Origin of the sequence: Anaeromassilibacillus sp. 1001302B_160321_C8, assembly GCF_015554745.1 — a bacterium.
Lineage (GTDB): Bacteria > Bacillota > Clostridia > Oscillospirales > Acutalibacteraceae > Anaeromassilibacillus > Anaeromassilibacillus stercoravium.
On sequence record NZ_JADNJD010000013.1, the window covers coordinates 9779 to 67449 of the forward strand.

The 57671-nt window shown below is 56.9% G+C and carries 36 protein-coding genes and 1 tRNA gene (1 of these 37 cut by a window edge); 11 read left to right on the top strand and 26 right to left on the bottom strand.

What is annotated here, in order from left to right; translation table 11 throughout:
- The 17 genes from I2E77_RS09610 to zapA form a co-directional block, all read right to left on the bottom strand.
- On the bottom strand, nt 1-3189 hold a 3189-nt coding region (locus I2E77_RS09610; RefSeq protein WP_195451123.1), incomplete at its 3' end, for a lectin like domain-containing protein.
- A 412-nt stretch (nt 3190-3601) separates the two neighbouring features.
- Nucleotides 3602-3835, bottom strand: coding sequence for a hypothetical protein (locus tag I2E77_RS09615; protein ID WP_195451124.1), 234 nt, complete (start codon nt 3833-3835; stop codon nt 3602-3604).
- Nucleotides 3832-6855 carry a lectin like domain-containing protein gene (locus I2E77_RS09620; RefSeq protein ID WP_195451125.1) on the bottom strand — a complete coding sequence of 1008 codons (3024 nt, stop codon included), beginning with the start codon at nt 6853-6855 and terminating at the stop codon, nt 3832-3834. The genes I2E77_RS09615 and I2E77_RS09620 overlap by 4 nt, the downstream gene beginning before the upstream one ends.
- 433 nt (nt 6856-7288) lie before the next feature.
- Complete coding sequence (locus tag I2E77_RS09625; RefSeq protein WP_195451126.1) at nt 7289-7459, bottom strand: hypothetical protein; 171 nt, start codon at nt 7457-7459, stop codon at nt 7289-7291.
- Between the two features lie 83 nt (nt 7460-7542).
- Entirely contained in the window at nt 7543-9333 is a 1791-nt protein-coding gene (gene aspS / locus I2E77_RS09630) for an aspartate--tRNA ligase (RefSeq protein WP_191441899.1), read from the bottom strand.
- Between the two features lie 135 nt (nt 9334-9468).
- On the bottom strand, nt 9469-10758 hold the full coding sequence (hisS, locus tag I2E77_RS09635) for a histidine--tRNA ligase (protein ID WP_087235107.1): 1290 nt from the start codon (nt 10756-10758) through the stop codon (nt 9469-9471).
- Between the two features lie 458 nt (nt 10759-11216).
- Nucleotides 11217-11621: a methylglyoxal synthase gene (locus I2E77_RS09640; protein ID WP_054324610.1), complete on the bottom strand. Its 405-nt coding sequence runs from the start codon at nt 11619-11621 to the stop codon at nt 11217-11219.
- Between the two features lie 35 nt (nt 11622-11656).
- A complete protein-coding gene (locus tag I2E77_RS09645; protein WP_087235106.1) occupies nt 11657-12397 on the bottom strand; it encodes a P-loop NTPase in 741 nt (246 codons plus the stop codon).
- A 132-nt stretch (nt 12398-12529) separates the two neighbouring features.
- Nucleotides 12530-14695, bottom strand: a complete 2166-nt coding sequence (locus I2E77_RS09650; RefSeq protein ID WP_087235105.1) for a penicillin-binding transpeptidase domain-containing protein — start codon at nt 14693-14695, stop codon at nt 12530-12532.
- 269 nt (nt 14696-14964) lie between these two features.
- A complete protein-coding gene (gene mreD, locus I2E77_RS09655) occupies nt 14965-15477 on the bottom strand; it encodes a rod shape-determining protein MreD (protein WP_207738232.1) in 513 nt (170 codons plus the stop codon).
- Nucleotides 15477-16433, bottom strand: coding sequence for a rod shape-determining protein MreC (mreC, locus tag I2E77_RS09660; protein WP_087235103.1), 957 nt, complete (start codon nt 16431-16433; stop codon nt 15477-15479). Before mreC ends, mreD begins: the two co-directional genes overlap by 1 nt.
- Nucleotides 16434-16690: 257 nt before the next feature.
- Entirely contained in the window at nt 16691-17704 is a 1014-nt protein-coding gene (locus I2E77_RS09665) for a rod shape-determining protein (RefSeq protein WP_087235102.1), read from the bottom strand.
- Between the two features lie 221 nt (nt 17705-17925).
- Nucleotides 17926-18480: a Maf family protein gene (locus I2E77_RS09670; RefSeq protein WP_087235101.1), complete on the bottom strand. Its 555-nt coding sequence runs from the start codon at nt 18478-18480 to the stop codon at nt 17926-17928.
- Between the two features lie 4 nt (nt 18481-18484).
- Nucleotides 18485-18751, bottom strand: a complete 267-nt coding sequence (locus tag I2E77_RS09675; RefSeq protein WP_087235100.1) for a DUF4321 domain-containing protein — start codon at nt 18749-18751, stop codon at nt 18485-18487.
- Between the two features lie 12 nt (nt 18752-18763).
- Entirely contained in the window at nt 18764-19204 is a 441-nt protein-coding gene (dut, locus tag I2E77_RS09680; protein ID WP_191405697.1) for a dUTP diphosphatase, read from the bottom strand.
- 98 nt (nt 19205-19302) lie between these two features.
- Complete coding sequence (locus tag I2E77_RS09685; RefSeq protein WP_195451127.1) at nt 19303-21405, bottom strand: peptidase U32 family protein; 2103 nt, start codon at nt 21403-21405, stop codon at nt 19303-19305.
- Entirely contained in the window at nt 21395-21952 is a 558-nt protein-coding gene (gene zapA / locus I2E77_RS09690) for a cell division protein ZapA (protein ID WP_195451128.1), read from the bottom strand. The genes I2E77_RS09685 and zapA overlap by 11 nt, the downstream gene beginning before the upstream one ends.
- A 407-nt stretch (nt 21953-22359) precedes the next feature.
- Between zapA and I2E77_RS09695 the strand changes: the two genes are divergently transcribed.
- The 3 genes from I2E77_RS09695 (at nt 22360) to I2E77_RS09705 (ending at nt 27249) form a co-directional block, all read left to right on the top strand.
- Entirely contained in the window at nt 22360-24831 is a 2472-nt protein-coding gene (locus tag I2E77_RS09695; RefSeq protein ID WP_195451129.1) for a glycogen/starch/alpha-glucan phosphorylase, read from the top strand.
- A gap of 330 nt (nt 24832-25161) precedes the next feature.
- Nucleotides 25162-27072, top strand: coding sequence for a glycoside hydrolase family 13 protein (locus tag I2E77_RS09700; protein WP_191441618.1), 1911 nt, complete (start codon nt 25162-25164; stop codon nt 27070-27072).
- 100 nt (nt 27073-27172) lie between these two features.
- Nucleotides 27173-27249 (top strand) — tRNA-Arg (locus I2E77_RS09705).
- Nucleotides 27250-27376: 127 nt separating this feature from the next.
- On the opposite strand, the gene lnu(C) is transcribed toward I2E77_RS09705, so the two are convergent.
- Nucleotides 27377-27871: a lincosamide nucleotidyltransferase Lnu(C) gene (gene lnu(C) / locus I2E77_RS09710; RefSeq protein ID WP_019543803.1), complete on the bottom strand. Its 495-nt coding sequence runs from the start codon at nt 27869-27871 to the stop codon at nt 27377-27379.
- A gap of 23 nt (nt 27872-27894) precedes the next feature.
- Nucleotides 27895-28932, bottom strand: coding sequence for an IS1595-like element ISSag10 family transposase (locus tag I2E77_RS09715; protein WP_002837184.1), 1038 nt, complete (start codon nt 28930-28932; stop codon nt 27895-27897).
- A 146-nt stretch (nt 28933-29078) separates the two neighbouring features.
- On the opposite strand from I2E77_RS09715, the gene I2E77_RS09720 reads away from it, so the two are divergent.
- A complete protein-coding gene (locus I2E77_RS09720; RefSeq protein WP_195451130.1) occupies nt 29079-29288 on the top strand; it encodes a hypothetical protein in 210 nt (69 codons plus the stop codon).
- A gap of 187 nt (nt 29289-29475) precedes the next feature.
- Nucleotides 29476-37188, top strand: coding sequence for a glycoside hydrolase family 2 TIM barrel-domain containing protein (locus tag I2E77_RS09725; RefSeq protein ID WP_195451131.1), 7713 nt, complete (start codon nt 29476-29478; stop codon nt 37186-37188).
- 200 nt (nt 37189-37388) lie between these two features.
- Here the strand turns inward: I2E77_RS09725 and I2E77_RS09730 are convergent, their stop codons facing one another.
- The 3 genes from I2E77_RS09730 to I2E77_RS09740 form a co-directional block, all read right to left on the bottom strand.
- Complete coding sequence (locus tag I2E77_RS09730) at nt 37389-37646, bottom strand: helix-turn-helix domain-containing protein (protein ID WP_195451132.1); 258 nt, start codon at nt 37644-37646, stop codon at nt 37389-37391.
- A 70-nt stretch (nt 37647-37716) separates the two neighbouring features.
- Nucleotides 37717-39054, bottom strand: coding sequence for an MATE family efflux transporter (locus tag I2E77_RS09735; RefSeq protein WP_195451133.1), 1338 nt, complete (start codon nt 39052-39054; stop codon nt 37717-37719).
- Between the two features lie 323 nt (nt 39055-39377).
- Nucleotides 39378-39902: a hypothetical protein gene (locus I2E77_RS09740; protein WP_087235090.1), complete on the bottom strand. Its 525-nt coding sequence runs from the start codon at nt 39900-39902 to the stop codon at nt 39378-39380.
- Nucleotides 39903-40051: 149 nt separating this feature from the next.
- Between I2E77_RS09740 and I2E77_RS09745 the strand changes: the two genes are divergently transcribed.
- From I2E77_RS09745 to I2E77_RS09760, 4 genes are all read left to right on the top strand, one after another.
- A complete protein-coding gene (locus tag I2E77_RS09745; protein ID WP_087235089.1) occupies nt 40052-40780 on the top strand; it encodes a metallophosphoesterase in 729 nt (242 codons plus the stop codon).
- Nucleotides 40777-41409, top strand: a complete 633-nt coding sequence (locus I2E77_RS09750) for an epoxyqueuosine reductase QueH (RefSeq protein WP_195451134.1) — start codon at nt 40777-40779, stop codon at nt 41407-41409. The genes I2E77_RS09745 and I2E77_RS09750 overlap by 4 nt, the downstream gene beginning before the upstream one ends.
- A 134-nt stretch (nt 41410-41543) precedes the next feature.
- Complete coding sequence (locus I2E77_RS09755) at nt 41544-42707, top strand: MFS transporter (RefSeq protein WP_195451135.1); 1164 nt, start codon at nt 41544-41546, stop codon at nt 42705-42707.
- 60 nt (nt 42708-42767) lie between these two features.
- Complete coding sequence (locus I2E77_RS09760; RefSeq protein ID WP_087235087.1) at nt 42768-43184, top strand: winged helix-turn-helix transcriptional regulator; 417 nt, start codon at nt 42768-42770, stop codon at nt 43182-43184.
- Nucleotides 43185-43664: 480 nt separating this feature from the next.
- Here I2E77_RS09760 and I2E77_RS09765 read toward each other — a convergent pair whose 3' ends face one another.
- The 4 genes from I2E77_RS09765 to I2E77_RS09780 form a co-directional block, all read right to left on the bottom strand.
- Nucleotides 43665-49496: a TIM-barrel domain-containing protein gene (locus I2E77_RS09765; protein WP_195451136.1), complete on the bottom strand. Its 5832-nt coding sequence runs from the start codon at nt 49494-49496 to the stop codon at nt 43665-43667.
- A gap of 526 nt (nt 49497-50022) precedes the next feature.
- Nucleotides 50023-50625, bottom strand: coding sequence for a hypothetical protein (locus I2E77_RS09770; protein ID WP_087235263.1), 603 nt, complete (start codon nt 50623-50625; stop codon nt 50023-50025).
- Between the two features lie 50 nt (nt 50626-50675).
- A complete protein-coding gene (locus tag I2E77_RS09775) occupies nt 50676-51935 on the bottom strand; it encodes a serpin family protein (RefSeq protein ID WP_195451137.1) in 1260 nt (419 codons plus the stop codon).
- A 15-nt stretch (nt 51936-51950) separates the two neighbouring features.
- A complete protein-coding gene (locus tag I2E77_RS09780) occupies nt 51951-52961 on the bottom strand; it encodes a DUF4349 domain-containing protein (RefSeq protein WP_243252587.1) in 1011 nt (336 codons plus the stop codon).
- A gap of 619 nt (nt 52962-53580) precedes the next feature.
- Between I2E77_RS09780 and I2E77_RS09785 the strand changes: the two genes are divergently transcribed.
- Nucleotides 53581-55044 (top strand): helix-turn-helix domain-containing protein, encoded by a 1464-nt coding sequence (locus tag I2E77_RS09785; protein WP_191441788.1) that lies wholly within the window; start codon nt 53581-53583, stop codon nt 55042-55044.
- Between the two features lie 294 nt (nt 55045-55338).
- Nucleotides 55339-57671: the start of a glycoside hydrolase family 97 catalytic domain-containing protein gene (locus I2E77_RS09790; protein ID WP_195451139.1), read on the top strand. It continues 2752 nt past the right edge of the window; 2333 of the gene's 5085 nt are visible here — the first part of the coding sequence; it begins with the start codon at nt 55339-55341; its stop codon lies beyond the right edge, outside the window.

A 57671-nucleotide genomic window follows, 5' to 3' on the forward strand; every position in this document is an offset into this window, starting at 1 on the left:
GAGAACCGGCGCTTCGCCCGGCATCTGCGTGTAGACGCCCGTGCTCTGGCCCGGCGTTCCGATCGCATAGACGCGGAAGTAGTAGTCGTTGCCAACCTTCGCCACATACTGCGTCTTGAGCACGCTGCCGTTGCCAACTGTGAAGCTCGGCGTTGCCGTGCTGCCGTTGACGACTGTCATCTTGAAGCAGTACGCACTGCCTCTCTTCAGGGTGAAGTTGACCGTCGTGTCGGAAACCACGGATTTCGCCGCGGTCACTACGGATGCGGAGGAGGTCACAACTGCTGTGCCTTCGCCCGCATAGACATTTCCGCCAGAAGTATTCGAAGAGCTGGAGCCCTTGTTCCCGCTGGAGGAATTGCCGCCGGAAGGCTTGCCTGCGTTCTCGATGGCAGCTTCAAGCTCTTCGACGAGTGCATCGACCTCTTCCTGCGTGGCCAGATCGTTCGCGAGCAATGCGATTGCCTGCGTTCTGAGCGCCTTAACGGTGGCATCCGTGCTGTCCGCCGTCTCTGCAATCAGGTCTTCCAGCTTGCTCTTATCCGGGATCAAGCGGATTTCTGCCATCGCGACAGAAAGCCGGCTGGTCATTGTCTCAACATCCGCCTGGGACGGATCTTCCTGCGCGACCAATTCCTTGGCCTCTGCCAGGACATCCACAAAGGTATCCCATGCATCGTTCTGGATGTATTCGCTTGCTTCATAGGTATCTGCCACTTCGATCAAATGCAGCAGGCTGCCCAGATCGGCGCCGAGTTCCAGGTTGTTGAGTGCATTAACCAGCTCATCCGCCATTGCGTCGATGTCTTCCTGCAGGGAATCCTGCGCGTCATACATCGCCTGGGCCTCTTCCTTCACCGCCATCAGCGCTTCCCAAGAAGCCGATGTGTAGCTGGCCTGGTCAAGGCTGTCACAGGTATCCAGCAGGAGCTTCAGGAACGTCATATCGCCGTTCTTGAACTGCAGGTACTGGATGGCGTTCAACAATTCGCTCCAAGCGTTGTCGATCGTTGCCTGATCCGCCGTTGCGCTTTCTGCAACTTCTTCTGCATTGGCAATGGCTGCATCGATGGCTTCTCTGACGTCGCTCAAAGCGGCATTGTATTCGTCGCTGCCCTGCAATTCTTTTGCAATTTCCAGCGTAGCGTTCAACGTGAGCTTATTAACGATGGTAAAATCGAAATCGAGCATCTGGTCTTCGTCGCCCATGGTTACGGCATAGGTGTAAAGATCCTTTTCATAATCGTCCTGTGCCTTGCCATTGACGGAAACGCCCGCGATTTCACGGCCGTCGTATGCCGGAGCAAAGGACAGGGTGATTTCTTCGCCAGGAACAACGCTGCCCATATAGGCGCCTGTTGCGTCCAGGATCGCCTCTGCATAGCCGTCCACTTCCATGGTGACAGCCGGCGTGTAAACCACCGACAAGGTCTTGCCCGCTGCCGGCGTGATTGCGCCCTCTTCATTGCCTTCCGTGGTGAACGCCTTGAGGCAAACATTGCCGAGCGCGCCCCACATATCGCCGTCAAAGTCGCCGGCGACCTGGATGTTCACGCCGCTGGTACCGGGCTTATCCTGCAGGTCTTCTGCGGAAGAGCTGCCCGCCACTCTCTTGACATGCGCGGTATAGTTGGTGCCGACCTCTTCCAGATCGAGCCAATCTTCGCCGTTTACATTGACAAAGCTTTCGCCTTCCTCGATATTGGCAACGCAACGGACGTTGTCGAAGTTGCCGTTCATTTCCGTTGCAACCGGGAACGCTCTGCCGAGCGGGTTTTCCATGGTGACAACAATCGAGTACTTTTCACCCTCTGCGAGGTTGACCCACTGGTCTTCGTCCAGATAGATGGTGTGGTAGCCCGGATATGCTTCTGTGCCCGTGATGGGTTCCTTATAAGCCTTTGCCTCGCCGATCGGGGCGCCGCCATCCTCCGGAAGCTGCGTATAAACCTGGATAGAATACTGTGCATTTGCATCCGTGGTGTAGAAGGAGACCGCCTTCAAGGTCTCGTCGCTGGTCGCTGTAAAGACGTTCGCCATGGAAACCGGCGCATTCATCTCTTCCCCGCCAACGGACATGCTCCAACCGGTGCCGTCATACTGATACAGATGGTCGTAAGCCTCCGCGCTGTCCGGAGTCGTGTCCAAAACATACTGCATGACCTCGGTGATGCTGCCCTCGTCATAGGACATATAGAACAGGCCGTCATACTGGTCTCTGCCCCAGCTGTTCCGGATCAGCCAAGCGCCATCGTGCTCCGGCGTGCCGTAGCCGCTGGAGAACAGCTCCTTCGGGATATTATCGTCCCAGCCGACGATCTGCACCGCATGGTTGCAGTCGCCAAAATTGGGGCCGCCAAACTGGGTCTTCACGGGCGTCCCATTATAGTCCACATAGTTGTAAGCTCTGGAATTATAGGAGATTCCCAGGCTTCCGCCTGCCAGCAATGCCTTTTTCACCGCTGTGCCGTCCAGGTTGCCGTCGGCGTCGCGGGTCGGCAGATAGTTGGTCTCCTCCAAGCGGTACTCCTGGTCAAACTGGATGGACGGGTCCAGATCCTCGTATTTGTCCGCTTCCGCAGAACCAGTCGATTCCGGATAGGGGAGCGTTTCCTCCAGCACCGGGCCTACGCCTCTTGCGAGGGTCGACGTTGCGATAAAGGTGTTTCCGCCCAAGCGGTACTCCTGGAATTTCACATCCACGTCCGACTCATTGTACTCAAACGGGCGGTAGCTATCCCCGTCCGTTCCGTCGGCCGGATCGTCCGGGTTGGCGCGGCCATGGTAAGCAAAGTATGCCAGATGGATCGGCGAGAATACAGGCGCATCCTCACCCATTTCGTCAAACAGGTTGGACGCCATCGCGCCGGTGCCGCTGAAGGCCCAGCAGGTGCCCCAGCCGCCCTGGTTGCGCACCTCCGTGGTAACCGTGCCCGCTTCTACTGCGTTATACGCGGCAGGCAGTTCGTCGGTGGCCGCACGTGCGCGCAGCATCGTCCTTGCCGACGGCGCAGCGTTCTGCATGTACGACAGATCCATATTGGGCGAGACATACGACGACATGGTTTTCCCCATGACCGCCCCTTCCTCCGGCCCCTTGCTGGCGGCGGCTGCCGTAGTCCCAGCAAAGGAGGCTCCCAGCATGGAACATGCCAACAACACAGATAGGACTTTGTTCGCTGACTTCATAAACTCAACCTCTCTTCAATAAAAAATTTGAGAAAAACGTGTCAAAATACGTTTTTTCAGTTCCTGATTTGTCTATAAAATTGATGATACTACTGTAAAAAAAGGATGTCAAGATTGAACCATCCTCATTTTGCATCTAACCAAAACAGACCTTGCATCACAGGTTCGATTATCTTGCGAATTCTGCGAGAATTTTCCAATTTTTTCTTATATTTTAAAAGTATCTTTTTCCCTCTTGCATTTTTCTGTCATTTTGCCGATTTAATGCAATAAACTTCATGCAAAAACACAAGTGTTTTTTTTAAAAAAACTATGCAAATCATCTAAAGAAAGAGGGAGGTCCCCGGGATACCCGGAGACCCCATTGCCTCAAAAATATTGCTAGACCGTTCTATTGTATCCCGAAACGAGCTTATCCAATGGTAACCGCGCACTGGAGGACCGGCGCTTCGCCCGGCATCTGCGTGTAGACGCCCGTGCTCTGGCCCGGCGTTCCGATCGCATAGACGCGGAAGTAGTAGTCGTTGCCAACCTTCGCCACATACTGCGTCTTGAGCACGCTGCCGTTGCCAACTGTGAAGCTCGGCGTTGCCGTGCTGCCGTTGACGACCGTCATCTTGAAGCAGTATGCGCTGCCTCTCTTCACGGCGCTGTTGTATCGGAAACCACGGATTTCGCCGCGGTCACTACGGATGCGGAGGAGGTCACAACTGCTGTGCCTTCGCCCGCATAGACATTTCCGCCAGAAGTATTCGAAGAGCTGGAGCCCTTGTTCCCGCTGGAGGAATTGCCGCCGGAAGGCTTGCCTGCGTTCTCGATGGCAACTTCAAGCTCTTCGACGAGTGCGTCAACCTCTTCCTGCGTGGCCAGATCGTTCGCGAGCAATGCGATTGCCTGCGTCCTGAGCGCCTTAACGGTGGCATCCGTGCTGCCCGCCGTCTCTGCAATCAGGTCTTCCAGCTTGCTCTTATCCGGCACCAAGCGGATCTCCGCCATTGCCGTGCTCAGCTCGACGATCATCGCGGTGACATCTTTCTGGGAAGGATCGGTGGAGGCAAGCAACGCCTCTGCCTTCTCCAAAGCTGCCTCAAAGGTATCCCATGCATCGTTTTGGATATAATCGTCCGCCGCATAGCCATTGGCCGTATCGACCAACGCCTGGAGCTGATCCAACGCGGTGGCCGGCTCCAATGCATTCAGCGCATCCGCCAAAGCCTGCGTCATCTCGTCGATGTCCTGCTGCAGGGAATCCTGCGCATCGGCCATTGCCTGGGCCTCGTCCCTCACGGCGACCATTGCATCCCAGGAAGCCTGCGTGAAGTCTTCCTTCTGCAACGAATTGGCCAGATCCAGGACGGCCTGCAGGCCAGCCATGTTTCCATTCTGGAACTGCAATGCCTGTACGGCATCAAACAGGAGGTTCCAAGCATCGTCGATTTCCTCCTGGGTCGCGGTTGTGCTCGCTGCGACCTCTTCGCCGTTGGCGATCGCCTTATCGAGTGCTTCCTGCACGTCGCTCAACGCTGCTTCGTATTCATCGCTCTTCTGGGCTTCTTTTGCCAGCTGCAATGCCGCGTTCAAAGTGATCTTGTTGACCACGCTGAATTCGATGTCCACCGCCATGTTCTCTTCGCCCATGGTCAGGCTATAGGTGAACAGGTTCTTATCAAAGTCCTCGACCGCTTCGCCGTTGACCGTAACGCCGGTGATCTCCCTGCCGGGAACAACGGGTGCGAAGGACAGGGTCAGTTCTTCGCCAGAAACCACCTTGCCGATGTACGCGCCAGCCGTGTTGACTACGTCATCCGCTGCCCCGCTGACCTGCATCGTGACCGTCGGGTCATAGGTGATGGTGAGCAGCTTCGCCTCTGCCGGGGTAACCGCGTCTTCGTCGTTCCCCTCGGTGGTGAACGCCTTCAGGCAGACATTTGCCAGATTATCCCACACATCGCCGTCGAAGTCGCCGGCGACTTCGATGTTCACGCCGCTGGTGCCCGGTTCGATATTTCCGGTCCAGTCTTCCTGGTTCTGGGAGTTGGGGTCCACCCGCTTGGAGTGCGCCGTGTAGTTTTCGCCCACATCCGCCAGGTCGATCCAGCTCTTGCCGCCATCGATGCTGATAAAGCTTTGATGGTTGTCGATTGCTGCCTGCACGCGGAAGTTATCCAGCGTTGCATTCATCTCGCAGGCGACCGGGTATGCCCGGCCGAGCGGGTTCTGCATGGTGACGACAACCGCATAGTTCTCGCCTTCCTTCAGGTTGACCGGCTCGTCCAGATAGACGGTGTGGTAACCCGGATACTGCTCCGTGCCCGTCTGCGGCTCTTCATAAGCCTTGTTGCCACTGGTGGGGTTGTAATTGTTGGTATCCGTATACACCTGGATGGAATATTCCGCATTCGCATCGGTGGTGTAGAAGGAGACGGCCCGCAGGGTTTCATCGCTCGTTGCGGTGAAAATGTTGGCCATCGGGACCGCCGTGGCCTTGTCTTCCGCGCCGGCGGACATGGACCAACCGGTTCCATCGTACTGGTAGGTGTGGTCGAACTCATCCGCATCCCCTACCTGGTACTGGGAAACCTCGGTGATGGTCCCTTCGTCATAGGACATATAGAAATAACCGTGCATATAGGACCAATCGCCCCAGCTGTTGCGGATCAGCCAGCCGCCGTCGTGCTCCGGCGAATTGCCCTGTGCGTCCTGGAAATACTCCTTCGGGATGTTGTCATCCCAGCCGACGATCTGCACCGCATGGTTGCAGTCGCCGAAATCGGAACCGGTGTAATGGGTCATGATGACCTTGTTGCCATTGCCGTCGTCCCCGATCATTGCCGGCTGGTATTCCTCTTCATAGTAGAATGCCCTGGTGCCGCTGGAGTCATAGGCAACCACCAGGCTGCCGCCGTTTTCCATCAAAGCCTTTTTAATGGCCGTGGTATCCAATTCGCCGTCCGCGTTCTTGGTCGGCAAATAGATGCTGTCGTCCAAGCGGTATGCCTGCTCAAACTGGATGCTGGGGTCGAGATCCAGCCACGGCGTCTTATCCACCTCGTAGAAGGGGTCCGGATACGGCGCGACCTCCTCCAAAGCCGGGCCCACGCCTCTGGTAAAGGTGGCGGTGCTGCAGAAGGTGTTGCCGCCGCCGACATACTCCCGGTAATCATCATTGATCATGCTCTCGTCGTATTCATATGGCAGATAGGTGTCCCCGTCCGTCTTGTCCGCCGGGTCCTCCGGGTTGGCCTTGCCATGGAAGGCAAAATAGGCCAGATGCGCCGGGGAAAGAACGGGCGTATTCTCCTGGAGTTCATCGTACAGGCTCGAAGCGATCGAACCCGTCGCGGCGAAGGCCCAGCAGGTGCCCCACCCTGCCTGGTCGCGCACCTGTGTGGTCACGCGCCCCGCATCGATCGTGTTATAGGCGGCGGGCAATTCCTCCTGCGCAGATCTGGCCGCTCTGGAAAGCATCCTCGGCTTCGCGGCAGCGTCCAACATGTAGGACGTATCCATGCCGGAATGGGAATAGCCCATGACCGCACCGGTCTCGATCTCTCCCTCCACAGGTGTGGGCTTGTCCGATGCTGCAAAAGCGGTGGTCCCGGCAAAGGACGCCGCCAGCATGGAACAGGCCAACAACAGGGATACGATCTTGTTTCCTGTCTTCATAAACTCTACCTCGCTTTACAATTGATTTGAACAAGCCGGAATCGCAGAGGATATATACATCCGCATTCACATTTTGTTCATAGGAATGATCATACTCCGGAAACATTTCCCTGTCAAGCAAAATCGCAATCTTTTTGCATGTTTCTTTCTTTTATCCTGCATTTTATTGTCGAAACTCCCATAATACTGTAGTTTTATTTGGGAAATTCGATGGTGTGTTGCATGTAAAATTTCATTCCCTTCTTTTCCTTTATTTATTTATCGATTTATTATATTAAAACAATATTTCTTACTGTCAATTTCAGCTGCCAATAAGGGCCCTCCCCCTCCCGATATCCCGCCTTCCTGACCCGGCCCTCCCTCACTGGCTGCCCCAACAAAGCCAAAAAGGCCGAAGCGGGAAAACCCACTCCGGCCCTCAAATCGTATGCACTTATGTCTGTTCGGAATGATCCACATCTGGTTCTTCTTGCGGTTGCTGGGGAAGGACACGCCCGGCCCCCGTCCCTTGCGGCGGGCGGTCCGCACCGCGCTCCATCTCTTCCACGGCGGCACGCGCAACTTCCCGGAGAATCCTCTCCAACTCTTCATCTGTCAGATGCAATGCGCCACCTCCGCTCCTTCTTTTCGCTTAGCTCTATTATAAGAAGGAACCGCAGGAAAAATCCAGTGGAAAATCTTGCTGTTCTATTTTTGCGGTTGTGTTGCTACAACGGCAATGCCCAGCTCTTCCAACTGTTTCGCGTCCACATCGGTGGGCGCTTCCGTCATCAGGTCGCTGGAGGAAGCCACCTTCGGGAAGGCGATTACCTCGCGGATGCTGTCGCAGCCGAGCATCAGCATGACCAAACGGTCGAGGCCAAAGGCCATGCCGCCGTGCGGCGGCGCGCCGTATTTGAACGCGTCGATCAGGAAGCCAAAGCGGTGCTGCGCCTCCTCGGGCGTAAAGCCGAGCGCTTCAAACATCTTCGCCTGCAATTCCGAGTCGTTGATACGCAGGGAACCGCCGCCGACTTCGTTGCCGTCGAGCACCATATCGTAGGCCACCGCGCACACAGCGCCGGGGTCCGTCGCCAGCTTGTCGATGTCCTCCGGGCGCGGCATGGTGAAAGGATGGTGCATCGCGACCCAGCGCTGCTCCTCCTTGCTGTATTCAAACATGGGGAAGTCCGTGATCCAGAGCAGGCAGGGCTTGCTCTTGTCGATCAGGTCAAAGCGCGCGGCCAGGTTGCAGCGCAGCGCGCCCAGGGAATCCCACACGACCTTGTTTTCGTCGCTGGCGACCAACAGGAGCACGTCGCCCGGCTCCGCGCCCATCGCGCTGCGGATAGCGGCCACTTCCTCCGGCGAGAGGAACTTCTCGTAGGAGGAGGTCTCCTTCTCTGCGAGGCGCGTCCAGGCAAGCCCCTTCGCGCCATAGGCCTTGATCCATTCGGTCAATTTGTCGATCTCTTTGCGGCTGAGCGCCTCGGCCTTACCCTTGAGGTTGATGCCGCGCACAGAACCGCCGCCCGCCAGGGCGCCTGCAAACACCTTAAACTCTGTATTCCGGAGCAAATCGCTCAAATTGATCAACTCCATTCCAAAGCGCAAATCCGGCTTATCCGAACCAAAGCGGTCCATCGCCTCGTGCCAGGTCATGCGGCGGAACGGGGTCTCGATGTCGATGCCCAAAACTTCCTTATAGACGCGCTTCATAAAGCCCTCGCCGATGGCCATGACGTCGTCCTGGTCCACAAAGCTCATCTCCAGGTCGATCTGGGTGAACTCCGGCTGGCGGTCGGCGCGCAGGTCCTCGTCGCGGAAGCAGCGGGCGATCTGCATATAGCGGTCAAAACCGGAGAGCATCAGCAGCTGCTTATAGAGCTGCGGGGACTGCGGCAGCGCGAAGAAGCTGCCCGGGAACACGCGGGACGGTACCAGGTAGTCGCGCGCGCCCTCCGGCGTGGATTTGATGAGGTCCGGTGTCTCGATCTCGATGAACCCGTTCTGATCAAAATAGTCGTGCGCCACCTTGACGATCTTATGGCGGCCGATGATTTTGCGCTGCATGTCGGGCCTGCGCAGGTCGAGATAGCGGTATTTCAGGCGGGTATCCTCCTTGACGTTGGAGTCCTCCACGATTTCAAACGGCGGGGTCTCCGACTTTGCCAGCACGCGCAGTTCCAGGACCTCCAGCTCGATGTCGCCGGTGGGCAGGTCCGGGTTCTTGGACGTGCGCTCGCGCACCGTCCCGCGCGCCAACAGCACAAACTCGGCGCGCGCCGCAAACGCCTTCTCGAAGATGGCGCGGTCCGTGCTTTCGTCAAACGCCAGCTGTACAATACCGGTGCGGTCGCGCAGGTCGATAAAGATCAGCTGTCCCAGGTCGCGCTGGCGCTGTACCCAGCCGCAGACGACCACTTCTTTTCCAATATCCGTGCTGCGGAGCTCGCCGCAGTAGTGGGTCCGTTTCAGGCCCGTCATAAACTCTGCCATATGGCACCTCCAAAAAGATAGTCAATTCCAATGGGTACCCGCCGTTCCCCGCAGCGGGGCCTATCCGTTTTCGGGAGGAAGCGCTGCCGCCCGGCAGGGCCCCTACCAAAAACGTCCGTTCCGGTCCGATGCCGGTTAAAACGCCAAGTCCTCCTGCTCCGTGGACAGGCAGACATACTGCTCCACGAAGTCCTTGGACAGGTCGATCGTCTTCTTTTCGCCGGTCTTCATATTCTTGAGGACCGCCTTTTGGCTTGCGATTTCATCGTCGCCCAGCACCATGCTGTATTTTGCGCCGATCTTATCCGCATATTTCATCTGCGCTTTGAGGCCGCGGTCGTTCTCATCGCACGCCGCGATGATCGAATACTTGCGCAGGCTGTCCGCCAGCTTGAACGCCTCCAGGTGCGCCGCCTCACCCAGCGACGCAATGAAGATCTCACAGCGGTCCGGGGCCGGCATCTCGATGTTTTGCTTGTCCATCACCATCATCAGGCGCTCGATGCCCATGGCGAATCCCAGGCCGGGCATGGGCTGGCCGCCCATCTCTTCCACGAGGCCGTTGTAGCGGCCGCCGCCGCAGAGCGTGCTCTGGGCGCCGAGGTCCCCGCTGATGAACTCAAAGACCGTGTTCGTATAATAATCCAGGCCGCGCACGATGGTGGGGTTGACCGTGAATTCGGTCCCCACGGCGGTCAAATACTTCTGCACCGCCTCGAAATGCGCCTTGCAGTCGTCGCAGAGATAGTCCAAAATCTTCGGCGCGCCCTCTGCGATTTTGGAGCAGATCGGGCTTTTGCAATCCAGGATGCGCATGGGGTTGCGCTCCAGGCGGCCCTGGCATGTTTCGCAGAGCTGGTCCTTGTACTGCGTGAAATACGCCTTGAGCGCCTTGTGGAACTCTGCGCGGCAGGTCGGGCAGCCGATGGAATTGATCTCCAGGCGCAGGTTCTTGATTCCCAGACGGTCAAACACGCTCTTCGCCAGGCCGATGACCTCGGCGTCCGCGCTGGGGCTGTTGGAGCCAAACATCTCCACGCCGAACTGGTGGAATTCGCGCAGGCGGCCGGCCTGGGTGTTTTCATAGCGGTAACATGTGGTGAAGTAGTGCAGTTTGACCGGCAGGCCGTTGTTATAGAGCGCGTGCTCCAGCAGGGCGCGCACAACGCCCGCCGTCCCCTCCGGCCGGAGGGTGATCGAGCGCCCGCCCTTATCCTGGAAGGTGTACATCTCCTTTTGCACAACGTCGGTGGTTTCCCCTACGGAACGCTGGAACAGGCGCGTATCCTCAAAGACGGGCGTGCGGATCTCCCCGAAGCCGTGCAGGGCGGCCTCGCTGCGCATCACATCCTCCACCACCTGCCAATTTTCACTCTGGCCCGGCAGGATGTCCTGGGTTCCCTTTTGTGCCTTAATCAATTCCATCTGATTGCCTCCTATCGCTCTGTTCGATTTTCTGGCGGTATAAAAAGAAAACCCCCGTCCCAGTGAAAGGGACGAGGGGAAATTCCTCGCGGTGCCACCCTTTTTCAGAAGCGCCCTCCGGCGCCTCCCTCAAAGTACCCCAAACCCGGTTGCGCGTGGGGCTTGCGCGCAGCTCGCGGGTGTCTTTCGCCGGCCCTCCATTTGCAGCGCGCTCTCAGCTCTGCGCGCCTCTCTGTGGCAGGAGGCATCCGGGTACTCTTCCCGTGTCGTCGCCAATCGTTTGCATATGCACGCAAACAAAAGAAACCGTGTATACTCAACGTGATTTTACACGGTTCTGTTTGTTTTATAATTCTAAATTATAAAATTCTTTTAAAAATCCCAATTCCTTTGCCCTTTGAGGGCTTTTCCATGCTTGTCCCACCACATGGTTGGGGCAAGCGAAAAGCAGAACTGGATCAGCCCTTTGGGTTCAGGATATTGCGCCAATCGAGGTCTCCGCGCTCTAAACCGTGGATCAACACTTCCGCAGTGGCGATATTGGTTGCAACGGGGATGTTGTGCATATCGCAAAGGCGGAGCAGATTCATATCGTTGGGCTCATGCGGTTTTGGATTCAGCGGGTCCCGGAAAAACAACAGCAAGTCCACCTCGTTGCAGGCGATGCGTGCGGCGATCTGCTGGTCGCCGCCTTGGGAACCGCTCAAAAAGCGCTGGATCTCCAAACCGGTAGCCTCCGCTACCATTTTGCCCGTCGTTCCCGTGGCGCACAGGAAGTGGCGGCTGAGCACGCCGCAATAGGCAATACAAAATTGGACCATCAATTCTTTTTTGGCGTCGTGGGCGATGAGTGCGATGTTCATGTGTATCATTCCTTTCAATAAAACGCACAGGCTCCTTAAACGCGTACCGCCAAGGGCACCTGCTCCCCCTCTAGTCTGGCCGCAAGGCGGCCAAGCGCCATTGTTCCCGCACTTTTCAGCGGCGCGGGCGAACCCGAGGCTCCCGCAACAGCAAGCGCCGCATCCTCCGGGACAATCGCGATCAAACGGATCCCGGATGCGTCGATGACGGCGTCTAAATCCCGATACGCGCCAAGATTGCGGAAACTTTTGCCACTGAAACGGTTGACCACCAAACGCTGGCTGCGGACTCCCGCATATTCCAGCGCAATGCGCGTTTTATTGCAATCCCGCAGGCATACGGGGTCCGGGGTGGAAACCACCAACGCCCGCTGCGCAGACGCAACTGCACTCATAAAACCGCTGCCGACGCCGGCGGGGCAGTCGATCAGCACGTGGTCGTAATACCGGGAAAGAACGGATACCATCCGCTTCATGATCTCCGGGCTCACAATATCCTCTTCGCGCCCGGGGGCAGGCAGCAGAAAGAGCCCTTCGGCCCACTCGCATGGATAAATCGCCTGACTGGGGTCCGCCTCGCCAGCAGCCATGTCCGCGATATTGAATACCTGGCGCTCGGAAACGCCGAGCATATGATCCAATGAAGACAGGCCCGCGTCGCCGTCGATCAACAGGACACGCCTGCCGCGCCGAACCAACGCCAGCCCTAAGCCGGTGGTCAGCGTAGATTTTCCCACGCCTCCCTTTCCTGATGTGATAACCGTCACAACTCCCATGTACAAAACCTCATTTTTATATTAACACAAAATTTTGCAGGTGTCAAAAGATTTTTATTGTTCATTTTATCTATTTAAAACACGAAATCATGTTTTATCCCGGAAATCGGGGCCTTGCGCCAACAAACGGCCTCATTCGGCGGAGGCGGTCCCCTGGGAGGAGGTTTCCCCGGATGCATTTGAGGAAGCATCCCCCTCTTCGTCCGAAACAGCGCTGGACGCCGCCAGCTCTTCCGGCATGACCAGGTTTCCCTCGTCATCTACGGTTTTCCCGTAGAAATAGGCGTCCAGGATGTCGCGCACCACGTTCTGGCAATAGGTGCCGGTGGAGCCGTGCTGCAGGATGACGGCCACGGCGATCTCCGGGTCGTCGTACGGCGCAAAGCCGATAAACGCCACGTTGTCCGAGCCGGGGCCCTGCGCGGTGCCGGTCTTGCCGGCGATCGGCACGGGATAGTTGCCGAGGTTCCGGTGCGCGGAGCCGCGCGAATCCGTGATGACGGCGCGCATCCCCTCTTTTACATATTCGAAGTTCTGCTCGGAAACGCCGGTCTCCGCCACAACGGTCGGGTTGTCCGGGTCGTTTTCCATCACAACTTCCTTGCGCGCATAGTCCGTGATCTTGCTGACGAGGTGGGTCTGGTAGCGCACGCCGTTGTTCGCGATGGTCGATGCATAGGTCGCCAACTGGAGCGGGGTAAACTGGTTGTCGCTCTGGCCGATCGCCGCCTGCACCACGTCGCCGCCCACCCAGGTCTTCCCGCGTTCGGCGTACTCTTCGGGGCCTGCCAAAATGCCTTCGCTCTCATTGAGCTCAACCCCGGTCTTTTCGCCCAGGCCAAACCGGCGGCAATAGAGGTTCATCGTTTCGATGCCGGTGTAATAGCCGGTTTCAAAGAAGAAGATGTTGCACGATTCGGCCAGCGCGCGGCGCAGCGAAAGGGTCCCGTGCGTGCCCAAGCAGCGCGGCGTAAAGCCGACGTCTGCAAAGCGCTGGTACGTGTGCGTGCAGCGGAACGTCGTATTGTTGGTGATCACGCCCTCCTGCAGGGCTGCGCAGGCCACCGCCGGCTTGAAGCAGGAGCCGGGCGTAAAGATGCCTGTAAAGGCCTGGTTCACCAGGGGATGGTTCTCGTTTGTCAAAACCTGGTTTTTATAGTCGTTGTCGTACGTATATTTCTCCAGGTCGTAATTCTCATTGCCGGCGGCTGCCAACACCGCGTTGTCCTTGACCCGCAAAACCACCGCCGCGCCAATCGTACAATCCTGGCCGTTCCAGCCGCCCTTGGTGCTGGTCAGCCGTTCGCCGTTTTCCCGCGCGGCCTGCACATTCTGTTCCAGCGAAACCTGCGCCACCCGCTGGAGGTTGCTGTCCAGGGTGAGGAACACGGTATTGCCGGACTTCGGCGCTTTGATGACCGTCTCAGAGGCAACGCCGCCACGGCTGGTGGTCTCCACCTGCTTTTCGCCCGCTTCGCCGCGCAGCTCGTCCTCAAAGGCGTACTCGATGCCGCTCTGCCCCATCCGGTCGTTAAAGGCATAGCCCTCGTCCTTGCGCTCGTCGTACTGCTCCTGGGAGAGCGGGCCCATGGTGCCGATCAGCTGCGCCGCGAGGTCCCCGCCCGGATAGGTGCGCGCCGTGGTGATCTTGATGCTCGCGCCGGGGAGGAGCTGGGTGTTTTCGCTGACAATGCCCACCGTGTCCCCAGAGACGTCCGGCGCAAAGATGTACGGCGTCGAAGAGTTGAAGCCCGCCTTTGTCATCCCGTAGCGCACGGAGGCGATGTTCCGGATCTCCTCCTTGGGGAGGGTGGCGTCGATTTCATATTTCTCGATCAGCGCATTCATGCAGTCGTCCGCCGTCGCGTACGAATTCAAAGCGGCAAAATCCTTGCCCTTTAAGCGCTCCACTTCGCTCTCAGAGTCCGGCATGAACGCATAGTTGCCCTCGCTGTCGATCAAAATCGGCAGCTCGTCCGTCCATTCCTCGCCGCGGCTGTTCAGCAGATTGGTCAGCAGGCGGATGGTCTCGTTCTCCGTGCCATAGGTCATGTACGGGCGCTCAAACTGGATGGCATACCCCGTCTTATTGGCCGCCAGGGGGTTCCCCGCGGCATCGACGATCTCGCCGCGCGCAGCGTCCATCGTGACAATGGACGCGCTGGTCGAATCCGCCTGTTGGCGTGTATCGGCGCCGTTCAAAATCTGCCAATCCACCAGGCGCAGCGTATAAATCGCGAGGATTCCTACGATGATCCCCACCAGCGCAAAACTGCGCAGCGATGTTTTCGACTTCATGTATTTCACCTCCACACAGGTATCGAAACAGGATCCTTTGATTCTACTGTTTCAAACGGGCAGCCGCCCTCCCGGCGCCTTCTTCAAAAGGGCCGCATATAGGCAACGCCCCGGAAAGGGCACGGTCCCCGAGGACAGAAACCCTCTTTTAAGAATACCATTTCCCAGGCCGTTTTCTTCCAAACGGCCGCAATTTTTCATACCAAAGGGGCCGGGCCCATGCCTACCGGCGGACCGGCCCCTCTCCATTTTACACGCCAGCCCTGCGGCTATTCCGTTTTTGAGCGGATCTGCTGGGCCAAAGCGCGGTTGAATGCGTAACAGAGCGGCATTGTACAGAAGGAATACGCCATGCGCGGCAAGTACCGTGTGACCAGCGCATATCCGCTGTACTCGTAGCCGTAGAGCAAATAGAAAAATACCCATTGGAGGAACAAAATCCCAGCGACCGCCCCGGCCGCCAAGAGCAGGGACGTCAGGAAATTCGTCTGGATCAGATCCGCCGTGAGCAGCCCCACCCCGTAACAGGCGGCCGCCAGCAGCAGGCCGTGGAAACCCAAAACGCCCCCCATGCCGATGTCCAGGAACAGGCCGCACAGAAGGCCAAAGGCGATCCCCGCCAGCTCGCTCTCAAACATCGCGATGGAAATCGCCGCAGGGATCAGCAGCACCGGCCGCGCCCCGCCGATTTCCGGCAGAAGGCCGGGGGTCTCCTGCACCATGTACAAAATTAAGATTTCGATCGTATAGGCAAAATACCGGATGATCTTATAACGGTCCATCACTGGCCCTCCGAAGCGGAGCTGGTGCCAAAGGCTTCGTCCAGCGCCTGCCCTTGCCCCTCGAATTCGGTGATCACCATCACGTCGCGCACGGAATTGACGTCTACAAACGGCCGGACCTCCGCATAGAGCGAGACATCATACTCCTCGTTCTGCACGGAAACCACCTCGCCGATGGCAAGGCCGCTCGGATAGACGCCGCCCAGCCCGCTGGTGGTGACAATGTCGCCCGCTTTTGCCGGGGTATCCGCCGCCAGGTAGCCCAACTTGACCAGCCCTTCTTCGGCCAGCTTGATATCGGTGCTCACCACGCCGCTGTCCCGGCGCAGGGTGGGCTCCGTCTCATCGATGGAAGGCAACGCCCCGACGGAATCCTTCACGGGGGTCCCGCTTTCCTCTTCCGTCGTCACAAGCGCGGCGATTTTGGTATCCGGTGAGAGCAGGGTGGTCACCTGGCTGTAGTTTGCGTTTACCGCGGAAATAAAGCCCACCACGCCCGCGTCCGTAATGACCGGGTCGTTCTTCGAGATGCCGTCGTTTGTGCCCTTGTCGATGGTAAATTTATACAGCACATTGGGGTCCCGCCCGATGACCGCCGCCGGTACGGGCTTGAAGTCGCGGTTTTCATCCTTCAATTCCAGGTATTTCCGCAGCTGTGCGTTCTCAATCCGGTACTGGTCATAGTTGACCAGCTTTGCCTGCAACTCTTCGATCTCCTTTTTGAGGGCGGCGTTTTCCTCCAGGAGCTCTTCTTTCGAGTAAGTAAGGGGTTCTGCCGCAACCGCGGCATTGTTGGTGATAATCGTACTCACGCGCTGCATCGGGGTCGCCACCAGCCCCAGCGCATTCGCCACGACCGACCCTCCCTGGGTGGCCGTGAACAGCATCAGCGCCAGCATGACAAATACCACCGCCAGCAGCACTTTTGCACTTGTGCCGTGCATAAAGTCTCTCATCTTGCGAACACCTCCCGTTGCTTTTTGAAAGAAAAAGGCCGTTGCAAAAATCACGGGCGCACAAAGCACGCCCGTGATCGATCGTTTGGTCCCTCTCCGTGTATGGAAAGTCCCTCACAAATCCCGGGGCCTTCCCTCAAAAATCCGGTCCAATCCGGCGGCAGAAACGAAACGCCGTCCCCACCCTTCGATGGCCGGATCAAAATTCTGTTCTCTCTGCGCTTCCACGCCGGGAAGCGCCAAGGCTTCGCAGCCGCTTATCTGCGGGCCTTGTAATAGGACGACGGCATGGTGACCTCCAGGCGCTTGCCGGTGCCGTCCACCACACAGTCCAGCGGGCTATCCGCCACATGGACGGGCATGCCCGTCTCCTGCTCCACCAGCTGGTCCAGGCCGCGCAGCAGCGCGCCGCCGCCGGTCAGCATGATGCCGTGGTCGATGATGTCCGCCGAAAGCTCCGGCGGGGTCTTTTCCAGCGTGCTCTTGATCGCGTCGACGATGGTCGCGAGCGGGTCGGAGAGCGCTTCGCGCACTTCCTCCGCGCTGATCGTCACGTTCTTGGGCAGGCCGTCCACCAGGTTGCGCCCCTTGATCTCGACGGACGCGCGGTCCTCTTCGCTGCCGGTCGGGAACGCCGAACCGATGGCGATCTTGATCTCCTCCGCGGTGCGCTCGCCGATCAGGAGGTTGTATTTCTTCTTGACATAGGAAATAATAGCCTCGTCGAATTTATCGCCCGCCACGCGCACGGAGCAGGAGGTGACGATATCCCCCAGGGAGATCACAGCGACTTCCGCTGTGCCGCCGCCGATATCCACCACCATGCTGCCGGTCGGGTCCGCCACGGGCAAGCCCGCGCCGATCGCCGCGGCCATGGGCTCTTCGATCAGCTCCACCTGGCTGGCGCCGGCCTGGCGCGCTGCGTCCTCAACGGCGCGGCGCTCCACCTCCGTGACGCCGGAGGGGATGCACACCACGATGTGCGGGCGGCTGAACGCGGTGGATTTCACCGCTTTTTTGATAAAGTGCTTGAGCATGGTCGCGGTGATATCGAAGTCCGCAATCACGCCGTCCTTGAGCGGGCGCACGGCGACAATGGAGCCGGGCGTACGGCCAATCATATCCTTCGCGTGGGACCCGACCGCCAAAACCGTGTCGGTACGGACGTCCACAGCGACAACAGAGGGTTCGCGCATCACGATGCCCTTCCCCTTCATATATACAAGCGTATTGGCGGTGCCGAGATCAATTCCGATATCCTTAGAAAACATGGCCAACATTCCCCTTTCAAACAACACCCACGACCGGGTTTTCATCCAGCGGCGCGCTGTACGGTTTTTCTATGAGTAAACCCATCCGCTCCGCGCTTATGCAGGGCACGGGTATTTTACATAAACTTTATTATACCCGCTGGTATGCCAATTCTCAACAGAAAAATTGTGAACAAATAAACTTTGGCAAATTCCACATTTTGCCATGAAGAAAACCGCCTTTAAACGGCAAAAGTCCGCAGAATTCGCGCCACGCGCGCGACCGGCAGGCCCACCACATTGTAGTAATCGCCGCGGATTCCCTGCACCAGCAGGGCGCCTTTGCCCTGGATGCCGTACGCGCCCGCCTTGTCCATGGGTTCCCCGGTGGCGACATAGGCCTGGATTTCCTCCTCCGCGAGCGGGTAGAACGTCACTTCGGTCCGCTCCGCCCCCACCTCGCAGCGCCCGTCCGCGAGCACGCAAAAGCCGGTGAACACCTCGTGCGTCTTGCCGGAGAGCAGCCGGAGCATGTCCGCCGCGTGTGCGGGGGTCTTGGGCTTCCCGAGGATGGCGCCGCCCAGCGCGACCACGGTATCCGCCCCCAGCACGACCGCGCCCGGGTGCTGCGCAAAGCACGCCTCCGCCTTGCGCCGGGCCAACAGGCGCACCGCCTCCTCGGGCGGGGTGCCGTCCGCAAAGCGTTCGTCCGCATTGGCCGGCGCGGTTGTATAAGGAATCCCCGCCAGGTCCAAAAGCTCGCGCCTGCGCGGGGAAGCGGATGCAAGGTACAGCATGGGATCACTCCTTTATATGGATTCTCGTGTACCCCAGGATCGCGGCCAGCAGCAAAATCGCCTGCGCCACGTTGACCTGGATGGACAGCCCAAAGGTCAATTTCAAGATGGCGAGGTCCAGCGTGACGGGTTCCAGGCCAAAGCCGGTGCTCATGCCCAGCCAGGAGAGGAACGAAACGCCCTGTACCGCCGAACCGATCACGCTGCCCAACACAATAGCCAACAACAGCAGCACAATGAGCAGCAGGCCGCGAATCAATGTCTTTTTCATCGCCGCGCCCCTTTACCGGCCGGTGGAACCGAAGCCGCCTGCGCCGCGCTCCGTCTCGCCCAGGTCGTCCGTCTCCTCCAGAGGGAGGTTCAACACCGGCATCAGCACCATCTGCGCAATCCGCTCGTTCGGCTCGATGGTGTACGGCTCCCCGCCCACATTGCACAGGCCGACGCAGATTTCGCCGCGGTAGTCGCTGTCGATCACGCCGACCGCGTTGGAGAGCGACACGCCGTGCTTGATCCCCAGCCCGCTGCGCGCGAAAATCAGCGCGACCGTATTTTCATCGGGCAGGGCGATCGCCAGGCCCGTCGGGATACGCACCAGCTCGCGCGGCGCGATGGTCACCGGGGACGGGATGCAGGCGTGCAAATCCATCCCCGCCGCGCCCGCGCTGGCGCGCTCCGGCAGGATTGCATTTTCATTCAAGCGTTTGATTTTCAAAGATTTCATAACCAACGTCCTTCGTTTGTATTGCGTTGCCTTCTATCACGTTCTCGTAAAACCCCAGCGCCGCGGGAAGCCCCCGGCCGCACGCCGGGGAGGATCGGTCAGCCCATCACCCATCCCTTATAATAGAGGCCGCGCGTAAACGTCCCCTGTGCGGGCGGCGTGCCGTCCGCGCGGAGATAGGCTTCCAGGATGCGCTGCTGCTCTTCCCGCGTCTCCGTGGTAAACCGCAGCACGCCGAAATCCATCTGTTTGACTTCCGCCAGGCGGTCCGCCATCCAAAGCGGCACGGAGTTGAGCACTTCGCTGCACGCGCCATAGCACTGCACCGGGAAATGGACACCCTTGCGGTCCGTCAGCTCCGGGGCTGCCGTGCAGTGCAGGCAGCCCTTCGCAGAATTGGCCGCAGGGCAGTTCCGGGTCAACATCAGCGGCAGCCGCCCATAGAGCACCAACCCGCGGGGCAGCTCCCCGCCCAGCGCCGCAGCCGCGGACAGCGCCAATTCGAAGCTCAGCTCCGTATCCGCCAGGCCAAACGCAGCATACCACTCGATTGCCGCGGAATTTGTCACATTTAAAGAAAAGCCGCCGTGTACCGTCATCCCCAGCTCTTTGGCAAGCGCCGCCGCGCCCAGGTTTCCTGCCCAGACGTGCGTGACGCCCGCGTCCCGGGCTTCGACCAAGCGCTGTTTGAGCGCCTGCTCCATGCCGAACAGTCCGCGCGGCAGGTCCAGCGCCACGCGGAAGCCCTCTTCCTGGAGGGCCGCCAGCTTCTCCGGCACAGTCGTATAGGGGAGGTAGACCCGTTCGCACTGCTTTGCCGCCTCCGGCAGGCTGGCGTTGGCAAACCGCGCCCGCAGCGGCAATTTTCCATCCGGGAGGTATACCCGGTGCGGCGTGGGAGAGAATGGTTTCATGGAAAACGCCACCGGTTCATGCACCGCGCGCAGCCATTCCAGCTTTTCCAACGCCTCGCGGCGCAGCCGGTTCAATAGGGACACCGGGACGCTCAGGCCGTCCTCCAGATCGCAGGAAACCTCCTGCGCCAAAAACGGCGTCCCGCCCGTTTTGCGCAGCTGCTCCACACACCGCTCCTCGGTGACCGGCTTGTTCCGCGCCGCCTCCGGCGGGGGCGACTGGGCAAACGCCTCGCGCCCGTCGCCGTCCCGGACGGACAGGCACACCGGTTTCCCCGCGTGCACGGTCAGCCGGAACGAGACCGGCACCCGCTGGCATTCCTGGCGGTACAGGTTCCGCAGCTCGGAGAACACCGCCTCGGTCGCGCCGGTGACGTCCTCCTTGGTCCGCGTGCCGAACATCTCCCGGCCCAACCGCCCGTCGAGATACCCGGTGGTGAACCCGGAGCGGGAGAACACCGCGCCCAGGTTGCGCATCAGGTCCGGCGGAAGGGGTTGGCCGTCCGCCGCCAGCCGGCAGGCGTGTGTCGCCGCAGCCACATATTCCGGCCGTTTCATGCGGCCCTCGATCTTTGCGCTCACCACGCCCGCCTGTGCCAGCTCGCCGATGCGTTCGATCATGGACAGGTCCTTCAGGCTCAGGTCGTGCCCCGTCCCCCCAGGGGCGGAAAACGGCAGGCGGCACGGCTGGGCGCACAATCCCCGGTTGCCGCTGCGCGCCCCCAGCATGGAGCTGAAATAGCACTGGCCGGAAACGGACATGCAGAGCGCGCCGTGGACGAACGCCTCCAGCTCCACCGGGCAGGCGGCGTGCACCCCGGCAATCTCGTTCAGGGACATCTCCCTGGACAGCACCACGCGGGCCATCCCCGCCTCGTATGCCGCGCGCACCCCGGCGGGCGTATGGAGCGACATCTGGGTAGACGCATGCATGGGCATCCCCGGCGCGCACGCGCGCGCCAGCAAAAAGAGGCCCATATCCTGCACAAGGACGGCATCCACCGGCAGGGTGCAGGCGTATTGCAGCAGTTCCAGCGCGGGCAGCAGCTCGTTCTCCTGCAAAAGCGTATTCAGAGCGAGATAGACCTTCACCCCGCGCGCATGGCAGTAGCTGACCGCCTCCTTGAGCGCCTGCCCGTCAAAATTCTGCGCATTGGCGCGGGCGCTGAACGCGGAAGCCCCCAAATACACCGCGTCCGCGCCGGCGCGCACCGCTGCCTGCAAGCTCTCCGGCCCTCCCGCAGGGGCCAAAACCTCCGGGGCTATATTCGTTTCGTTACAGTTCATCGTCTTTTTTCTCAAAGAAGCTCATGAACCCTTCCGGGTCTTCCACAACGGTCTGCGCGCGTTCCCCGGGGATGTGTTCCCGCGAGGGGCGCGCATAGCCCTGCTGCCGGGGGGCTGCCTTTGCGGGCTTTTGCTGGGCGGGCCGCTCCGGTTCCTGGGCGCTCTGCGGCCCGTGCGTTGCCTTGGCCATCTGCTCTGTCTGTTCGGAGAGGCGCGCCCGCAAGGTCTGCATCTCCTTTTTCAGGCGCTCCACTTCCCTGCGCGCTTCGTCCGCCTCTGTGCGGGCGCGGGAGGAATCCTCCAGATAGTCCTTGATCTGGGAGCGCAGGTTGTCCGCCGCGTCCTCGGCCTTATGCTGGGCGTCGCAATAATTCAGCGCCGAGATAATCCCGGCCGTGGCGATCGAAATATGCGGATTTTTTTCCACCATCTCGGTGATCCCGGCCTCTACCTCCTCCGCAATCGCGTGGATGTACGACTCGCTGTCGTCCGAGGTGAGGGCGAATTCAGCCCCGCAGATATTCAGCCGGATGCGGTTTCTGCTCATGAAAACATACCCCCTATTTCCTGCCGGCACGGCATGGGAATGCGGCCGCACCGGTTTTTCTATCTCTATAGCAGTTTTTATTATAGTCTATTTTGGTCAAATAAGGAAGCGTTTCTTTTCTAAAAACAGAAAAGCTCTTCAAAACGGCCATAAACTTGAAATTTAGTAAAAATGCATAAATTTAAGCCGAAAATCATTTGCAAGGGACGCATTTCTTCCGCCCTATCGGAAAGGCTGTTTTTGGCTTGTCCATGCGGAAATTGGATGTTCCCGGATAAAAATGGAAATTCGCGGACAAAAGAATGATTTTGTTGTAAATTAGTAATAATTGGTATATAATAAGTATGTATGACCAACCGGTCATTCTCTCACATATATATACTTCTTGGACATTTGGAGGATTTCTTATGAACTACCGGCTGCCGATCAATACGATCAAAGAACAAATTGAAGCAAAGCTGCAGCATAACTTTGGCCTGACGCTGGAAAACGCAACCGACGATCAATGTTATAAGGCTGTTGTTCTTGTCGTGCGCGACCTCATGGTAAAAGGGTACCTCGAATTTAAGAAGCGTGCCGAAGAGACGCACACCAAGCGCGTCTATTACCTCTGCATGGAATTCCTGATGGGACGCTCCCTGAAGAACAACCTGTACAACCTCGGGATTGAAGAAGATTTCCGCAAGGCGCTTTCCGAAATGGGCCTGAAGCTCGACAACCTGTATGAGAAGGAGCCGGACGCGGGCTTGGGCAACGGCGGCCTTGGCCGTTTGGCGGCGTGTTTCCTGGATGGCCTGTCCACACAGGGGTATCCCGCAATGGGGTATTCGCTCTGCTATGAATATGGCATCTTCCGCCAGAAATTGGTCGACGGCTGGCAGACGGAGCTGCCGGACTTCTGGCTGCCGGGTGGAAAAGTTTGGCTGCAAGAGGTGCCGGAGAAGCGCGTAGAGGTCCACTTTGGCGGCCACATCGAAGAATACTGGAATAACCAATACCATATTGTAAACCATAAGGACTACGAAAAAGTGATGGCGGTGCCGTACGACATGTATGTATCCGGCATGGACGGCCGGGGCATCAATGTGCTGCGCATCTGGTCCGCGCGCGGCGAAGCCTTCGACATGTCCCGCTTCAACAGCGGCGACTACCTGCGCGCAATGGAGCAGAACGCCATGGCGGAGGTCATCACAAAGGTGCTCTATCCGGAGGACAATCACCTGGAGGGCAAGAGCCTGCGCCTGTCGCAGCAGTATTTCCTGGTGTCCGCAACGATCCAGGACATTATCCGCCGCCACCTGTTTAAGTACAGCACGCTCGACAACCTGCCGGATTGCGTAGCCATCCATCTGAACGACACGCATCCCGTGCTCGCCATCCCCGAGATGATGCGCGTGATGCTGGACGAATGCGGCTATACCTGGGAAGCGGCCTGGGACATCGTCACCCGGACGACCGCATACACCAACCACACCGTTATGGCGGAAGCGCTCGAATGCTGGAACGAAGAGCTCTTCAAATTCCGCCTGCCGCGCATCTATCAGATCGTGCAGGAGATCAACCGCCGCTTCTGCGAATCCATGCACCAGCGCCATGTGGACGGCTACAAGGTGGGCCGTATGGCCCCGCTGAACGACGGCTACGTCAAGATGGCGAATCTGGCGGTCATCAGCTCCCACTCCGTCAACGGTGTATCCGCGCTGCACAGCGACATCCTCAAGGAAACCGTCTTCAACGATTTCTACACCGAGATGCCGGAGAAGTTCCAGAACGTGACCAACGGCATTGCACACCGCCGCTGGCTGAACCAGTCCAATCCGGAGCTGGCTTCCCTGCTGACGGAAAAAATCGGCGACGGCTATATCCACGACGCCGCACAGCTGGAGAAATTCCTGGAATTCAAGGACGACGCCTCCGTATTGGAGCAGCTTGGCAAGATCAAGCGCAACAACAAAATCCGTCTGGCCGAATATATCAAGAAGGCGAACAACATCGTGCTCGATCCGGATTCCATCTTCGACATCCAGATCAAGCGCATGCACGAATATAAACGCCAGCACCTGAACGCCCTGCACATCCTCACCCTGTATCAGTGGCTGCGCGATAACCCGAACGCCGATTTCACGCCCCACACCTATATCTTCGGCGCGAAAGCCGCAGCAGGCTATTACTTCGCAAAGCAGATGATCCGCTTCATCGTCAACTTGGCGGAGACTATCAACAACGACCCGCGCGTCAACCAGAAGCTCAAGGTGGTCTACGTGGAGGATTACCGCGTGACGCTGGCCGAGCTCCTCACCCCGGCGGCGGACATCAGCGAGCAGATCTCCCAGGCCGGCACAGAGGCCTCCGGCACCAGCAACATGAAGTTCATGATCAACGGCGCGGTGACCCTGGGCACGCTCGACGGCGCAAATGTGGAGATCCACGAGGCGGTCGGCGACGACAACATCATCCTGTTCGGCATGACGACGCCCGAGGTTTCGGCATTGAAGCGTTCCGGCTACCGTCCGTGTGTATTCTATGAGAACAATCCCATCATCCGCAACGCCATCGATGAGATGAACAAGGGCTTCTGCGGGGTTTCGTTCCGCAACATCACGGACTCCCTCCTGAACGAAGACCCGTACATGGTCCTTGCCGACTTCGAATCCTACTCGCAGGCACAAAAGCGCGCAGAGGCCCTCTATAACGATCATGCGCGCTGGAACCAGATGGGCCTGGTCAACATCGCAAAAGCGGGCCGCTTTGCGGCAGACCGCGCCATCCGCGAATATGCCGACAACATCTGGCATGCAACGCCTGTGCCGCCGGCTCCGGCCGCGGATAAGACGGTCAAGGCGACCGTGAAAAAGCCAATCTTTAAAAAGATGCGCTAATTCGGAGATTTCCATTTTCGGATTGTGTGGATCGGGCGGGTGGATTTCCCCGCGTGGCGGGCGGCATGAACCATGCCTCCAGGCTGTGCAATTCACTCCCGGTTCGATCTTCCTGTCCTTTTGTGCAGAACCGTTTTCCCGGGCCCGCCGCCGGGCGCCGCAGGGCGTCCGGCACAAAAGCTGCGTGCAGCTTTTGGAATGGAACAGTTCCTGTTCCATGGCGGGCCCGGTTTGTATAGCGCCTATCCTTGGCCTTGCTTCCTTATAATTATAGAAAAAGGCGCCAATCGATCAACGTCTTATATTTCGTCATAAAAGAGGGGAAACACCATGTTCAATTCACGCAACCCGGCTTACCGGAACCCAACGGGCGCAGTACCCGCAAAGTCGCCGGTCCATTTCCGCATCAACGTCTCGCGCGACCTGAAATGTTCCGCCGCCAGGCTGGTGGTGCAGGACGACAACTGGGGGCAAACGGAGAATTTCGGCATGTTTTGGTGCGGGATGGATGGAGAAAACCACGAATGGTGGGAATGCCACTTTACGCCCAAAGCGCCCGGCCTCTATTTCTACCGGTTTTATATCGATACATGGCGGGGTACGTTGGAATTGAAGAAGGGCTTTGGCGGGGAAGGCTCGACCGAAGCGCACAATGGGCCGTGGCAGCTCACCGTCTACGACCCCAGCTTTGACACGCCCCACTGGATGACCGGCGGGATTATGTACCAGATCTTCCCGGACCGTTTTTACAATTCCGGGACGCCCAAGGCCAATGTCCCCCAGGATCGTAAATTGCATGAACATTGGGGGGAACAGCCCGATTGGAAGCCGGATGAGCGGGGGATCATCACCAATTCGGACTACTTTGGCGGGGACCTGAAGGGCATCGAAGAAAAGCTCCCCTATTTGGAGTCCCTCGGCGTGACCTGCATCTACCTGAACCCCATCTTTGAAGCGCACTCCAACCACCGGTACAATACGGCGGATTACTCCAAAATCGACCCCTTGCTCGGCACGGAGGCCGACTTCCAGCATCTGTGCGCCGCAGCAAAAAAGCGCGGGATGCATGTGATCGTGGACGGCGTCTTCAACCACACGGGCAGCGACAGCATCTATTTCAACCGCGAAAAGCGCTACCCGGTGGAAGGCGCATATAATTCCCAGCAGTCGCCCTACTCCTCCTGGTACAACTTCCATCCATGGCCCAACCAATACGACTGCTGGTGGAATTTCGACACCCTGCCGGACGTCAATGAATGCGCCCCCTCCTACAATGACTACATCAATGGCACCCATGGGATCATCCGCAAATGGCTGGCGCTGGGCGCGGACGGCTGGCGCCTGGATGTTGCCGACGAATTGCCGGACGAATTCCTGGAAAACCTGCGCGATGCGGCAAAAGCGGAAAAGCCCGACGCGGTTATTTTGGGCGAAGTCTGGGAGGATGCCTCCAACAAAGAAGCCTATGGGCAGCGCCGCAAATATTTCCAGGGACATCAGCTCGACAGCGTGATGAACTACCCGTTCCGCAACGCCATCTTGGGATTCTTAACCGGCGCGGACGCGGCCAATATGATGGAGATCATCATGAATATTGTGGAGAACTATCCGCCGCAGGTGTTGCGCCTTCTGATGAACCACATCGGTACGCACGACACCGAACGCGCCATCACGGTCCTTGCGGGGGAACCCATGGGCAATCACGGCCGCGACTGGCAGAGCAGCACGCATCTTTCGCGCGAGCGCAGGCAAAAGGGCCTTCGTCTCATGCGTCTGGCGGCGTTGATGCAATACACCCTGCCGGGGGTCCCCTGTATCTATTACGGGGACGAGGCGGGCCTGGAAGGGTACCGCGACCCGTTTAACCGCGGCTGCTACCCCTGGGGCCACGAGAACGAAGGGCTGGTTGAATGGTACCGCCGCCTTGCAAGACTCCGCAAATCCTGCCCGTGCCTAAACGAGGGCATTATCTATCCCTTGATGGCAGGGGATCACTGCATGGCCTATATCCGCGACGACGGCGAACAGCGTCTCCTGGTGGCGATCAACGCGGGGGAACAGGACCACTGCATCTATCTGCCCCCGGAGTGGCACGACGCAGAAGCGTTGATTGGGAAGCTTCCCGACGAGCGCAGCGCGCTTTTCCTCCCGCCGCTCGATTGCGTTGTCTTGAAATGGTCCTATCCGGCGCCAAAAGAGAAACCGGCACAGCCCGCACCCGGTCCGAAGGACCTGCAATAAAAGAATTTCCTGCAAATTATGGAATATTTTTTGAAAAACCCCTTGTATTTTTCGGACAAACATGCTATTATACTATGGCAGCTTTAAGTAAGCTGTCTATGCGCTCGTAGCTCAGCTGGATAGAGTGTCTGACTACGAATCAGAAGGTCAGGGGTTCGAGTCCCTTCGGGCGCGCCACAAAAAGTCAACTTAGTGCTTGTCGCTGAGTTGACTTTTTCTTTTTGGCTATGTCACAACAAACAGTTGATAAATAGCCATTTTTATAGGGGAGTATCAGAACTCCCCTACAAACTGTTATTTGCAGTTATCTATACTCATTTGGAATTTCGATATGAAGTGTCTCACACAATAACTTCACATCATGTGCATCATTTTCATCAAACTCGTATCCCAGATGGAACATTACTTGACTATATGGTTCAATACAGGAAACCTCTATTTCCTCAATTCTTCCTTTACCCGAAAAAGTTTCTACCGGAAAACAATCCCCATCATAAAGAATTTCACCTTCGTCCGTATATTCAAAACAATGCAAATCAATAATTCTGTTTTTCAAATCTTCCCATACAGTATGGTTCAATGTTGTATATTCCATCTTAATCTCATAAAAGCCATTAGCTTTCATTATTTCTATAAAGTTCTGATAATCGTTCTTTTCTACAAAAATGTCAATATCATTATGGGCTCTTGACTGATATCCAAGAAGAGCATCTACACCCCAGCCACCATCAAGAAAGACTTTAATCTCCGCATCTATTGCAAATTGAAGAATCTGTTTTACATCTGTTATATTGACCATCTTATCATCTCCACAAATTCTAATTAGGCGACCAGAGGAACTGCTGGTCTGTTTGATAAATCTCTGCATTTAGCAGTTTTCAATGTTGCCAAAACAAAAGTTAAGAAGATGTTCCTTTTCTCCATGTCGCTTTCTTTGGCGTAATTTACAAGGTTATTCCACACAAGATAGTTGTTCAGATACTTGGTAGAAACACCGTTAAAGCCACGCATAAACCTCTTTAGCTGGCTATGGTAGCTATTGATATGTTGGATATTATAAATGCCTTTCTTGGCTTTGCCAGTCTTTAACTGCACAAGGTCAATGCCATTGGCATTTGTAAATCTCACATAGGAGTTCATCTTGTCCGTAACAAGAGTGGAATTGGTCTTAATCCTACCATCATAAATATGATGTAAATCTCTTGTAGAAACTCTACCAGTATTCGTAATCTTGGAGATAGACAAGCCATTCCTATTAACCGCACAAGGAACACATACCTTTTCTTGGGACAAGCCTCTGATATGTGTAGAATGACCACGCTTATGAGCCTTGCGTGGCATAGCAAATGTCTTACTCTTGCTATGATTGCCCTTGTACGAGATGGCGAAAAAAGTTTCGTCAGCCTCAATAATGCCGTCAAGGGTAACATCGTCTGCCATATTCTGAAGTGCATCCAAAATCTTGTGTCTCCAAAGGAATGCGGTGTTTCTGTGAATCCCACAAGCAACAGCAGTCTTACGAATGGATAAGCCATTCATCATACAATCAATGTACTGCTCCCACACGGACAAGTCTTTTCTTGTACCAGACACAATGGAGTTCGTAGCAATCACGAAGGACTTGCCACAATCCTTACATACATATCGCTGTGTGCCATCTTTACGATGACCATTGCGAACCACATGGATACAGCCACAAAGAGGGCATACACGACCATTTGCAAAGCGTTCCTTTGCTACGAAATCTTCAATATTCAAAGACTTTACAAAGGCAGGACTTAAAAGCATTGTTTTAAGGCTTTCCTGCTCTGCGACAGTCAACTTACCGATAATATCTAATGCGTCTTTGATAGTAGGCATATCCAATTACCTCCTTCGGTGGTACTGTTTCTTACTATTATTATACGCTATTTCTCGTCAAAAATCAACCATTTGTTGTGACAGAGCCTTCTTTTTCTTTCACTGCTCATCCTCCAATCGCACTTCGCCCTAGGGGGCTCGTGTTCTTGGGAAGAAACGCAGGGCGCGCCACAAAAGTCAACTTAGTGCTTGTCGCTGAGTTGACTTTTTCTTTTTCTCTCACTGCTCATCCTCCAATCGCACTTCGCCCGAAGGGTCGTGTATCCTTGGGAGGAATACAAATACACCCTGATAGATATGCTTTATTTTCTGGAAAACTTCTGGATTTTCTTTCAAAAATTGGTTTCATCTGTTAGAAGATCTATTTGAACTGTAAAAAATATTAACTGGATAAAACCATTATAATCAATCCAGAAAAATACAGAAAGAAAGCCGTGATAAAGTTAAAAAGTATTAGGCAATACGATCAAAACGGAGGTGATGGGATAAATTTGCATGGCCTAAATTCTTTTGGGAGAGATTGAAAAGAAAAGGAGAAAGCGTATGAAACAGCGAAGGATTGCTTGGCTGTTGGCGCTCACCATGCTGTTCAGCGGGACGGGCCTTGGGAATGTGGTTTCCATGGCTGTAACCGCGGAACCGGGCGTCCAATGGACAGGCAGCGAATGGACTGGGCAGCCCACGCAGTATCAAGTGAACCGCGAACCTGCCCACACCGCATTTGTCCCGTACGATACGGAAGAAAAAGCGCTCGCACGGTCCGAAGAGGACTCCGCGTACTACCAGCTCTTGAACGGGGACTGGGCATTCCAGTATGCGGACAAACCAGCGGACCGCAACACGGAATTTTTCAAAGAGGACTACGACGTCAGCGGCTGGGATACCATCCAGGTCCCCGGCAACTGGCAAACCCAGGGGTATGATAAGCCGATTTACTCCAACTCGACTTACCCGTGGACGATGAACGGCGGCGGTTCGGCCGATACCACCAACGCCACCGCTCCAACCACGTACAACCCGGTCGGTTCCTACCGCCGGAGCTTCACCGTGAAGCCCGAGATGCTGGAAGGCGGACGCCAGATCTTCATCTCGTTCCAGGGCGTGGAATCCGCATTCTACCTCTGGATCAACGGCCAGCAGGTGGGCTACAGCGAAGACAGCTACACCCCGGCGGACTTTAACATCACCCCCTATCTCCATGAGGGTGAAAACTCCGTCTCCGTCCAGGTGTACCGCTGGTCGGACGGCAGTTACATGGAGGACCAGGACTTCATCCGTTTGAGCGGCATTTTCCGCGACGTATACCTCTATTCCAAAGACGAAGTCGAAATCTTCGACTATGAGGTGGTCACCGACCTCGACGACGCCTATGAAAATGCGCAGTTCGAGCTTTCCATCAAGGCGCGCCAGCTGACGCAGGATGCGCCGGAGGGATATACGGTCCACGCCCGCCTGCTGGACGGCCAGCAGAATGCCATCGTGGAGCAGGAATTCCCGGTAACGTTCGGCAGCGACGTCGATGAGAAGGGGCATGCGGTCTGCACCATGGACTATGAGCAGACCATCCTTTCGCCCAAGCTTTGGAGTGCCGAAAAACCGAACCTGTACACACTGGTTCTGGAACTCTGCGACGAAACAGGCGCCAGCGTGGAATTTGCCAGCTCCCGGATCGGCTTCCGCGAAGTGGAGCTGCGCGACAACACCGGACTGTTTGTCAACGGCAAAAATGTCATCATGAAGGGCTTTAACCGCCACGAAACTTCGCCGGACACGGGCCGCACCGTCAGCCGCGAACTGATGGAGCAGGACATCATCCTGATGAAGCAGGCCAATGTCAACACCGTCCGCACGGCGCACTATCCGAACAATACCTATTGGTATGAGCTCTGCGACGAATACGGCATGTATGTCATCGACGAGGCCAACATCGAGGCGCATGGCGCACTGCACAAGATTCCCGGCGACGACGCGGAAAAATGGGGCGACGTCCACCTTGATCGCATGAAGAGCATGGTCGAGCGCGACAAGAACCATCCCAGCGTCATCATGTGGTCCATGGGCAATGAGTCCGGCGCAGGTTCCGTGTTCCAGATCCTGTACGATTGGACCAAGGCGCGCGACAATACGCGCCCGGTCCACTACTTCAATTCCAGAGGAGACGGAAATGCCACCTATTCGGACACCCGTTCCTCCACCTATCCATCCGCAGACGGCTCCTTCTCCGGGCGTATCAGCCTGCCGGCCATTGGGACAGACAGCAACCCCAAGCCCTATCTTGCACACGAATATGCGCACTCCATGGGCAACAGCACCGGCAACCTCCAAGAGTACGTGGATGTCTTTGAAAAATACGACAAGCTGATTGGCGGCTGCATTTGGGACTGGGTAGACCAGTCCATCCGCGTCGATCTGGGCGGCGATAAGAAGAACGTCCTGACCGACAGCAGCCACAACCAATTCCAGGCCGAATTCACCGGCTCCCTGGTTGCAGGCAAGGACGCGGACAACGCGCTCAAGGGCACCGCAGAGCTGCCCGCCGACCCGGCCTTCGACACAACCGGCAGCTTCTCCGTGGAAGCGCTTGTCTGTCAGACAGGCAAAAATACGGAAGGCTACGACACCATCGTTGCCAAGGGCAACGAGCAGCTTACGCTGCAATACACCAAGGGCAACCTGGAATTCTGCTACAAGAGCGGCAATTCCTGGGTCTCTGCGACGGTCGCCGCACCTGCGGACTGGCTGGACAACTGGCACCGGATCACCGGCGTCTTCAGCGCAGAGGACGGCGCCTTGAAGATCTATATGGACGGCGTGGAACTGAAATCCGTATCCACCGGCGGCAAGAATGTGCGCAATACCAACACCTATGCCGTCACGGTGGGTGAAAACCTGGAGCGCCCCGGCCGTGAATTCACCGGCCTGATCGACGAAGTGCGCATTTATGACCGCGCACTGACGGCGCAGGAGGTCGCGGATGCGAGCGTTCCTTCCAACGACGAATCCGTCCTGTTCTGGTGTGATTTCGGCGCAGTGGATACCGAAAACAAGCTGGTTGACAACGGGCCCTTGGGGCTGAACGCCGCCTATGAAGGCACGTTGGAAGCCCGCGGCGGCATTGGCAACGGCACCGCTTTGGAAGGCACCGCAACCTTGCCCGTGAGCGAGGCTCTCGACCTGACCGGCAGCCTGACCCTGGAAGCGCTTGTCTATCCGGACAAGGTCTCCGGCAGCACCAACGGCGCCATCGTCACAAAGGGCAACAGCCAGTATGCGATGAAGTACATCGGCAACACATCGACCGGCAAGAGCGTGGTGGAATTCTTCATCTACGACGCAAACGCGACCGGCAGCACCAGCGCCACCTGGATCAGCCTTGAAGCGACCGTCCCGGACGACTGGTTCGAGAACTGGCATCAGGTCGTCTCTACATTTGACGCAGACGCGGGCACCATCAACATCTACATCGACGGCGAGCTCTGCGCCAGCAAAGAGGTCACCCAGAAGACGGTCACCTCCAACGATTACGCGGTCGCCATCGGCACCGATACGGAGCGTACCGGCCGCGAATTCCAGGGAAAGATCGACAATGTGCGCATCTATGACCGTGCGCTCTCGCTCGAAGAGATCAACAACGAAAACCGCACGCCGGAAGACGACGGCGTCGTCCTCTGGATGGACTTTGATTCTGTCAAGGAGATCGATACCGGCGAAAACCAGCAGTGGTATTTCGGCTACGGCGGCGACTGGGGCGACAACACCAACGACGGCAACTTCTGCGGAAACGGCGTTGTATTCCCCGACCGCTCCCTGCATCCCGCCTATCAGGAGGTCAAAAAGGCCTATCAGGGCGTCAAGCTCACGGCGAAAGACCTCGAAACCGGCGAGATCCAGATCGAAAACCTCCTCGACTTCACCAATTTGAACGAGTACGAGGGCGTTTGGACACTGTACAACAACAATGAGGTCATCCAGTCCGGCGTTCTGACGGACGAGCAGCTCGACATCCCGGGCGGCGAGACCAAAGTGGTGACCATCGGCTATCACACGCCCGAAACCGTGCGCGAAGGCAGCGAATTCCTGCTCAACATCGAGTTCCGCCTGAAAGAGGATACCCTCTGGGCGGACAAGGGAACCACCATGGCGTTCGAGCAGTTCGAACTGAGCTTTGACGCAAACGAGCCCGGCCTCATACTGGACACCTCCGCGACGTTCACCGAGGTCACCGAAAGCGGCGACACGCTGACGGCCAAGGGCGAGGGCTTTGAGGTCACCTTCGACACCGCCAAGGGCGAGCTGACCTCCTTTAAGAACAACGGCAAGGAACTGATCCACAATGCGCCGGAGCCGAACTACTGGCGCGCAAGGATCGACAACGGCACCATCAACACCAAGTACCGCGACCCGGCAACCACCGTCGGCGAGGTAACAGTGGAGAAGGACGAGCATAAGATCGTCATCACCGTGCCGCTCTCCTATTCCACCCTGAACAATTCCACCAATGTCATCACCTACACCGTGTACCCCTCGGGCGACATCGTGGTCAACAGCGAATTCGACTCCAAGGCGTCCGAAATGCTGGGCCGCGTGGGTATGAAGATGGAATTGCCCGCAGGCTATGAGAACATCACCTACTACGGCAGAGGGCCGGAAGAAAACTATGTGGACCGCAAGACCGGTTCCCCGATCGGCGTGTATGACAACACCGTGGACGGCATGTTTGTGCCGTACCTCAAGCCGCAGGAGAACGGCAACCGCACGGACGTCCGCTGGGTCTCCCTGACGGACGAAGCGGGCGACGGCATCCTGTTCTCCGCCGATACCCCGATGGAGTTCGGCGCGCTGCACTATTCCGCCTCCGAACTCAACAGCAAGGGGCATCCGTACCAGCTGACCCGCGACGATCAGGTCTATCTCACGCTGGACTACATGCAGACCGGCGTTGGCAATGGAAGCTGCGGCCCCTCCATGCTGGAAAAATATAAGGTCCACTCCAACCGGGAGTATTCCTTTACCTACCGCATGCGTCCGATCACCAGCGAGACAAATACCGTTGAACAAAAGATGAATCTGGCACAGACGGCGATCATCACCCAGACGCTCACCGGCATCGAGGTCGACGGACGCGCCCTGCCTGATTTCTCGCTGGACAAGCACGAGTATACCATCCCCTATCTGAGCGCCCGCACGGAGCTCCCACATGTGGAAGCGGTCACCGCGCATTCCTCCATCCAGGCCGAAGTGAAACAGCCCACGTCCTTTGACGACACGGCGGAGATCCGCATCGACGACCTGGACGGCAACCCGCAGGTGTATACCATCCACTTCACCCAGATGGATGAAATCCCGCTGGAGGACGTGGCATGGAAGTCCGCCACCACGGGCTGGGAAGACATTTGCTTCGGCACCAACCTCGAAGGCGGCCCGATGGAGCTGACGGTCAACGGCGAACGCACGCAGTTCAACAGCGGCCTGGGCGTCCATGCTTCCTCCGAAATCGTCTATGACATCGAGGGCCTCGGCTACGACATCTTTGAGACGTATCTCGGCCTCGACTGGCTGGGCAGCATCGCCAGCGACGGTTCCGAATCCCGCGGCGAAGCCCGGTTTGAGATCTGGGTGGACAACGAGCAGGTCTACACCTCCCCGGTCATGACCCAGGATACCGAGGCGGAACACGTCCGCCTGAACATCATCGGCGCGAAGGAGCTCAAGCTGGTCGTCGATTCCATGGGAACCAACGCGCACGACCACAGCGACTGGGCAAACGCCCGCTTCCTGCCGAGGGGCGAGGGCGACTTTGAGCAGATCGAAGTCACCGGCATTCCGGAGCAGATTCAGCTCAAAGAGGGTTCCACCTATACGCTGAACCTCGAGACCGACCCCGCGGATGTATCCATCGCCTATGGCGTAGCGTCCACGGACGGCGCGCTCTCCATTCAGAACAACCAGATCACCGGCGAGCAGGCCGGACATTCCGAGATGCTGGTTTCCCTCACCAAAGAGGGCTTTGAATCCCAGTATCTCTCCATCCCGGTCAGCGTCTATGCAGAAGAGCCGACCATCGTGGCCGTCGAAGAAACGGCGGTTGCAACGCTCGTCGGCCAGGCGCCGAACCTGCCGGAGGAGGTCCGGGTCTCCTATTCGGACAACACCAGCGGCATGATCGGCCTGAAGTGGGCGGACATCGACGCAAGCGACTATGCGCAGGAGGGTTCCTTCACAATTGAAGGCACGGTCGAAGGTACCTCCATCAAGGCAATCTGCACGGTGGAAGTCAGCAAGTCCAACACCGTTTCCACTGTGGAAGAAGTCAGCGCTTCCGTGCCGTACGAGGGAACGGTTTCCCTGCCGCAGCAGGTGACCGTCACCATGGCGAACGGCGCGCAGGAAGTCCGGAACGTCACCTGGGGCGACCTCAGCGGCGCTTCCAGCGTTTTGGGCCAGCACGTCCTCACCGGCACCGTGGAAGGCACCGACCGTCCGGCGGTCTGCCGCCTGTATGTGTACAGCGAGATCAACCTGGTCTCCGCCATCGCATCCAGCACCGCAGAGACTACGGTAGGCGTTGCACCGGTCCTTCCGGAGGCCGTTTCCGTCACCTATGTGGACGGGACGCAGGGGACGCTTCCGATCGTTTGGGATACCATCCCTGAGGATGCCTACCAGCAGGAAGGCAGTTTCACCGTCTACGGCTATGCAGCCGGCTTCGGCGCGCAGGCACAATGCACGGTGACGGTTGGCGAGTCCACGGACCCCGGCCAGGAATATGGATTCACCGTGAACTTCACCACGAATGCGGAAATTTCCGTCAACGGTGAAGACAATGCCATCGCAAACCTGATTGGCAAGTACACCTCCTCCCTGAAGGCGGGTGACGCATACACGCTCGTCTTTACCCCCAGAGTGGACGGCAGGGAGTTCTCCGCAGTCCTGGCCAACGGCGAGGATTGCAGCGATCAGATCGTTTACGACGAAGAAACCAACACCACGACCTTTACCTATGAGGGCAGCATGGCGGCTGCGGCGCAGACGCTGGAATTCACCTTCACCGTCGTGGACAAGCAGATCCTCCGCAATGTGATCGCAACGGCAGAGGGCTTGGCCGGCGGCGACGAATACAACGCAGCCATCCCGACGGTACAAAAGATCTTTGACAATGCTTTGCAGGCGGCGAAGGACGTTGAAGCGGACCATGCGGCCACGCAGGACGCGATCAACGGCGCATGGAGCGACCTGCTCGACGCCATCCATCTGCTGGGCTTTGCAGAGGGCGACACCACCGAGCTGGAAGAGCTGCTCGCTATTGCAGGCATGCTCGACGAAGCGGGCTACACCCCCTCCAGCTGGTCCGTGCTCCAAGAGGCAATGGACGCGGCGCAGGAAGTGCTTGCGGACGAAGAGCCTCTCCAGGCGGACGTAGAAGAGGCATATGATGCCCTCTATGATGCCCTGACCAATTTGGACCTCGTGGCGGATACCAGCAAATTACAGGCCGTCGTAAACCAGGCGGAAAGCATCGACCTGGCCGACTATTTGGAGGATGGACAGGATGCGTTCCTGGAGGCCCTCGATGCGGCCAAGGACGTCCTGGAAAACCTGGACGCTACGCAGGCAGAGGTTGACGAGGCGGCGGAAACCCTGAACCGCGCAATGGCCGCCCTGCGGAAGATCCCGTCCCGCGAAGAGCTGCAAAAGCTCATCGACGAGACAGAGCAGATCGACCTGGACGAATACACCGACCGGAGCGCGGCAAGCCTGCAAGCAGCCCTGCGCGTCGCAAAGGCGGTCGTTGCAGACGCCAACGCGAGCAAGGAAGAGCTTGCCTCCGCCTACAACGCGGTGCAGACGGCACGGGACGGTCTTGTGAAGGCCGAAAACCAGCAGCCGCAGAAGGGTTCCACCGGTTCCACCTCGGCGAATGCGTCCAACGCATACGGCGCGGCGGGCGTCTCCGTCGTGACAGCTGCACAGAACGTCGCTACACCGGCGAGCGTGCGCAGCGACACGACCGTGGACTTCACCCTGCTGCACGGCCAGGCATATTGCTTTAAGATGACTGTCGTCAATGGCAACGGCATGGCGCCGAGCTTTACGGTTGGCAATGGCAGCGTGCTCAAGACGCAGTTCCTGACCCAGATCGGCAACGATTATTATTACAGGGTTTGGGCGACCGGCACGCCGGGCCAGAGCACGGGCGTTTATACGACCCTGCCGGGCCAGAACGCTGTGAAGCATTGCACCGTGACGATTGCGTAAGAGCTTTCGTAGACGGACGCTACGCGTCCATTGCACGGTAACCATTGGCTAATCGGAAATAGCAGAAAAGGGGAAGACTCTTCCCTGTAAACAAGAGAGCTCCCGCTCTGGATTTCTCCAGAGCGGGAGCTCTCTCTTTTGTAAGAAACTTCGTTCCGATTCATTTCTATCCATGCCGGCCATGGATTCCCAAGCAATCATTATCCATTCCGATCACTTTTTGCTTCCTTCGGCTCCTGAAAGGCTTCCGAGGGCCGGATTTGGAAATATTCACACATCCGGCAAAACTGCTCCACATCAAACGCATCGGGGACGTCATCCGCCTCTAAACACTGTAAAAGGGACTCCTCTACCAACGTATTTTTCGAAAGCTCTTCAAGGGAGATTCCCCTTTCCCGTCGAAGCCGCCGGAAATTCTGGCACATTCGAAGCAAATCGCGTGTTACTTTGTCCTTCATGTTTCTTCCCCCTTAAAATCCTTGTTTTCATCATAACAGGATTTTAAAGGCGTGTCAGGGGGATTTTGACCTAATGTGTAAGCACTTTTTCTTCTTTCAATGCGGGCCATACCGTACACAGCATGGTGATAAAGCTTGCCGCGCCGCCCACAAAATTGGAAATCGGTTCCGCCCAGAAGACGCCGTTCACGCCCATCTGGAACAGGCCCGGCAGCAGGATGGTCAGCGGGATGACGATAATCACCTTGCGGAAGATCGAGAAAAAGATCGCATGTTTTGCCTTGCCCAGCGCCACAAACGTGGATTGCCCGGCAAATTGGAAGGTCATCATGAAGAACCCGAAGAAATACATGTGCAGCGCCGGAATGCTCGCCTGCAACAGGGCGGTATCGTCGGTATTAAAGATCTGTATAAAGAACTGCGGGAACAGGAACACCAACAGCCACGCCACCAGCGTATACGCCATGCAGCTCAGTGTCATGAACACAATGCCCTTTTTCACCCGCCGGTATGCCTGCGCGCCGTAGTTAAAGCCCAGCACCGGCTGCGCCCCGCTGGTCAGCCCGTTGACCGGCATGGTGAGGATGTCGCGCACCGAGTTGAGGATGGTCATAACACCCACATAGAGGTCACCGCCGTAGGCCTGCATCTGCGCGTTGCAGAGGATCTGCACAGCGCTGTTGGTGGCCGACATCGTAAAACCCGAAAAGCCCATGGCTGTGATCTGTTTGGTCATGCCGCCCTGCAAAAAGAACTTCGCTGGTTTCAGGCGCAGGATCGCCTTTTTCCCGCTCAAAAAACAGAGCACCCATCCCGCGGACAACCCCTGCGAGAGCACCGTCGCAATCGCCGCGCCGCGGACGCCCATCCCAAAGGCAAAGATAAAGATTGGGTCGAGCACCAAATTCGCCACGGCACCGCTCAACACGCTGAGCATGCCGACGCGCCCGAAGCCCTGCGAATTGATGAAATTGTTCATCCCCAGGCTGACCATTACAAAGAGGGTACCGGCCAGATAGATCAGCATGTAGTCCCGCGCGTAGGGATAAGTCGCGTCGCTCGCACCGAACAGATACAAAAGCGGCTTTAAAAAGAGATAGCCGAGGGCGGTCAGCACCACCCCGCTGATGAGCAGCAGCGTATAGGAACACTGCATGATGCGCCCGGCCTCTTCCTTTTCCCCGCGCCCGCGTGCAATGGAACAGAGCGGCGCGCCGCCCATTCCAAAGAGGTTCGCAAAGGCGTTCAAAATATTGATGATGGGAAAGGTCACGCCCAGGCCCGTCAGCGCCAACGTGCCCACGTCCGGAATGCGCCCGATATAGACGCGGTCCACCACGCTGTACAGCAGGTTGATGAGCTGCGCCAGCATCATCGGCATGGCCATATTCATGATATTCCCAGCCATGCTTCCCTTGGTAAAATCGTTCTGTGCGTCTTTCGTGTGGATTCTCCCCTTTCCGCCGCCAGGCGGCGATCTTCCCCTTTTGAGGTCAAAAGTGGGCCCGCGTCCAAACAACGCGCGCCCAAAATCATTTGATTATTAATAGTATAATGCCGAAAAATAGCCCTATAGTTCCGCAGGCGACTTACCATACAAAAGCTTGCGCTTTCATAAAAAAGCCGGAGAACACGTTCTCCGGCACAGGTATCGTTTTTCAACAGGATGGATATCACATGAAGGATTGGGAAGGAATGTAAAACGGGAGCTTTTCCCGCGCTAGGAAGGGCTTATGCGCGCTTCAGGGCGTCGATCTCGCGGCCCTGCTCTGTGACGATTCGCTCCAAATTGCGCACACGTCCGCGCAGGGAATCCAATTCGTCCGCCTCCGGCAGACGTTCCAAAATCTGGGCATGGCCTTCGGCCAACAGGCGGATCGGCTTCATCACGCCGCTCTCTATGTAGGCATGGGTGCGGGTTTCGCTGGCGTGGATTTCCTCTTTCAGCTGTGAATGGAATTCTGTGCGCAGGCGTTCCTCGCTCGCGCGGATCTCCGTTTCCAGCTTCGATTGGAATTCCGTGCGCAAACGGTCTTCTACCTGGCCCATTTCCCCACGCAAACGGTCTTCGCTGGCACGAATTTCTTCCTGTATTCCGGTGCGCGTCCGCTCTTCACTGGCATGAATCTCGGTTTCCAATTTCGAATGAAATTCCACGCGCAAACGCTCTTCGACTTGGCCAATTTCTCCACGCAAACGCTCTTCACTCGCCAAGATGAGCTGCGCAATCGCTTGGATGTCCTTCTCCTCCAACATACCAGTTCCCCTCCTGCGTACATCCGGTTTCGTTGATTCCATTTTAGCATAACCGGATAGGCGATGCAAGAAAAGGGGCAGATTTTTCACCCCGGATTTGCTTTTTCCAAACCGGCTTGTTACAATAGATGCAAAAGGGGGGATACCGCATGATCTATATCACAGGCGACACGCATATTCCTTATGACGTGACAAAACTGACGACCAAGGCGTTCCCCGAACAGAAAAAGCTGACCAAAAACGATTATGTGCTGATCTGCGGCGACTTCGGCGGCGTGTGGACCGGGCCAGGCGGTTCGGACGACTTCTGGCTCCGCTGGTTCAAACGCAAACGGTTCACCACGCTGTTTGTCGATGGCAACCACGAGAATTTCAGCCTGTTGAACCAATATCCGGTGGAGCTGTGGAACGGCGGCAAGGTACACCGCGTGACGGACCACGTCATCCACCTGATGCGCGGCCAGCTTTTCACGCTGGATGGCTGCAAAATCTTCACCATGGGCGGCGGCGCCTCCGGGGATGTGGAATTCCGGACCGAGGGCGTCTCCTGGTGGCCGGAGGAAATGCCGAATGCGGTCGAATACGGGGAGGCGATGCGCACCCTGATGGACGCACAGTTTGCGGTAGATTACGTCGTCACGCATACGGCGCCGCTTCAGATCGTCAACCAATTCCGCAAGCGGCCGAGAGAAGAACCCTTCAACCGTTTTTTAGAGGGGATTGACGCGCGGCTTCACTATAAGCGCTGGTATTTCGGCCATGTGCATAAGGATCTCGACGTGGATGAACGCCACACGGCGGTGTACCAAAACCTTCTCCCCCTGGGGCAAGGCCAGGTGGATTTTCAACCGAAAGAGGACGGATGGTGGAAAATATGAACAAGCGAAACTATCAGAAAGAACTGGATGTGCTTTTGGCGCATTTGGAGAAGGAAACGCTGCGGCCCAAGTTGTTGCTGCACGCCTGCTGCGCGCCTTGCAGCAGCTATGTGCTGGAATACCTCTCCCGCTATTTTTCCATCGTCCTGTTTTACTATAATCCAAACATCTCCCCGCAGGAGGAATACGAAAAGCGCGTGGCGGAGGTACGCCGCCTCTTGCAGGAAATGCCGCTTGCGGGCCCCGTTACATTGACGCTGGGCGATTACGAACCCGAGCGCTTTTTCGACCTGGCAAAGGGCCACGAAGCGGAACCCGAGGGGGGAGACCGCTGCACCCTCTGTTACCGCCTGCGCCTGACGGAAGCAGCACAGGCTGCAAAGGACCTGGCATGCGACTATTTTACCACAACCCTTTCCATCAGCCCCTACAAAAACGCCGAGAAATTGAATACCATCGGCGCGGAGCTGGCGAAAGAGTACGGCGTCCCCTATCTATTCTCCGACTTCAAAAAGCGGAACGGGTACAAGCGCTCCATCGAGTTGAGCCGGGAATACCACCTTTACCGCCAGAACTATTGCGGATGCGTCTATTCCCGCGCGGCAGCCCTGGCGCTGGACGCCAAATAAAACGGACGAAAGGGACTTCTCTATGAATCCTCTGCATTGATTTGTCTTTTCCTGTTTCGACAAAACAGGCCCGTAGGATGATGCCCGGCGGGCTTTGATTTGTGTTGCCATTTTTCACGGAAAGGAAATTCACGATGCAGAAACGAAACATTCGGCTCTGCTATGCGATCGCATTTTTGCAGGGCCTTGTCTTTTATGCGCCGGTCGCCACGCTGTACCGGCAGGCGAACGGCGTGGGCGTTTTTCAAATCACGGTGATCGAAAGCATCTCCCTGGCGGCCAGCCTCGCGATGGAGCTCCCCTGGGGCTGGATCGCCGACCGTATCGGCTACCGCAACACGCTGGTGATCTGCCATTTTCTCTATTTTATCTCCAAAATCGTCTTTTGGCGCGCGGAAGGGTTCGGCTGGTTTCTCACGGAACGGCTGCTGCTCTCCATTGTTTTGTCCGGCCTATCCGGATGTGACAGCGCCTATCTCTTCCTCTCCATGGGCGGGAACAACTGCCCGGAGCGGGAGTCCCGCCGCATCTTTGGTCTGTGGGAAGCGCTGAACACCGCGGGGCTGGTGCTTGCCTGCATGGCCTTTTCCCTCTTCATCGGGGAGAACTACCGCTTGGCGGCGCTGTTTTCCGCCTATACATACGGGGCGGCCTTTCTGCTCTCCCTGTTTTTGCCATCCGTCCCCTTGGAAGCTGCCGCCGCCCGGCCCAAACTGCGCGCATTTTGGGCCACGCTCTTCCAAGACCGGCGGTTCCTGCTCTTTCTCCTAGGCGCCGCGCTCTTGGCGGAAAGCAAACAGACCATCACGGTGTTCTTAAATCAACTCCAATATCTGCGCAGCGGCATCCCGCCCGTTGCAATGGGCATTTGCACCATCCTGGTGACCTTGTCGAGCCTTTTGGCCGCGCAATCGCACCGCTTGGCTGGCCGCCTCGGGGAGCGCCGTTCGGCTATCCTGCTGTTTGGCACGGGAGGGATGGCCTGCATCCTCATGGCGCTCTTTGCGCAACCCATCCTTTCAGTTGCCGGGATGATGGCGTTGAGCGCGGCGGGCGCCCTATTTATCCCTTTGCGTATGGACATTCAAAACCGGCATATCTCCGTCGCCAACCGCGCGACAGCGTTGTCCGTGCATTCCTTTGTGATGAACCTGACGGCCACCGGCACAAATTTGGCCTTTGGCGCCCTGGCCGATCATTCGGTGATTCCTGCCCTTTTCCTGGGGGCCGCGTTTTGTTTTTTCGGTCTATTTCTATGTTTCCGGGGAAAAGTGCTTGCCAAACATCCGGGAATATGATATCATCGGTTTTATAGATTGACTCTATATTCATGAGTGAATATAGAAAGGAGCGGCGGTATGAAAAAGGATAAGGAAAAAAAGAAGAAGCGGTTAAAGCGGGCTTCCCCCTCCCCCGCGCCCGTGGAGGTTGTGTCTGCCGGGGAAAGCGTCCAACTGGCTGCGCCGGAAGCGCCCCTCGTCTATTTTCTGCGCGTGGCGGGCGGCAAATGGAAAACCCGGATTTTATGGGCGTTACAGGATGGGAAATGCCACCGCTATGGGGAGATCAAAAGTGCGGTATCCGGCATCACGGATATGATGCTCAGCCAAAGCCTCAAGGACCTCTGCGCGGACGGGTTGCTGCACCGGCAGCAGTATCAGGAGATTCCCCCAAAGGTGGAATACAGCCTGACCCCCTCTGGGAAAACACTTTTGCCCGCGTTGAACGCTTTGTGCGAGTGGGAACGCCAAATGGAACTTTCCAACCATTCATAACTAGGAAAATGAACGTACCAATACTGCTCCTCTTGGCATATACGTAAGAAAAATACGAAAACAGGAAGGTCCCTGTCCCGGAAATTTTCTCAGGACAGGGACCTTGCTGTTTACAGGGGACGCACAGCGTCTTTTCGCGGGCACACAGTGCCTCTCTCGCCTACGGCTGACCTCCGGTCGGGACGCGGGCACACAGTGCCTTCCGCGCCTACGGCGGGCACACAGTGCCTTCCGCGCCTACGGCGGGCACACAGTGCCTTCCGCGCCTACGGCGTCCCCTACGAAAGCAAACGGAAAAGAGTTTGCTTTCCGCTCCATATTTGGAAGCTCTATGAAAGCAAGCAAAAATCACAATCCCACCACATGCAAAAAATAGACGAATAAAACACAGAAGGACCCAATCCTGAGGATTCTCAGGATTGGGTCCTTGCTGTTTATTAGGGAAAAGCCTTCCCTCTTATCTCGATGTCTCGTCCACGATTACGCAATCGTAACTGTGCAATGCTTGACCGCGTTCTGGCCCGGCAGGGTGGTGTAAACGCCCGTGCTCTGGCCCGGCGTGCCGATGGCATAGACTCTGTAATAGTAGTCGTTGCCGATCTTCGCCACGAACTGCGTCTTCAGCACATCGCCGTTGCCGACCGTGAAGCTCGGCGTCATGGCGTTGCCGTTGACCACCGTCATCTTGAAGCAGTATGCGCTGCCTCTCTTCAGATTGAAGTTGACCGTCGTATCGGAAACCACATACGCCTTCTGGCTGGTCACGCCCTGGGCTGCGGATACAACACCCGCTGCGCCATATGCGTTGCCAACGTTGGCAGACGTGCTGCCTTTGCCGCTGTTTCCGCTGTTACCCGAGCTCGGCTTCTCCGCCTTGACCAGGTTATTCGCGGCAGCTTCCAGGTTGGTATATGCCTTTGCGACCGCCTGCTCGTCTGCATTCGCATCCGCGGCAACCGTCTTCGCAACGCTCAATGCCGCCTTAAAGGCTGCCACGCTGCGGTCGGTGTAGCCGTCCAGATCCTTCTGCTCCATCTCCGCGATCAGCTTGTTCAGCTCATCCTTGTTCGGGATCTTCCGCAGGGCTGCCATTGCTCTCGTCAGGGCCTCGGCCTTTGCATCCACGTCGGCCTGGCCGGCATTCGCATTCGCGAGCAGTTCTTCCGCCTCTGCCAGCACCGTCTTGAAGGCCGCCATGGCTTCGTCGTCGATGTAGAGGTTCAGGTCAAGGCCGTTCGCCTTGTTCACCGTGTTCTGGAGGATGGACATATCCGCACGCATTTCCAACTTTTCAATCGCTGCTTGCAAGTTGTCATATGCCTCGTCCACGTCCGCCTTCAGCGGGTTCTTCTCCGCATAGACGTCCTTCGCCGCGTTGAGCGCTTCCTCGAAGCCCCCGGTCGTGCCCGGTTTGAACTCGTCCAGGCGCTCCGCCAGCTGCTCTGCGATGTTGATCAGCGGCAGCAGGACTTCCTTATCGCCCGCTTCGAATTCCAAGAGGTACATCGCATCCAGAAGGTCGCTCCACGCCTCGTTGACCTCTTCCTGGGTGGCATTCACGTTGCCATAAACGGTCTGTGCGTTCTCCAGGGCGTTTTCGAAGAACTCCTTCGCCTGCGGCACCAGGCCGTCGATGACCTCCTGCGGCACAGCTTTGGCCTCTTTCAATACGATGCCCAGGATGCTCTTATCCACGCTTGTGAACGTGAAGTGCAGGGTCGTGCTCTCGCCCGGCATCGTGAAGGTGTACGTGCAGCCGTCCGCTGCAAACTCGATGTCCTTGCCGTTGAGCTGCGCTCCGGAGAACGCGCCGTCCGTCGGGGTGAAGGTGAAGGTCAGCTCTTCGCCCGGCTGTACCCTTGCGCCGTAGATTACATTGGAGGAGATGATTTCGTCCGCATCGCCCTCGACGTTCATGGATGCGTTGCCGCTCCACAGTACCGTCAGCGGCTGCGGTTCCTTCGGCAGTTCCGTCACATGTACGGATGCGCCTTCTGCGGTATACGGGACCTCTGCGCTGTTCCAATCTCTCAGCACGATGTTTTTCAAGCCAAACGTGTAATCGCCTTCCGCCATATCTGCGGATGTGGTAAACTTCGCCGTGAACAGGCTGTCCAGGTCCGCCGGCAGGCCCGCGTCGATCTCATCCGACATGTACAGGAAATTCACCTGAAGTTCGCCGTCATGGATGCTGTATTTAAACGTATCTCCCAGCACTTCGTTCGGGACAACCTCTGTGCAGGTCATGCCTTCCGGATACGTCATGATCATCTGCAAGCCTGCCACCGGGCCTTCCAGCGTATCCAGGCCGCCGATCGTGCCCTTCACTTCAAACTCGCTGCCCGCTGCAACCGTCTCCGGTGCTTCCAGGCCAAGATCCACGTTTGCCTCCTGCTCAGGCCCATTCAAGGTTGCGGCCACAAAGGAGACGTTGCCGCCGTTCTGTGCAACGAGTTCATAGCGCACATACAGCGTACATTCAGTTTCTGCTTTCAGGTTAATGGTAACCGTGCGGTAGAAGTTGGTGTCCATGTTTTCAAAGTCATAGACCTGGTTCTCCGTCACGCCGGAAGCATCGTAAACCGTCAACCGGCCTGCGCCCTTCCATCCACCGATATAGAGCTTCAAGGTCTTTTCCTGCGGGCCTGCCTTCACCTGCAAGGTAAAGTCGCTGCCCAGCTGGCTCTGCTGCAAACCGGTGATCAGATCGGTTGCTTCCTTATCCGGGGAGCCGTCCGTCCAGCTGAATGCTGTCGGATGATCGTCAAAGTCGACGAGGTCAGCAGAATTTGTCAGAACCAGCTGCTTTTCCTCGACTGCTTTGCGGTTGATGTTAGAGGTCGATGCCTGGCCAAGGTGGATCCAGTCGAGGTTGCCCTCTTCGGTCAAGTTGACTTTCGCCGGATACTCAGGCGTCACTTCAACCGTGCGTTCCACAATCTTGTTGACTTCTTCACCGGGTTCTGCGTTCGGGTCGCGGAGCGCTGCCGCTGCGAAGGTGATATTTCCGTCCTGGGTTCCATCAGCCGTCTTTGTGTAACGAACCACCAGATCCGTGCCGGTATACGAGGTCATGTCGATGGTGACCATACGGTAATAGGATTTCTCTTCATCGCCAAAGGTATAGGTGTCGATCTTCGTGTCCGCGGATTTATCGAAGACTTCCAGTTTCGCCTGGCTCTTCCATCCGCCGATGAATAGGATCAACTGTTTCGGCTGCTCGGTCGCCTGCACGGTAAATTGGAAGCTGGCGCCGGTATCAAAGATAACCGAACCATTGCGGGTTGCTTCTACATTCTGGATCGGCAGGCCGTCCGAATAGCTGAAGGTTGTGCAATAGTCGGTAAAGCCGGCTAAACTGCGGGCATACTGCTTGAGGAAGGTGATCTGCGGGGTGGTGGTATCCTTCCGCACGGTCTCTCTGTAATCGTTGACGTTCGGCTGTACCCAATCCAGGTTGCCCAGGGAAGTCAGATCCACAACATACGGCATTTCGTCGCTGACGTCGATGGTGCGCTTCACGGGCTGCTTATAGCCTTCGTAAGTCTGCGGCTCGTCGTAGTCGAGGTCCGGGCTTTCCGGGTCAACCGGGTTTCCGAAGGTAGCAACCAGCTGCATCGCCTCATAGACGTTGCCGGAGACTTTCACTTCGTAAACCACGCCGTCCGCTGCGCCGCCTTCTACTTCAAGAGGCATGGCATTGGTATCCTGCTCAACCTTCGTGAAGGAGAGCTCTGTAGTGCCGTTGCTCACGCTCTGCAGCTCGCCCCAGCCCTCCGGCTGATGGATGCGCACGGTCCAGCTGCGGTCGTCGAAGCACAGGGCGCCGTCAAAGGTTCCTTTTGCCGCATCGATGACGATGAAAACCTTGCCGTCCGCAAACTTCGTGGAGAGCTCGGTGGTGCGGAACTTGCCTTCCTGATAATCGTTGGAAATGGTGTCGTCCTCATAGAGGGTCGTGGTATCGTTCTGACTGGTGGACGGATAAACGTCCAGCGTCATATGGCTCCAATCCTTCTCCTTCGTGGTCATCATCTCGTCGGCCAGCGGGATAACGGAGCCCTTGCGGATGTACATCGGGGTCTCGCTGATGGGCGCTTCCACTTCGATGCTGCGCGGGCCATAGATGGTCTCGCCGGAGAATGCGTCAATCCATTCGCCTTCCGGGATCCACACGGTGCGCGTGCAAATGGCCTCGCCCTGCGGGATGTACTGCATCTTGCAGACAGCCTCGTACTCTCCGTCATAGTACTCGAAGCGCAGGTCATACGTTTCGCCGGCCTTCAAGATGCGCTCGGACGCCAGCGCAGTGGGCCCCTGATCTTTCCAGGAATCGACAAACATCTCGTCGTTGATAAAGATACGGGCGCCGTCGTCACTGTAGGTCTGGAGCTGGACATTCTGATCGCCGATTGTGATCTTGCCGGTGAAGCGGATGCTGAAATCGTCGTCGTTCACGCCGAACGCCGGGGAATCCTCGCCCCAGTCGAAGTTGATGTTGTCAACCGTCTTGACTGCAACCGGCTCGCCTTCCAGATTTTTGTTGTTGAAGAACTCCGCCTTCAGGCCCGGCTCTCCGTCCGGGGTAGTCAGCCACTCCGCGGGAACCGCTGGATCGCCGCCCTCGGTATCGGTGATGGTGGGCGCAATCAGGATATCCTCGCCGAGCAGGTACTGGTCGTTTCTGGCAGCGCTCTCATACTTGGGATATTCGAAGTCCAGTCTTCTGACCAACGGCATACCGGTCTCATAGTTCTCATGGGACAGGTTGTAGTAGGTCGGAAGCAGGCGATAACGCAGGTTGACATAATCGCGGATAATGTTCAACGCATCCTCGCCCTTCAGCCAAGGCATACGGCCCTCGTCCGCGGAACCAACCCAAGTGCAGTGCGGGCGGTAGATCGGGGACAGCGTGCCATACTGCATCCATTTGACGTACTCATCCGCCGTCATGTTGTTGGTATTGGTCATATGGCTACCGATATCGGAGGAAATGTACGGCAGGCCGGCGATTGCACCGTACTGTACGGTGAATTCCAGCTCATCCTGCAATGTCTCCTGGTGGCCGACGGTGTCGCCGGTCCAGGTGATGCCGTAGCGGTGCTGCGCAACATCCGGCGCGCCGATGTCGGCGCCGTTGGAGCTGCCGTCGACGTTGCTCATCATGAACAAACGCTCGTCCGGATACACAGCCTTCTGTGCATACGAATAGAGGGAAGCACCGATCGCTTCATGGGTGAAGCCCTCCGGTGCGACAATCGTCGTGTGCCAGTTGCGGTCGTACCACCAACCGTCAAGGCCCATCTTCAACAGGTTCGTCAGGTTTCCAAAGCGGAACTGTATCTCCTGCGGGATGATGGCGCTGTTCTGCTGCCCCTGGTCATTTTTGGTCGGTTCCGGGTGGTCGTTGAACATGACGTTGACGCCCATGTCGTTTGCAGCCTGGAGGAAGCCTTTCATATCCGGGAACAACGTGGTGTTGATCTCATAGCCCGTACCGCTGGAAGCGTTTCTCCAGTCGGTATCGATAACGAGGTTATCCAGCGGGACCTGATAGGTCACGTGATAATCCTTGATCTGCTTCAACGCCTGTTCCTGGGTGTTTGCATAATAGCGGCTGTCCCATGCGCCAAGGGCCGAAAGCGGAAGCATCTCGGTCTGGCCGGTCAGCTTGTTAAAGTCCTTGCGGAGCTGTACGCCGTCGCCCTGCGGCAGGAAGACGTACATATCCGGGGCGTCGTTGTTTGTATCAAAGCCGTTGGTGTCCACATTCTCCGTGTTTCCCGCCGGCTGCGGTGTAAAGCCCCACTCCGGCATGGTCATACGCGGGGTATCGCTCATCTCCCAGGCATACACTTCCTCGCCTGGATCGGGCAAATAGACCTTGCTGCCCGGCATGCCCTTATATTTCCACAGGAGGTTGCCCTCTTTGCCGGAAATGGTGATGCCGGTGATGTCCTGCGCATCCGCGGGAACAGTGATGTCAAACTCGCTGGTGCGCAGGATGACGCTGCCGCCCACATCTTCGCGGGTAACTTCCGTCCCTCCCCAATTGTCACGGTTGGCAATATGGAAGGTTTCGCGGTCCTCAAACCCTTTCGGCCCCTTTTCTTCCAGACGCACAACCGTCGGGGACAGGACCTGGACGCGCACGTTGCTGATGGTTTCTGATGCATACCCATTCACGTTCACCTGAGCAGCAACCGCGACATTCTCATCCGCTGCGGATGCAAACGTCATCGGTGCGCCGCCGGACAAAACGATGGATGCGCACAGCACCAGGCTTAAGATCCGGTTCTTTTTCCTTTTCATACCTTGTTTCTCTCCCTTTTGGACAATCTTTGGATGGTCGTTAAAACATCCAAACGGTTCATCCGGTGAAACAGGAGTCCCATTTCACCGTTTTTTGTGGGCGGCAACCGCCGCCCTGCCCCAAATGAGTGGGACAAAGCTCTCTTTCATGGCGGCAGCGTAACCTGTGCGCTTCAGCCGTTATCCCCTCCTTTCCGGAATCAGAAGGAGCACTATTGTGAATCCACTTTGCTACAGTCGAAAAAGTCTGCACATCCAGCTGATCCGCAATAGAATATCCACAATATTTCCCTCAAATTATGCGTAATTTTAGATACATGTCTATGATATCTTAAATGGAAATCCTTGTCAATGGAATAAATTGTGGTGTCCTAAACTATATTGCGATTTTATTTTAAACGAGCAAAATTTGACCACACAGTTACAGTAGAAGGATTTCTTGCTCTGGCCTTTCTGGGCCGCCATTGCGCCACAAAAAGCCGCCCGGCAGTTTTGCCGGGCGGCTTTTTGATCTATTTTATTTAGATCAGGAAATCCACACATCCATTTGCTCTGCGTCAATTGTCCATGTGTCCCCATCCCGCTTTAGGGTTCCATTGTTCGTCCCAACAGCGCCCAAAGAGCTGCGGTACTTGCTGGCAGAAAAGGCGGCACGGTCTTCCCCTTCCATTGATAAGGACATCGTGAGAAGGATTCCATTCTGGAAACCGTCTTCATCCAGGAGTCCCTCGTCCTCCAATTGCTCCGCTGTGGCTTCCCGGGCAGGATAACCGCTTTGCTCTTCTATATACTGGAGCAAATCTTCTTTTCCATCCTCTGAGAGATCGAACGCCGTCATATCCACCGCGATCAAAGCAATATCGCTGTTCAAGGCGCTGTCCAGCGGGTAGATCCAGTCAAAGACCGCTTTGCCCGCTGCCAAGGCCATTTGGTCTTCCTCGGAACGTTCGGCCTCTTGAGGGGGATTTTCCGCTTCGGATGCATCCCCCTCTAGGATCTCCGATCCGTTGCTGGAAGGGGCCGGCTGCGAGGAAGCGGCAAAGCCCCCTGCCGGCGGTTCCGCACGGCATGCAGCGAGGGCCGCTGCACACAACGCTGCACAAAATAGCGCTGCCGCTTTCTTTGCCATCGCCCGTCCCTCCTTTTGCCTTTCCACCCTTCCGCCTTCTGGCACGCGGATTATTCCGCTGTGGGATTCTGCACCGTGCCGATAAACAGCGGCAGGTTGGTTTCAGTATCCACAATCGCGCAGACAAACGGCTGGTCAAACCAGAGCTCCACCGGCTCGCCGGCCGGCATGGACATGCGTGCAATCATCTCGACCGCCGTTGCGGCGCCGGCTTTTGCGCCCGCTTCGTCGACTTCGATAAACGCCTTATGCAGCACTTCATTGACCGAGATGTTGCGGTTCTGGTACGTGCCGAGTTCGGTAAAGTCCGCCTTCTGCACGTCGAACGCATCGGTCAGGCCCATCTGCTTGAGCGGCTCTGCGAGTTTTTTCTCATATTCAAACTTGAATTTGGGCAGATGGCTGTTCGCCTCTTCCACCCCGGCGGACTGCATCAGGGAGAGCCACTTTTCGCCGGTCAAAGACTTGACATACTGCTCCACATTCTGTCCCGCCGGGGGCAGCACTGCGGCCAACGCCAAGCGGCCGTCTCTGAAATATTTCAGCATGCCCTGTGCGCCGCCGTCCTTCAAATAGGTCTCCTTGGAGGTCATAAAGGTAGCGTTTTGGTCGCCGCCCGCCGCATGGAAGGTCCCCTGCTCCACCTGGCTCTCGTCATAGGGGACCATCCAGTTTGCTTCAAACAGGACGGTATTGATCAAATACATGATGGCGTCCTGGTCCATTTCATCCAGGATCGCGGGGATCTTTCCCTCGGTATTGTCGCTCACCCATCCGTTGATCCGGTCCAATGTCCCCGGCTCCTTGAAATCCTGCTGGAAAATGCCCGCGCCATAGTATTGGGCGTTCGTATTGAGGAAGGATTGGTTCACGGTCAGCTCTTTTGCCGTATCAAACCAGATGGAATCTGCAATGCGCAGCTTGCGGTCCTCATTGGAGCGCAGGCCATAGAGGAGCTTCGCATTGTTGCGGTTGATCTCCTCCAGGCTGACCTTGCCGCCCCCCAGTACGGATTCGAACTGATCGAGCGTGTTTTCCTCCGCGCCGTTGGCAGTCATTCCCAACGCCAGGTAAACCGAGAGCGGGGAAATCACGCTGTTCTTCTGGGAATCCATGCTGTTCTGGAAGAGCTTCATGGAGAAATCTGCGGCGGCAGAAGCGTAGTTTTGCTCCTGCTGCTCCTCGCTGATCAGCGTAGGTTCGTTCACAGACGCAACCGGCTCTGTATCTGCCGACGCGCCCAGCGCCGGCATACTCATCAACAGGGCGCATACCAGCGCCATCGCGGTGATTTTCTTGAATCGTTTCATCGTTGTTTCCTCCGTTTATTCATTTATATTGGGATCTTTGTTCGAGTTTTCTTCTGGATCATCTGGATCATCGGAATGGGTTTCGGGCAGTTGCCCTTTCTTTTTTTTGCGGGAACGCTTCCAAAGCCGCACAATGAGGAGCACGGCCAGGCATACAGCTGCCAGGAGAATCCAGACCGGCAGGCCGCCCACCACAAAAACTAGGACGGCCTCCCCGAATTGGCCCAGGCCCGCCATGGTGGAATGGAACTGCGCGGCGATCCGTTCCCCCAATGTGACAGGCGCCTGGGTGACTTCGGTTTCCCTGGTGACCTCCCGTAGGTCGATGGTGACGGTCATATATTCGATTAAAGAGTCATAATTGCGCAGGGTGCCTGTCAGCTTTTCAATCTCATAGGTCACATCGGAAAGCGCTTGTTCCAACTGCACAATATCCTCCAGGGAACCAGATTGTTCCAACAGCGCCAGGAGCCGTTCTTCCTGGGTGCGCAGGCTTTTGAGGCGGGCTTCAATGTCGTAATACTCGTCGGTGACATTCTGCACGCTGGAATCTGTCCGCAGGACATTCCCGAGCTCCGCGGTGCGCTCCTTGAGCTGGGCCGCCTTTTCCTGGGGAATCCGCAGGATGTAGTGCGCAAAGCGCAGGCTCTGCCCGGAAAGGCCCTCGACGCTGGACTCCTGCACATAGCCTCCTAAGCTCTCATACAAGCTTTGGATTTGTTCAACCGAGTCGTCAAACTGTAAGGTCTCAATCTCATAGTATAAGTTTTCAATCAGTTTTTCGCCGTCCGTGGGCCGCGCCGCCGTATCCAAGCCTCCTGCGCCCGCATCCGTCTCCACGGCGCTTTCCTCATTTGCCGCTTGCGGCATCGCGCCGCCCACCGTATCCATCGCGCCGTATTCCGCAGAGGGGGATTCAGCGGCCGCTGTCGCGTCCGTCCCATTGCTCTGCCCGCTGCACGCGGTCAGCCATCCGCTGCAAAGCATGGCCAACCCGATTGCCAGCGCAATCCCTTTTTGCTTCATCTGTTTCAATCAAATCCCTCCTATCCTTTCTGTATCCGCCCCCTTTGTTCTGTCATACTCAATACACGGCGGCTTCCTGAAATTTTTCAAGAAAATGGTTACAAATGGATGACAAATGGAATCCAAACAAGAGGCGTGCCGTTCTAAAAAATACAGGGCTGGAACAGTCGGATTGCCGTCCCAGCCCCGTATTTCACAAACAGTCCTTGTAAGCGGATTGGTTTGCTCCCCCCCGGCGGACAAGGCAAACATCTTTTTGCCCTCCGGAAGATTTTTGGGGTACTTATAAAGGATAAATCTTTTTCCTCCTTTTGTCTTTTCATTATTTTAACGGAATTTTGGAATGTTTTATCCAAAAACCGGCGTACCCCTGAGGCAAAGCGCCCGCCGGATTGTATCCCGCAGATATTTTTGCCAGCGCCTGCCCCTTTGCTTCCTCACAAAACCCGAGCGGTTTGATTCACAAATTTTATAGGAAAAGCATGCTACCAAAGCCTTTTTCAGTATGTTATACTGGATATAAAGCAAATTGTGCCATTTTTTTGAACCTTTTAGGAAGGGAAACAAGGATATTATTCGAGCAAAGAAAAGGTAGAGGAAGGAGGAACAAGTACAATTTATGTCGGTATTTTCGCAAAAATTACAAGCCTTGATCCAGCCAAGGATCGACAAGGGACAGCTCACCATCTACGGCTTGGCACGGAACAGCAAAATCGACCGGTCCAGCCTCTACAAATTCATCAACGGGGAACGGCTGCCCGCCAGCACCGAGATCCTGAGCCGCCTTGTGGACGCACTCCGGCTAAGCCCCACGCAAGCCTTCGAACTGAGGGCTGCTTACGATATTTCACGCATGGGGGAGGAGCGCTACCGACGCAGGCGCCACACGCTTGAATTTTTAAATTTTTTCAACCAATATGTGGGCACGCAACCTGCTGAAACGCTTCCTCCTCCGGAACCCCCGCCCCTTCCTTCCGGATGCTCAGAAGTCCGCACAGGGGTCCTTCCGGTCAACAATCTTGTCCAAGCGGTGGTGGGGGCGGAAACCGCACGGCCAAACGGGGAAATTTTGGTCATCGCACAGCCGGACTACGATTTCCTGATCCACACCCTCTCCGCATTGACTTTGGGGCGCGAATGCTCTGTGCAGCACATCCTTTGCCTGGAGAGTGAATCGCAAGAGGAGGATAACCACTACAACTTAGGCTGTCTGCGGGCTGTCGTGGAGCTGATGTTCTCCCTCAAATCCTATCAGCCTTACTACTATTATGACAACATCACCTCCCATTTTAAAAACAGCAATTCCCTCCCCTATCTGATTGTCACCAGCGAATGCGCCCTACAGCTTTCCTATAATCAAAAATACGCGGTATGCCTGCGCGGCGCGGAATATGTTGCCTTTTTCCGCAAGCTCTTTAACGACGCCCGGAAAAACGCCAATCTCATGCTCTCCACTCTGGATACGGTCACAGATAATATCCGCTTTTACCAAAACATTTTCCAAAAGTGCGCCGCACCGCACTGGGTCTGCTCCTGTAGCCCGCACATCCTCCAGTCGATGGATCGGGAACTGTTCGAAAAATACATCTATGATATTCCCGGCCGGGAAGAGATCATCCAAGCGTTTCTCGGTTACTGCGATAGGCAGAGGGCTTTTTTACAAGAAAAGCATGCCTATATCGGCTTTTTCACACGGGAAGGCATCGACTATTTCTGCCGTACCGGGCGTTTCCGGCAAACCCCCAGCTCCATCTACGCCCCTCTGGAGCCGCGCGACCGCTGGGAACTTCTCCGGCGCTTTTGCGAAGAACAGCCGCCCGCCTTCAAAAGCATCTTGCTGCGCAATAACCCAACACCCTTCCCGGCACATTTGGAAGTGATCGCATTTTGGGATGGCTCCATCGCTTTTTCCTATGAGCATACCCCCCATCAATTCCGGGTTATGCTTTTGTTTGAAAAATCTTTAACCTCCTGTTTCGAGGATTTCTTTACTTATCTGGAAAACAGCCGCCACGTTTTTAGCGTCTCCGAAACCAAAGCCTTCCTCCGGCAAAAGATGGAGGAGTTGGAGCGCCTGTTTTGACCCATTCCAGCCGGGAAACAGAACCCTATCCGGCGGGCTGCATTATGCCAAAGCAAATTTTATCCCCCTCTCCGGGCCAGCACATCGCCCGGAGAGGGGGATTCTTCTCTTCCATTCGCTTTAATTTCAAAATATTTCTTTTATAATTCAAATTTGTAATAAAATATAAATATATCCTGTGTTTTAATAAATTAACAAAATGCTCTAAATATCAAGATATCTTCTTGAATATATTTAGAGATTTACCCTAAAAAATAGCGGGGGTCACCCGCCGAGAAGGAGAGAGGAGTTATCATGAAAGGAAAAAAGGCAAAAGCGCTTCTAGCCATGCTATTGGCTGTGCAGATGGCCGCTTCCGGCGCAACCGTCGCGTTTGCGCAGGGGGCCACGCTGGATGTTGCTCCGCAGCCCAGCCAAGTGCTGGTGGAAGAGCAGGAGGGCGTCGTCTACCTCAGCGACCTGCAATGGACGGACATGACAACCGCTTGGGGGGAACCCCAAAAGGACCAAGGCCTGGATGAAAACCCCATCCAATTCCGGGATGGCAACGGCGGCCATATCGTCTACGAAAAGGGCATCTGCATCCATGCGCCGTCCAGCTTGACCTATTCGATCGAAAACATGGGCGTCGAAGCGTTTGAAGCGGTCGTCGGCATCCACGACGGCGACAACAACGACAAGAAAGAAAAGAGCTCCTGCGAATTTGTGGTGGAGATCGACGGTGAAGAGGCCTACCGGAGCGACGTCCGCAAGATGGACAGCGGCCCCCTCCCCATCCATGTGGACATCCCTGCGGATGCGAAAACCCTGACCCTCATCACCACGGACGGCGGGGACGGCGACAAGCAGGGCGACCACAGCACTTGGGCGGACGCCAAGCTGCTGCTGGACGAATCCATTTTGCAGAACTTAAAGTCCATCTCGCTCCAGGCGGACAACCAGATGTTGCAGCCCGGCGAGCAGGTGCCGGTCTCTGTCAGCGGCACCCTGGTGAACGGGGACGCCGCCGTCTTTGCCCCCGGCGACCTGGTATTCACCAGCGACCATCCGGAGGTGGCATCTGTTTCAGCGGACGGCATCGTAACGGCCAACGAAAACGGCGTGGCGCAGATCACCTGCGAAGCGACCCTGGATGGGATCACCCGCAGCGCATCGCTGGAATTCATCGTGGGCGACGAAGTGGAAGGCCGCGTCTGGACGCTTCCCTCCCCCAACGGCTCCATTGAGGCCGTCCTGCGGCTGAGCTCTGAGGGCAGCCTGTCCTACATCGCCATGCAGGAGGGCAAAACCGTCCTCGACTGGGCGGCGCTGGGCATGGAAACCAGCGTGGCGGATTTCTCCACGGGGCTGGAATACAGCGGCGTTTCGGAGATCAAGCAGATCGACGAAACCTACACCGTCCCCTCCCGCAAAAAGGCGGAATACGTCAACCGCGCGCAGGAGCGCACCATTTCCTTTACCAAGGACGGCGTCCCGTTTGACGTGACAGTCCGCTCCTATGACGACGGCATCGCCGTCCGTTATGCGATCCATGCGGACGAAGATTTTGAGATTACCGCGGAAAATACCGCGTTCCAGGTCCCGCAGGGTTCCACTCTCTGGCATATGCCCTACGGCAGCGGCGGGTTCTCCTATGAGGGTTCCTTCTCCGAAAACCCGGTAGAGAGCGTCACTGGCAACCAGTCCATTCCCCTGCTCGTCAAGACCCCGGACGACATCTTTGCCCTGATTACCGAGGCGGACCTCAGCGGCGGCTATTCCGGCTCCATGGTGAAGGCGGACGGCACGGGCCTGTTGCAGGTTGTCCCGTCCCTGGAACAGGGGTCGAATCCGATCAACGCGGAGGCTTCGTTTGTCTCCCCGTGGCGCACGGCGATCATCGGCGGGCTGGACGACATTGTAGAGAACACCATGGTCGAAAACCTCAGCCCGGACCCCGACCCGGAGGTGCAGGACGACTATTCCTGGGTGGAGCCCGGCGTTTCCTCCTGGACCTGGTTGGTCGGCGGCTTTAACATGCAGAGCAACACGACGGAAATCAAGCGCTACATCGACTTTGCCGCAGAGATGGGTTGGGACTACTTTATTATGGACCGCGGCTGGCAGCCGGAAGCCCCGAACCCGGATGGCCAGCGCTATGCCTACGAGGGCTATTTTGATTGGTACGACGAGATCCAGGCGTATGCGGATGAAAAGGGCGTCGGCCTGATCGCCTGGGTCATCTGCGATGATTTGAACACGCCGGAGAAGCGCGCGGAGCGCCTGCCGGAGTGGGCGGCAAAGGGCATCAAGGGCATCAAGGTCGACTTCTTCGACAGCGAGGCGCAGGACCGGATGCAGCTCTATGAGGATATCTACAAGGACTGCGCGAAATATGGCCTGATTGTCAACGCCCACGGCGCGAACAAGCCCAGCGGCGAGGTCCGCACCTATCCGAACGTGGTTACACGCGAAGCCATCCGCGGCGAAGAGCACTCCCTCACGCCATTCCAGTATTCGGTGATCCCATTCACCCGCGCAGCCATCGGCCCGGCGGACGTCACCGAGCAGATTTATCCGCGCGGCAGCAACAATACGACGACGGGCTTCCAGCTGGCCTTGTCCGTGCTCGTGCAGAGCGGCATGCA

What these genes read in the sequence shown, in the direction of transcription:
- I2E77_RS09675 (WP_087235100.1), bottom strand. Translation starts at nt 18,751, where the DNA reads ATGAAAAAGACATTGATTCGCGGCCTGCTGCTCATTGTGCTGCTGTTG.
- I2E77_RS09700 (WP_191441618.1), top strand. Translation starts at nt 25,162, where the DNA reads ATGTTCAATTCACGCAACCCGGCTTACCGGAACCCAACGGGCGCAGTA.
- I2E77_RS09725 (WP_195451131.1), top strand. Translation starts at nt 29,476, where the DNA reads ATGAAACAGCGAAGGATTGCTTGGCTGTTGGCGCTCACCATGCTGTTC.
- mreC (WP_087235103.1), bottom strand. Translation starts at nt 16,433, where the DNA reads ATGAGAGACTTTATGCACGGCACAAGTGCAAAAGTGCTGCTGGCGGTG.
- I2E77_RS09685 (WP_195451127.1), bottom strand. Translation starts at nt 21,405, where the DNA reads ATGAACTGTAACGAAACGAATATAGCCCCGGAGGTTTTGGCCCCTGCG.
- I2E77_RS09740 (WP_087235090.1), bottom strand. Translation starts at nt 39,902, where the DNA reads ATGTTGGAGGAGAAGGACATCCAAGCGATTGCGCAGCTCATCTTGGCG.
- I2E77_RS09730 (WP_195451132.1), bottom strand. Translation starts at nt 37,646, where the DNA reads ATGAAGGACAAAGTAACACGCGATTTGCTTCGAATGTGCCAGAATTTC.
- I2E77_RS09735 (WP_195451133.1), bottom strand. Translation starts at nt 39,054, where the DNA reads ATGGCTGGGAATATCATGAATATGGCCATGCCGATGATGCTGGCGCAG.
- I2E77_RS09715 (WP_002837184.1), bottom strand. Translation starts at nt 28,932, where the DNA reads ATGCCTACTATCAAAGACGCATTAGATATTATCGGTAAGTTGACTGTC.
- I2E77_RS09645 (WP_087235106.1), bottom strand. Translation starts at nt 12,397, where the DNA reads ATGGGAGTTGTGACGGTTATCACATCAGGAAAGGGAGGCGTGGGAAAA.
- I2E77_RS09665 (WP_087235102.1), bottom strand. Translation starts at nt 17,704, where the DNA reads ATGTTTTCTAAGGATATCGGAATTGATCTCGGCACCGCCAATACGCTT.
- aspS (WP_191441899.1), bottom strand. Translation starts at nt 9,333, where the DNA reads ATGGCAGAGTTTATGACGGGCCTGAAACGGACCCACTACTGCGGCGAG.
- I2E77_RS09640 (WP_054324610.1), bottom strand. Translation starts at nt 11,621, where the DNA reads ATGAACATCGCACTCATCGCCCACGACGCCAAAAAAGAATTGATGGTC.
- mreD (WP_207738232.1), bottom strand. Translation starts at nt 15,477, where the DNA reads ATGGACCGTTATAAGATCATCCGGTATTTTGCCTATACGATCGAAATC.
- I2E77_RS09775 (WP_195451137.1), bottom strand. Translation starts at nt 51,935, where the DNA reads ATGAAACGATTCAAGAAAATCACCGCGATGGCGCTGGTATGCGCCCTG.
- I2E77_RS09750 (WP_195451134.1), top strand. Translation starts at nt 40,777, where the DNA reads ATGAACAAGCGAAACTATCAGAAAGAACTGGATGTGCTTTTGGCGCAT.
- I2E77_RS09780 (WP_243252587.1), bottom strand. Translation starts at nt 52,961, where the DNA reads ATGAAGCAAAAAGGGATTGCGCTGGCAATCGGGTTGGCCATGCTTTGC.
- I2E77_RS09650 (WP_087235105.1), bottom strand. Translation starts at nt 14,695, where the DNA reads ATGAAGTCGAAAACATCGCTGCGCAGTTTTGCGCTGGTGGGGATCATC.
- dut (WP_191405697.1), bottom strand. Translation starts at nt 19,204, where the DNA reads ATGAAATCTTTGAAAATCAAACGCTTGAATGAAAATGCAATCCTGCCG.
- zapA (WP_195451128.1), bottom strand. Translation starts at nt 21,952, where the DNA reads ATGAGCAGAAACCGCATCCGGCTGAATATCTGCGGGGCTGAATTCGCC.
- I2E77_RS09760 (WP_087235087.1), top strand. Translation starts at nt 42,768, where the DNA reads ATGAAAAAGGATAAGGAAAAAAAGAAGAAGCGGTTAAAGCGGGCTTCC.
- I2E77_RS09755 (WP_195451135.1), top strand. Translation starts at nt 41,544, where the DNA reads ATGCAGAAACGAAACATTCGGCTCTGCTATGCGATCGCATTTTTGCAG.
- I2E77_RS09670 (WP_087235101.1), bottom strand. Translation starts at nt 18,480, where the DNA reads ATGCTGTACCTTGCATCCGCTTCCCCGCGCAGGCGCGAGCTTTTGGAC.
- I2E77_RS09770 (WP_087235263.1), bottom strand. Translation starts at nt 50,625, where the DNA reads ATGGCAAAGAAAGCGGCAGCGCTATTTTGTGCAGCGTTGTGTGCAGCG.
- I2E77_RS09785 (WP_191441788.1), top strand. Translation starts at nt 53,581, where the DNA reads ATGTCGGTATTTTCGCAAAAATTACAAGCCTTGATCCAGCCAAGGATC.
- I2E77_RS09765 (WP_195451136.1), bottom strand. Translation starts at nt 49,496, where the DNA reads ATGAAAAGGAAAAAGAACCGGATCTTAAGCCTGGTGCTGTGCGCATCC.
- hisS (WP_087235107.1), bottom strand. Translation starts at nt 10,758, where the DNA reads ATGGAATTGATTAAGGCACAAAAGGGAACCCAGGACATCCTGCCGGGC.
- I2E77_RS09620 (WP_195451125.1), bottom strand. Translation starts at nt 6,855, where the DNA reads ATGAAGACAGGAAACAAGATCGTATCCCTGTTGTTGGCCTGTTCCATG.
- I2E77_RS09745 (WP_087235089.1), top strand. Translation starts at nt 40,052, where the DNA reads ATGATCTATATCACAGGCGACACGCATATTCCTTATGACGTGACAAAA.
- I2E77_RS09695 (WP_195451129.1), top strand. Translation starts at nt 22,360, where the DNA reads ATGAACTACCGGCTGCCGATCAATACGATCAAAGAACAAATTGAAGCA.